The following is a 57671-nucleotide window of genomic DNA, read 5'->3' as shown; positions in this document are numbered from 1 at the left end:
GACCTGCTTGGATATACGCTGGATGAAATACAGGGCGAACATCATCGTATATTTTGCGACCCTCAATACGTGAGGTCGGAAAATTACCGTGAGTTCTGGCGACGGCTGGCCAACGGCGAATCTTTTTCCGGCGTATTCGACCGCTACAACAAACAGCATGACAAGTTCTTCCTGCGAGCCACCTATTTTCCGGTAAAAAACCGTAACGGCGAGGTGATTAAGGTTATCAAACTGGCGTCCGACATTACCCAGAATCATCAGGCGCTGGTGGACAAAGACGCCATTCTCTCCGCCCTGCACCGTTCACTGGCGGTGATTGAATTTACCCCGGAAGGGCACATCATCTGGGCCAACGATAACTTCCTGAAAACCATGGGCTATAGCCAGGAAGAAATACAAGGCCAGCACCACCGAATATTTTGCTACGACATCTTCTACCGGGAAAACCCGCGCTTCTGGGACAAGCTCAATAACGGCGAGTCGTTCGTCGGCCGTTTTGAGCGTAAAACCGCGCAGGATGAGCGGGTGTGGCTGGAAGCCAGCTATAACCCGATTCTCGATGCCCACGGACACGTCTACAAAGTGATAAAATTCGCGTCCGATATCACCACCCGGGTCGAAAACGCCAAGCGCATCGCGGACATTGCGGTGACCACCTCGGAACAAACCTCGCAAATCACCCATAATGCCAGCGAAGTGCTGACGGAAACGGTCAACAATGCCGAACGGATTACCACTCAGGTGCAATCGGCCTCGGAAATCGGCTCCCGCCTGCACGAGCATGCCAAAAACATCAGCGCGATGATCGGCACCATCGACGCCATCGCCTCCCAGACCAACATTCTGGCGCTTAATGCAGCGATTGAGGCCGCGCGGGCCGGCGAGTCCGGACGCGGCTTTTCCGTGGTGGCGGAAGAGGTGCGCAAACTGGCGCTCTCCACCTCAGCCGCGACGCAAAAAATCACCCATATGGTTGAAGATAATTCCCGGTTAATTGAGCAAATGTACCAGCAGTTGGATCAGATTAATCAGTTCTTAGGGGATGAGAGAGAGAAAATACACGACCTCTCGCGCGGCTTTAGCGAAATTAACAGCGGCGTATCCGCGTTTGTCGATGTAATACATCGCTTAAATGTGTAATTCCGGCCGGGCTTATTTTCATAATCGGCCAATTAATAATTTCCAGGCTATTATTTTTAAAACAATATAAATATTACCCGACGAAAAATACACCGCCGGTTTTTAATGCAATCTCTTTCCTGCCTGGGACATCAGCGCCTTCTTCTGACAAGAATGCGAGTTCGCTCGCATACGGAATACGATCATCGTGTCCACGCGACATTGAGGTATATATTAAGGTGTATAAATACACAGTCATCATATTGGTAAGGATCAGCTATGAATTACAACGTTCAGCATGTGGATAAACGCCATGCGGCTGGGTTCCATCTGGTAGGCCCATGGGAACAAACGGTGCCGCAAGGATTTGAGCAACTGATGAAATGGGTGGATGAACACGCGGTGCAGCCGCTGGAATGGGTTGCGGTTTATTACGGCAACCCGCAAGAAACGCCGCCTGAAAAACTGGAAGCGGATACCGTGGTAAGCGTATCCGCCGATTTTCATCTGCCCGCCGACGGCGAAGGGGCGATCACCACGGAAATCGCCGCAGGTCAGTACGCGATTGCCCGCGTGCGCGTATCCAACGACGATTTCGGCATGTCGTGGCAGGCATTTTTTGCCGCGTTACTCGGCGATGGTAAAACCATCGACCCAGCGCGCGCCTGTTTCGAAGTCTATCTTAATGACGGCTACAGCGACGGCTTCTGGGATATCGATATGCATATTCCGATTCAGTGACGGAAAACAGGTGGAATGCCCCGTCCTTCGCACGAGCCCGGCTACACCGTTCTCAGCGTTGCCGGGCCTGTGCATCGTCTGCGGCTATACAGGTCCTATGCCGCCTTGATAGCGGCATGGTGAATCTACGCCGGCGGCGCGAATCATTGCAGGACATCGTCGCCAAAAGGTTTGTCGGTCATCGGCCTTAATACTGTCGTGCTTTCGAACGCTGTAACCGCACCTCGCGCGCCGCCGCTTCAATCGCCGGCTTGTCCGCCACCTGCGCGGTGCCGGTATTCCACCAGGCGTCGTAACCGTGGGTCATGGTTTTCGGCAGCACCTTGATATCCAGCAGACAGGGGCCGGAGTGTGCCTGCGCCTCACGCAGCGCCTGCAGCAACGATGCCTCATCCCGCACCGTCCACGCCCGACAACCGTAGCTTTCGGCGTTGCGGGCGAAATCCACCGTCACCAGCGAGCCGGTTAGCTTGCCGCTGTCCCGGTCGCGCCGCCGGTTCTCGGTGCAAAAGCTGCCCATGCCCTGACTCATCTGCAAGTTGTTGATGCAGCCAAACCCGGCGTTGTCGAACAGCAGCACGGTTATCTTGATGCCTTCCTGCACCGCGGTTTGCAGCTCGCTGTGCAGCATCAGATAAGAACCGTCGCCCACCATCGCGTACACCGGCTGTCGCGGCGCCGCCAGCCGCGCGCCCACCGCCGCTGCGATCTCATAGCCCATGCAGGAATAACCGTACTCCAGATGGTAACTGTCCGGCGTTTTCACCTGCCACAGCCGTTGCAGGTCGCCGGGCAACGACCCGGCCGCGCCCACCACGATAGCGTCGTCTTCCAGCGCGTCGTTCAACAGCCCCAGTACGCGGGTTTGCGTTAGCCGGGTGCCCAGCGTTTCGCGGTACTCCGCCAGTTGCGCGTCCAGATGTCCGGCGATTTCCAGCCCCTGACCGTCTTCGTCGCGCCGGTCGAACAGACGCTGGCGTTCCCGTTGCCAGTCGAGGCTCGCCTGCGCGATCTCGTCCCCCCAGCCGCTGCGATAACCCTGAGCGTCCAGCGCCTGCGTCAGTTGCGTCAGCCCCTCGCGAGCGTCGGCGATCAGTGCGGTGGCATCCAGTTTGAACGCGTCGAACTCCGCCACGTTGAGCAGCAAAAATTCGACCTGCGGGTGGGTAAACAGCGATTTGGAAGCGGTGGTGAAGTCGGTCAGCCGGGTGCCGACGCCAATCACCAGGTCCGCCTGCGCCGCCAGCCGGTTGGCGGCCTGCCCGCCGGTGACGCCAATGCCACCGGCGTTAAGCGGGTGCGTCGATACCAGCGCACCCTTGCCCGCCTGGGTTTCGCCAAACGGCAGATTAAAGCGCTCGGCAAACTGCTGAAAAGCGTTGTGCGCGCCGGCATAACGCACCCCGCCGCCGCAAATCAACAGCGGGCGGCGTTTACGCGCCAGCAGTGCTGTCGCCTGCGCCAGCCGGGCGACGTCCGGCGGACGGCGTTCCAGATGATGCACACGGCGCTGGAAAAACGCCGCCGGATAATCCCAGGCTTCCGCCTGCACGTCCTGCGGCAGGCATAACGTCACCGTGCCGGTGTCTGCCGGATCGGTCAGCACCCGCATGGCATTGATCAGCGCGCTCATCAGTTGCTCCGGACGACTGATGCGATCCCAGTAGCGCGACACCGGCCGCAGGCAATCGTTGGTACTGATGGTCGCGTCGTGATACTGCTCGATTTGCTGCAACACCGGATCGGGCTGACGGCTGGCGAACAGATCCCCCGGCAGCAGCAACAGCGGAATGCGGTTGGCGGTGGCGGTGGCCGCCGCCGTCACCAGATTGGCGGACCCCGGCCCCACCGAGGTGGTCACCGCGTACACCCGCCGCCGCCGGTGCTGTTTGGCAAAGCCGACGGCGATGTGCGCCATGCCCTGCTCGTTACACCCCTGATGCACCTGCAGATGACCGGCATCCTGCTCCAGCGCCTGCCCGATGCCGAGCACGTTGCCGTGCCCGAAAATGGTCATCACCCCGGCAAACAGCGGCGTTTGCTCGCCGTCGACGTCAAGGTATTGCTGATTGAGAAACCGGACCAGCGCCTGCGCCATGGTCATTTTCAACGTGTCCATCGTTCTGCTCCCGCAAATCAGGTGGAATTACTCCAGCGTTGGCATCACAAAGCTACTGGCGTGCTGTTCCAGCCGCACGCTGGCCGGCCAGCGGCTGGTGACGGTTTTCATCCGGGTGTAGAAACGCACGCCGTCGTTGCCGTGTACGTTGAGCGGACCAAAAATGGAACGTTTCCAACCGCCGAAGCTGTGGAACGCCATCGGCACCGGGATCGGCACGTTAATCCCCACCATGCCCGCCTGCACCTCTTCGCTAAACTGACGGGCGGTTTCACCGTCGCGGGTGAAGATCGCCGTGCCGTTGCCGTATTCGTGCTGGTTGATCAGGGTCAGCGCGGTCTGATAATCCGGCACGCGCACCACCGACAGCACCGGGCCGAAAATTTCCTCCCGGTAGATCTGCATCTGCGGCGTCACATGGTCGAACAGCGTCGGGCCGACAAAATAGCCCCGCTCATGCCCCGGCACGCGAAGCCCGCGCCCATCGACCCGCAGCGTAGCGCCCTGATCGATACCGCTTTGAATATAGCCGGTAATCTTGTCGCGGTGCGCGGCCGAGATCACCGGTCCCATGTCGTTTTCTTTGCCGTCCGTCAGGCCGGGGCCGACGCGCATGGCGGCAACCTGCTGTTCCAGCCTGCGGCACAGCGCCTCGGCGGTGTCATCACCCACCGCCACCACCACCGACAGCGCCATGCAGCGCTCGCCCGCCGCACCAAACGCCGCGCCGAGAATGGCGCCGGCGGCCATCTCCATGTCGGCGTCCGGCATCAGAATGCAGTGGTTTTTGGCGCCGCCCAGCGCCTGACAGCGTTTGCCGTGGGCCGATGCGGTGTGGTAGATGTATTCCGCCACCGGCGTGGAGCCGACAAAACTCACCGCCTGCACGCGCGGGTCGGTCAGCAGCACGTCCACCGCTTCCTTGTCGCCCTGCACCACGTTAAATACGCCGTCCGGCAGGCCGGCCTCTTTCAGCAACGTCGCCAGCGACAGCGACAACGACGGATCCTTTTCCGACGGCTTGAGCACGAAGGTGTTGCCGGTCGCCAGCGCGATCGGGAACATCCACATCGGCACCATCGCCGGGAAATTGAACGGCGTGATCCCTACGCACACCCCCAGCGGCTGCATCAGCGAATGGCTGTCCACGCCGGTGCCGACGTTGGCGGAGTGCTCGCCTTTCTGCAAATGCGGGATACCGCAGGCGAACTCCACCACTTCCAGCCCGCGGGTCAGTTCGCCCACCGCATCGGAGTAGACTTTGCCGTGCTCTTCGGAAATCTGCCGCGCCAGCGTGCTCAGGTTGGCTTCCAGCAGGGCTTTGAAACGGAACAGGATGCGGGCGCGCCGTAGCGGCGAATGCTTCGCCCAGTCGGGAAACGCCGCCGCCGCCGCGCTGATGGCCTGTTTCACCTCGTCGGCGCTGCTCAGCGCCACCTGACGAATCTGTTCGCCGGTGGCCGGGTTGTACACCGGCGCGACGCGCGCGCTGTGGCTGGGCGCTCGCTCACCGTGAATGAAATTGGATACGGTTTCCATGGTTACACCTCTGCTGGGGTTTAGGGTGACAGATGGCTGATACCGCTTTACTGTATATGAAATAAAAATTCCATTTTAATAAGAAATAAAACAAATGTTGATTATTGTGATCCAGGATAGATTTTCCGGTAAACGGCAGGTAACCAGCATTTAACCGGCTTTCCATGCGGTTTCATCAGCCGGTAACGTCCAGAAAAACTGAATTATTCATTCTATTTTTCACCGAAAAAATGACAAATCGGTTTGAAATGCCGGTTCAACTCACTAGAATCGGATCAGCAGCATCCCGCCGGGATGACGGAGAACAACACTATGGCTATGGCGACCAGCCTGAGAGAATTACAGGAGCAAATCCGTGCGCGGTACGACTCCCTGAGCAAGCGTTTGCAGCAGGTGGCGCGTTATGTGCTGGATAATACCAACAGCGTGGCGTTCGACACCGTGGCGGTGATCGCCGAGCAGGCGGACGTACCGCCCTCCACGCTTATCCGCTTCGCCAACGCCTTCGATTTCAGCGGTTTCAATGAAATGAAACAGCTGTTCCGCATGAATCTGGTGGAGGAAACCGCCAGCTACACCGATCGGGCGCGCCTGTTTCGGGAGATGGAAGACACCGTGCCGGAACGCCCGCAGGACATCCTGCACGAGTTCGCCCGCTCCAACGCGCAGGCGATGCAGCAACTGGCCGCGCGCACCCAGCCGGAAGAGCTGGAAAAAGCGGTCGATTTGCTGGCACAGGCCGACACCATCTACATCGTCGGGCTGCGACGCTCGTTCAGCGTCGCCACCTACCTGTCCTACGCGCTGAGCCATCTGGAAAGCCGCCCGGTGCTGGTCAACGGGCTGGGCGGTATGTTCCGCGAGCAGTTGTGCCGCCTGAACGACAAAGACATTGTGGTATCGATCAGCTTCTCGCCGTATGCGCAGGAAACGGTGATGGTGAGCGAAATGGCCGCCAGCGCGGGCGCGCGCCAGATCGTGATCACCGACAGTCAGGTCAGCCCGCTGGCCACGCTCAGCGATGTGTGCTTTGTGGTGAAAGAAGCGCAGGTGGACGCCTTCCGCTCCCAGTCGGCCACGCTGTGTCTGGTGCAGTCGCTGATGGTGTCGCTGGCCTATCGCCAGGGCAACAGCCTGCGCCAGCGTGAAGAAGGCCAGAAAAGCGCCTGAACGCCGGGCATTGATTATTGATTCGGGAAGCCCCGTCGCTGCGCCGGGGCTTTTTCTTGTCGCGGCTTTTCTGTATCGCCGATTTATTTCACGCCTTATTTCCCTGCATTATTGCCGCGACAGCAAAAAACCTCTGCGTTTGTTCATCTTTTTCACAGCGTCGCACCTCGTGATAATCCACCGCCTTATTCCTGTGACAAACGAGGTCAATCATGGCAGTTCCTGCATTCGGGTTAGGTACGTTCCGCCTTAAAGACGAGGTAGTCATCGCTTCGGTCAACAACGCGCTGGCGCTGGGCTACCGCGCCATCGATACCGCGCAGATTTATGACAACGAAGCGGCGGTGGGTCAGGCGGTGGCGGAAAGCGGCGTGCCGCGCGGCGAGCTGTATCTCACCACCAAGATCTGGACCGAAAACCTGAGCCGGGAAAAACTGCTCCCCAGCCTGAAACAGAGCCTGAGCAAGCTGCGCACCGACTACGTGGATCTGACGCTGATCCACTGGCCGTCGCCCGGCCATGCAGTCAGCGTGGCGGAATCCATGCAGGCGCTGGTGGAAGCGAAACAGCAGGGGCTGACGCGCGAAATCGGCGTGTCCAACTTCACCATCGCGCTGATGCAGCAAGCCATTGACGCCGTCGGCGCCGGACAGATCGCCACCAACCAGATCGAGCTGTCGCCGTACCTGCAAAACCGCCGCGTAGCGGACTGGGCGCATGCACATGGCATCCACATCACCTCTTACATGACGCTGGCCTACGGCAACACGCTGAAAGATAAGGTGATTGGTACGATCGCCGCGAAGCATCAGGCCACGCCCGCGCAGGTGGTTCTGGCCTGGGCGCTGGCGCTGGGTTACGCCGTGATCCCCTCGTCGACAAAACGCGAGAACTTGCAGAGCAACCTGCTGGCGCCAACGCTGACGCTGGATGCCGACGACATGACGGCCATCGCCGCGCTGGATCGCAACGAGCGACTGGTCAGCCCGGACGGGCTGGCGCCGGAGTGGGATCGGTAATCAACCGTTGAAACGGTGGGGCGATCGACAATCAGCCCCACCGTTTTCTTACCACTTTCTTACCGCTACACCTGTTCTTACCGCTGCACCTGCTCGCTCAGAAAATCGATAAACGCCCGGATGCGGGTACTGACGGCGCGGTCGCTGTAATAGACCGCGCTGAACGGCATGGCGACCGGCAGGCGCTGGTCGGCGAGCAGTTCCACCAGTTCGCCGCGGGCGATCTCCCCATCAATCATGTAATCCGACAGACAAGCGATGCCGTTGCCCGTCAGGCTCAGTTGCTTGAGGGTTTCGCCGCTGTTGGACGACAGCCCCACCGCAATCTCATACAGTTGGCCGTCTGCGCGCGCCACCGGCCAGGTGTTGAGCGACACCGGCTCGGTAAACCCCAGGCAAAGATGCCGCGCCAGTTCATCCACATGCTGCGGCGCGCCGTGTTTCGCCACATAGTCCGGCGAGGCGACGATCTTGCGATAGCTGGTAAACAACGGGCGGGCGCGCAGGCTGGAGTCGGTGAGCGTCCCGGCGCGGATCGCCACATCGACCTTGCGCTCAATCAGATTGATAAACGTCTCCGACGACACCAACGACAGCGTCACCTCGGGGTAACGTTCACGAAACGGTTTGACCAGCGGCATCAACAAATGCAGCACCACCGGCGTAGCGGCGTCGATGCGCAACAGGCCGCGCGGCGTGCGGCGGGTTTCCATCAGTTCGGTTTCCGCCGCCGCCATCTCCTGTAGTATCTGCTGTACCCGGCGAAAATAGCGTTCGCCCTCTTCCGTCAGGCTCAGTTGCCGCGTGGTGCGGTTCAGCAGACTAACGCCCAGCTTCATTTCGAGTTTCTTCACCGCCCGGCTCACCGCCGAGTTCGCCAGCCCCAGCTGTTCCGCCGCCCGGCTGAAGCTGCCGCTTTCCACCACCGAGACAAAAATCGCCAGCTCTTCCGAGGTCGCCTTCATTTTTGCTTCTCCAGCAAAATTCCATTGAGATTTTAGCCATTTTTGTTATTTAAGCAGTTCTCCATACTGAGCGCCATTAATCAAACCCCGTTTTATGGAGATAATTATGCCGCTGGCGTTACTGGCTCTCACCATCAGTGCCTTTGCAATTGGCACCACCGAATTCGTGATTGTCGGCCTGGTGCCGACCATCGCCGACCAACTGGCGATCTCGCTGCCCTCGGCAGGACTGCTGGTTTCCATTTACGCGCTGGGCGTCGCCGTGGGCGCGCCGGTGCTGACCGCGCTCACCGGAACGCTACCGCGCAAACCGCTGCTGGTCGGGCTGATGGCGCTGTTCACCGCCGGCAACCTGCTGGCCTGGCTGGCCCCCAACTACGCCACGCTGGTAGCGGCGCGGCTGCTGACCGGGCTGGCGCATGGCGTGTTCTTCTCGATTGGCTCCACCATCGCCACCAGTCTGGTGCCGAAAGAGAAAGCCGCTTCGGCGATCGCCATCATGTTCGGCGGGCTGACCGTGGCGCTGGTGACCGGCGTACCGCTGGGCACCTTCATCGGCCAGCATGCCGGCTGGCGCGAAACCTTTCTGGCCGTGTCGGCGCTGGGCGTGATTTCACTGTTAAGCAGCCTGCTGCTGGTGCCGAACACCATCCCCGGCCGGGCCATCGCCAGCCTGAAAGCGCAGTTGCAGGTGCTGACCCACCCCAGACTGCTGATGATTTACGCGATTACCGCGCTGGGTTACGGCGGCGTGTTCACCGCCTTCACCTTTCTGGCGTCGATGATGCAGGATCTGGCAGGGTTTAGCCCCTCCGCCGTCAGCTGGATTCTGCTGGGTTATGGCGTGTCGGTGGCGATTGGCAATCTCTGGGGCGGGAAACTGGCGGATCGCCACGGCGCGGTGCCGGCGCTGACATTTATCTTCGCGGCGCTGGCGCTGTTGCTGCTGGTGTTCCAGTTCACGGCATCCATCCAGTACGCCGCGCTGGCGACGGTGCTGGCGATGGGGGTGTTCGCGTTCGGCAATGTGCCGGGCCTGCAGGTCTATGTGGTTCAGAAAGCCGAACAGTATGCGCCCCATGCGGTGGACGTCGCGTCCGGTTTGAACATTGCGGCGTTTAACGTCGGCATTGCGCTGGGGTCGGTGATCGGCGGGCAGACGGTCGCCCGCGGCGGACTGGCGCAAACGCCGTGGATCGGCGCGGTGATTGTGGCCGTCGCGCTACTGTTGATCACCCTGAGCGGCCGGCTGGACAGACAACCCCGTCCGCTGCTGGACTGAAAAAACAGGCTACGCCGGGGACGATGCTCCCCGGCATTTTCCGCTATCCCCGCGAGTTCATATTCTCCAGCGTGAAAGCACGCCCCGTCTGTTGGCTCCGGCAGGCGAACAGGTAACCCGCCAGCGCGATCCCTACCACCGCCCACGGAATAAAGAACACCAGCTGTGACGAGGAACCGCTCAGCACATCCATGTTGTCGCTCACCATCAGCAACGCCACGCCCATCGATACCGCCGAGCACAGCGGCGCCCACAGGCGACTCCAGGCCGACACCGGATAATGAGGCGCGCGACGAAAGAACATCACCACCGCCAGCGATACCCCGCCCTGCAACAGCAGGATCGCCATCGTCGCCACCGCGGAACCCCAGGCGAAAATATGCATCATCGGGTCCGCGCCGCCGGCCGTCAGCGCCAGTAATAACGCCAGCATCATCAGCGTCTGCACCAGACTGGCGATGTAAGGCGTCCCTTTGCCGCTCCGCACCTGCGCCATTTTCGACCACAGAACCCCGTCGCGGCTGATGCTGAACAGGTAGCGGGAAATGTTGTTGTGGAACGCCTGCGCGGCGGCGAACAGGCTGGTGATCAGCAGCAACGACATCACCTGTTCCGACCACGGCCCCAGCAGGCGGCTGGCGACGTCAAACACGAACCGGCCCGGATTGTTGAGCGCCTGCTCCCGCACCTGCTCCAGCCCGTACGCCTGCACCATCGCCCAACTGGTCAGCGCAAAAAACAGCGTGATCAGCACCACCGCCATCAGGGTGGCGCGGGGAATGGTTTTGGCCGGTTCCCGGCACTCTTCGCCGTAGATGGCGGTGGATTCGAAACCGATGAAGGCGGCGATGGTGAACACCAGCGCAATGCCGAGGTTGCCCTGCTGGACCACCGACGGCGTAAAAGAGGCGAAAGTCAGCGGCTGTGGCCCGTGCGACCACAGGATCGCGATATCGGTCAACAGCACGATGCCCACCTCCAGTAGCATCAGGATGCCCAACACCTTGCCGCCGATCTCCACGCTTTCGATCCCCAGATAGCAGATCACCAGCAACATCGCGCCGCTGTAAGCCCACCAGGGCAAATTGACGCCGAGATGATCCTGCACGTACATCTGGCTGAAAAAGCCGAACAGCGCCACCACCGCGATCTGAATGGCGAAATAGGCCAGTAGCGCCACCGTCAGCGCGCTCACGCCGGTGCGTTGCCCCAGCCCCAGCGCGATGTAACTGTAAAACGCGCCGGCGTTGGTCACGTAACGGCTCATGGCGATATACCCAAACGAGAACACCAGCAGAATCGCCCCGGCCAGCACATACATGGCGGGAATCCCGGCGCCGTTGCCCGCCGACATCGCCACCGGCAGCCCGCCGATCACCCCGGTCAACGGCGACGCGGCTGCAACCACGAAAAACACTAACGACCACAGCCCCAGGCTGTTCTTTTTCAGTTGATTCTCTTTCATTTTGGCCCTCGCGATCGCGCACCGGGTTGAAGACGGGCGAACACGGCCGCCGCCTGGCGGCCTGTTCACAGCCTATGGTTGCTTACAGACAGGCCCGATACAGGGCCTCCACCTCATCCCGCGTGGCGATGCGCGGGTTCTGCTGCAGGCTGAACCCCATCGTCTGCACGCAGTTGTCCGCCATCCACGGGATATCTTTCTCATCCACGCCCAGATCGCGCAGCGTGAAGTTCAGCGCCAGCGTCCCCAGTAATTGCCGGATCAGCACCACGCTGTGCCGGGCCTGCGCCTCTTCGCTCAAGGCCGCGACGTCGTCGCTCATCGCCCGCGCCACCGCGGCGAACCCGGCCACGTTGTCGCGCCAGGAGAACTCCATCAGCGCCGGGTAGAGCGCCGCCAGCCCCTGACCGTGGGTGATGTTGTACAGCCCGCTCAGCGGGTGCTCCATCGCATGCGGCAACCCGCAGGCCGACAATCCGATCGCCATACCGCCGAGGGTGTTGGCCCAGCACACCTGATCCCAGGCGTCCAGATCGCCGGCGTCGCGCCAGACACGCGGCAGATAGCGCGCCAGCAGGCCGATGGCTTCCCGGCTCATGATCGCGCTCATCGGCTGGACATAGCGCCCGACCAGCGCTTCGATGTTGTGGCTCATGGCGTCAAAACCGGTAGAGGCCACCATCGCCGGGGTTTGGGTCACCATCAGCGTCGGATCGATGATGGCGGTGCGGGCGAACAGCGCCGGGCTGACGAACACCAGTTTGTCGTGGGTCGCCGGGTTGGTGACCACCGCCACGCAGTTGCCTTCGCTGCCGGTGCCCGCCGTGGTGGTCATCAGCACCAGCGGCAGCGCCTCGCCCGCCGGAGCGGAGGCCGACAGGTAATCGACCACCGACCCAGTATGTTTCGCCATGAACGCGATGGCTTTGGCGGCGTCCATCACGCTGCCGCCGCCGACCCCCAGCACCACGTCGCACTGGTGCATGCGCGCCAGCCGCGCGCCGTCGTCCACCGTGGTGCTGAGCGGGTTGGATTCGATGCGTTCAAACAGAAAGCAGGTCACGCCGCTGGCGGCCAGCGCATCGGTCACCCGATCCAACAGACCGGTTTTGCGGCAACTGGTGGTGCCGGTCACCAGCAGCACCTTGCGCCCCAGCTGCGCGACCTCCTGCCCCACCCGTTTCGACTCGCCGCGGCCAAAGCACAGCTTGACCGGTTGCAGATAAGAGAAGTTCATCACTCGCTCCTCACGCCGGCGTCGCCGACGGAGCGGCGGCCTTCACCTGCTCGACCACCTGCGCCACCGAGGACTCAAAGGCATCCAGCGCGTAATCCAGTTCCTCGTCGGTGATGGTCAGCGGCGGCAGGAAGCGGAACACCGCCAGATTATTGATGGTGAAATTCACCTGAATGCGCCATTTCTCCACCATCAGGCCGGCGATGGGCGCGGAGTAGTAGTCGCCGAACGTCGCGCGCTGCGCTTCCGGCATCGGGCAGAATTCCATGCCGATCATCAGCCCTTTGCCGCGCACCTCGCGGATCACGCCGGGGTAACGCGCCTGTACTTCGCGCAGCCGCTGCATCATGCGCGCGCCCTTGTGTTCCGCCATGCCGCACAGGTCGTGCTCCACGATGAACTGCAACGCGCCCAGCGCCGCCGCGGCGCTGAGGGTGTTTTCCTGATAGGTGGCGGTGTGGTGATAACAGGTTTCGATGGTGCCGTAAGCCGCTTCGTACAATGCTTCGGTACAGAGATAACCGCCGAACGGCACCAGCCCGCCGGACAACCCCTTGGCGAACACGATGCAATCCGGCACCACGTCTTCGTGCTCGCAGCACCAGAATTTACCGGTACGCGCCGCGCCGCACTGGATTTCATCCAGTACCAACAGCGTGTCGTAACGGTCGCACAGCTCGCGAGCCGCTTTCAGATACCCCGCAGGCGGCACCAAAATGCCGCCTTCGCCCTGAATCGGCTCCACCACAAACGCCTTGTACTTGCCGGTAGCCAGCGCCGCCGCGAGTTCGTCGACCGAACCGTAGGTCACGTGGTCGATGTTGCCGAGCGTCGGCTGTTGACCGAAGCGCCATTTGTCCTTGCCGCCCAGCGACACCGCGCCGGAGGTCTTGCCGTGAAACGCGCCCAGCGTCGCCAGCAGGTGGGTTTTCTCCGGTTTATGACGGGTGCCGAGTTTCACCAGTTTGATCATGCCTTCGATGGCTTCCGCGCCGCCGGTGGCGGTGCCCATCTTGGTGAGTTTGCCCTGCGGCGACAGCAGCGCCATGTTGTGCGCCAGCGCCGCCGCGACGTTGTGGTAAGAGATGGCGCCCATCATGAACAGGCGGTTGTCGAAACACTTCTGCAGGCAGGACCAGACAAACTCGTTGTTGTTGCCGACCGTCACCACGCCGACCGCGCCGATCATGTCCAGATGCTTGTCGCCGTTGTCGTCGATAAAGGTGCTGCCTTCCGCCCGTACGAAATACTTGGCGTGCCCGTCCAGCGACCGCATGCGGTTCAGGTGGGTCAGTTGCAACTCCCGCGTTGTTTTGCCATCCAGCGCGATAGCATCGTCAATGGTATAGAACCCCGGTACTACCTTTTTTGCATCCGCCATAACACCCTCGCTCAACTCTGATTGATGAAGAAAAGAAACACGTTCCGTGAGCTGTTTATAGCGGGACGGCGGGGCGGGAAAATAGAACAAATCGGCACAGGCCACGGTGCAGAACCGGCGTTGTTTTGGTGCAATTTCGCACTAAAAAAAGGCAACGAACGCGAACGGCCCGTCCGCAGCGCAGCCAGCCGGACATGCCCGTCGATCCGGTATCTCAGAGGGAGGTGAACATCAAGGGATGGCACGCCGTACGCACTGGCGAAAACGTCAACACTGCCGGATGCGGTGCTGATAACGGATAGCCTGAATCCCCGCCAGATAGGCTTTGGGCGAACAGGAAGCGAAATCCTTGAATTCGCGCAGGAAATGCGACTGGTCGGCATAGCCGAGCCGCTGGGCCAGCATCGCCATGTTCTGCGCGTCGCCCTGATTAAGCAGCGACAGCGCGCGCTGAAAGCGGATAGTGCGGCAAAACGCCTTGGTGGACATGCCGCAGTGGTCGTGAAACAAACGGTGGATATAACGGGCGGAATAGAGGGTTTTCCGTTCCAGCTGTTCGACCCGGATCACCCCGTCGTGCGCCATGATCAAATCGATCATCTGCAGCAGCAACGGCGGGGAAACCCGATCCATCTGGCGGGAAAAATAGCTCAGAAACAGCGACACCTGCTCACCGAAATCCCGGCTGTCGGCCAGCCGCTCCACCAGCCGCCCGGCGCCGGGCGCCGCGTCATGAAACGCGATCTCCTGCCCGGCCAGCTCGCCGGCGGACAGATCCAGAAACGCCGGCATCACGCCCGGCATGAAGCGTACGCCGAAATAACGTTCGCCGGGGCTGAGCCGGGTCGCCTGCGCCGCCTCGGTGCTGCCGCATACCCGCCCAAACGGCGCGTTGCCACTGATGTTGAACAGGATATCGACGCTGCCGTCCGGCACCGCCAGCGTCACCGGCTGTTCTCTGGCGACGGAAAAGCAGTAAAAATGCGCGATCGGCGAGTCGATAAGCGCCTTTTTCAGATAGTCTTCGGCGGCATTGATCACAAACCAGGGCTGCAGCGGCCTGACCGCCGGCGACATTGAACCGGTACGCATACCCTTCTCCTGTTGCGCGTTTCTTTCGAATCAGCAATTTTTGCGCCAGAACCGGAAAAACGCCGCGGCCGGCGACCGGAAAAAAGTCCCGTGTCGCGGCACGAAATGATACTCTTGCAACCACAGGTCAAATGACGTCTTGTCAGGCGGTAGACAGTACAACGATCCCATGAACGGAAAGAGTGATATGAGTAAAATTCGGGTTGGCGTGGTTTTTGGTGGTAAATCCTCTGAGCACGAAGTGTCACTGCAGTCCGCAAAAAACATTGTGGACGCCATTGATAAAACGCGGTTCGATGTGGTGTTGCTGGGCATCGACAAGCAAGGGGAATGGCACGTCAACGACGCCTCCAACTACCTGCTCAACGCCGACAACCCGGCGCTGATCGCCTTAAACCGATCCAGTCAGAATGTGGCGCTGATTCCGGGGCAAACCCACCATCAGTTGATCGACACCGCCAGCGCCAGCGCGCTGTCGCAGATTGACGTCATTTTCCCGATCGTTCACGGCACGCTGGGCGAAGACGGTTCGTTGCAGGGGTTGCTGCGCATGGCGAACATTCCGTTTATCGGCAGCAGCGTGCTGGGTTCCGCCGTCAGCATGGACAAAGACGTCACCAAGCGGTTGCTGCGCGACGCCGGCCTGCAGGTAGCGCCGTTCGTCACCCTAACCCGCGCCAACCGCGCCCGCCATCCCTATGACAGCGTGACGGCGCAACTGGGTCTGCCGCTGTTCGTCAAACCGGCCAATCAGGGATCTTCCGTCGGCGTGAGCAAAGTACGTAATCAGGCGGAATTCGAGCGGGCGGTGGATCTGGCGTTCCGTTACGACCACAAAGTGCTGGTGGAGTCGGCGATCGTCGGTCGTGAAATCGAATGTGCGGTGCTGGGCAACGACTACCCGAAAGCCAGCGTCTGCGGCGAAATCGTGCTGCACGACGAGTTTTACTCCTACGACACCAAATACATCAACGAAGACGGCGCGGCGGTAGCGATTCCGGCGGCGATGGACGACGAGGTGCACCAGCATATCCGCGATATCGCCCTGCGGGCGTTCCAGACGCTGGACTGCCAGGGCATGGCGCGGGTAGACGTGTTCCTGACGCCGGACCAGCAGGTGATTGTCAACGAGGTCAACACCCTGCCCGGTTTCACCAACATCAGCATGTACCCGAAACTGTGGGAGGCCAGTGGGCTTGGCTATACCGCTCTGATCACCCAATTGATTGAACTGGCGCTGGAGCGCCACGCGCAGGACAGCAATCTGCAAAGCTCGGTGCGCGAATGACGCGCAAGTGATGGATGCGCTCCGGCGCGCGCGCGGCGCATACCGGAGCGTGTTGCTCAGATGCGGCTGAGGGCCGCGAAGGCATCAACGGTCATCGACGGCTGGAAATCGATCACCTCGTAGTTGGCCACCGCCTGAAACGGATCCTGCTTTAAAAAATCATCCAGCTCTTCCCGTCCGACGCTCTTAGCCAGAATCACTCCCCCGGTACGCGGATTTTTGCGCCCGGACGCCACAAACACACCTTGTTCATATCCCCGTTTCAGCCAGGTCACGTGCCTTTCCAGCAAGTTTTCTACTTCATCCAGCGGCGCGTTGTACGTCAAACTTATGATATACATGGTTATTCTCTTCGTTATAAGTCGGCATTCGGCCAGCGCCCTTGCTGCAACACCACCCGGTAACCGTCGGGATCACGGAAAGTTTTGCCCTGCCGCTCCCAGTAAGGATTAAATGACGCCACCACGCTGAATCCGGCCTGCACCATGCGATCGCAGGACGCCTGCCACCCCTCATGGTCGGAAACGTACAGCACCAGTAAATCGTCTTCCGTCGGCGCCGGCATGACCGGATGAGTATGACAAACGGTAAACTCAAGGTGCCAGGCCAGCCCCTGCCGACCCAGCATAACACCACTGAAGCCGTCGTGTTGCGCAAACGAGCCTAATTTCTGCAACCCTAGCCCATCACGGTACATCCGCTCGCTTCGTTGCAGATCCGTTACCGGCCGCGCCACGCGTAATGTGGTCATACGTCATTCCTTTCTGATGGCTGAAAAGGGGTTCATACCACGGTCGGCCGACTCCGACCACACCGCTTATTCCCCTTTTTATCATGGCATTAGATGAAATAGCGAACCGATTATTGGTTAATAAGGAGCCTGTAATGCCAGCACATCGCCCGCTATTGTCTATCGCCTGCGCGGCCCGTTCTCTCCTTAACGGTGACGACCCGCTCTGCGTTTATATGGAAAAAGCGATCGCGGGCTGCTCCTAAAAAAACCGATTGCGGCCCCCTGCAATAAATCTGTATATTTAGCCAGTATTTTTCATGGAGATGCAGCTAATGTACGTAGAGTTGGTTTACGATAAAAGAAACGTGAGCGGGTTACCCAACGCGGCGGAGCAAATTAAAAACGAACTCGCCAAACGCATTCATCGGGTCTTTCCGGACGCGGAAATCAAGATAAAACCGATGCAAGCCAACGCCATCAATTCCAACGCCAGCAAACAGGATAAATCCACCATTAACCGGATTATCGAAGAGATGTTTAACGAAGCCGACGAATGGCTGACGCCGGAATAATGACGGTCAGGCCGGTTTCCCGGGTCTATCGCGGCACCGCTTCGCCGCCGCAAACGCCATCATGAGCCGCTAACCAGATCGTTGCCGGGTACGCCTGACCGGCATCCCGTTCCCGGCCGGTTCGCAGGCTGCCGGCGGCCACAGCACAGGCCAAAGGCCACAAGATAGGCCGAAGGCCAAAATATTGTTATACCACCTCGGCACCTGACTGACAGGTTAATAGGCTGTATTTAAAAGCAAAAAAACCTATTATTGCTGTCACTTTCTCTTTCCTTCCCCACAAATTCGTGAGCGGTATAACAGATACCAGTAAACGTAACCAACATAAGAAATTCCGCAATAGTCTCCCATTCAACTAACCACAACAATAAGCGGGAACGGAGCAAACGTTGCTTTTATACCCACAATATTCGCGTTGCGTTGACCCTTAAGGGCAATGCTCCTTTTATGGACCGGGTAATCAAACCGACACGACTGCAACGCGGAGTATGACGGGATATCCATCATCGGAGTTTCCAATGACTAACAATAACAAGTTGAGCACGGCGGATAATAAGCTGAGCACGGCGGAAAAAATCGGTTTCGGTATGGGAGACGCGGCCTGCGGCATCGTCTATTCCTCGGTGACCATGTTCCTGACCTATTTTTATACCGATATTTACGGCATTTCCGCGGCGGCGGTGGGCGTAATGTTTCTGGTAACCCGCGTACTGGACGCCGTCATCGACCCTATGATCGGCCTGCTGGCCGACCGAACCCGCACCCGCTGGGGACATTTTCGCCCCTGGCTTATCTGGTTCGCGGTCCCGTACGCCGTCATTGCTGTTCTGACCTACACCACGCCGGACCTGGCCGGCACCGGGAAACTGGTTTACGCCTACATCACCTACACCCTGTTGATGATGTTCTACACCTTCATCAACATTCCCTACTGTTCGCTGGGCGGGGTCATCACCACCGATGAAAAAGACCGGCTTTCCGCCCAGTCTTACCGCTTCACCATCTCCTCCGCCGCCGGGCTGCTGGTGTCGGTGGGAACCCTGTGGCTGGTGGACTGGATCGGCCGCGGCGATAAGCAACTCGGTTATCAGGGCACCATGGCGATAATGGGCGTTCTGGCCGTCATCATGCTGGTTTTCTGCTTTTTCACCACCCAGGAGCGGATCAATCCGCAGGTGGATCAAGGGCAGAACGTCTGGGACGATGTGAAAAATCTGCTGAGTAACGACCAGTGGCGCATCGTCGCCGTCATTACCTTTTTCTCCAGCATGGCGGGCGTGATGCGCGGCGCGGCCACGCTGTACTATGCCACCTACCTGATGGCCGGCCCGGAGCACAGCGGTCCCGCCGGCACCGCGATGAAAAGCGCGTTTATCACCACCAGCGTGGTCGGCACCATTATCGGCGCCATGCTGGCCGGTTATTTCGCCAAACGCTATCGCAGCCTCAGCCTGTTCAAAAACATCAACCTGCTGCTGGTCATTACCGGCGTGGTGCTGTTTCTGGTGCCGCCCACCTGGCTTGCGGTGGTGTTTCCGCTCTATTTCCTGATCGGTTTCTTCCACCAGATGTATCAACCGTTTAAGTGGAACATGATGGCTAACGCCGCCGACTACGGCGAATGGAAAACCGGCCGTCGCATCACCGGGCTGTCTTTCTCCGGCAATCTGTTCGCCCTCAAGCTGGGAATGGCGGTCGCCGGGGCGCTGGTCGGGTTCGCTCTGGGCTGGTTCGGCTATGTGGCGGGGTCGCCCACCCAGACGTCGCTTGCCACCACCGGCATTATCGGCCTGCTGAGTATTGGCCCGTCGCTGTCCTACCTGATTCTGTACTGGCTGACCCGTTTCTATAAACTGGATGACAAGACCATGGCACAGATCCAGACCGACCTCGCGCGCCGTCACGCCACACCGCAGCCGGCGACAGAGCAGGACGACGGCGTCAATCCCCATTTGACCCCGCGTGGCGCGGCCTGACAGCGAAGGAGAGAAGATCAACGTGGAACCTTCACTACCAACATCCCCCTGGAACCCGGATCGGGGCGACGGCCGCTACCGTAACCCCATTTTGTTCGCCGACTATTCAGACCCCGACATCGTGCGGGTGGGCGAGGATATTTATCTGGTGTCGTCCAGTTTTAACCATATGCCGGCGCTGCCGATCCTGCATTCGCGGGATCTGGTGAACTGGACGCTGATCAACCATGTGTTTGCGCGTTTCGACCTGCCGGGTTACGAGCGGTTTCAACCGGGGAAAGGCGTCTGGGCGCCCAGCATCCGCTACCATGCCGGGAAATTCTGGGTGTTTTTCAGCACGCCGGACGAAGGGATCTTCATGTGTCAGGCCGACGATCCGCGCGGAGACTGGAGCGCGCCGCATTGCGTGCAGCCAGCCAAAGGCTGGATCGATCCCTGTCCATTCTGGGACGACGACGGCAGCGCCTGGCTGGTTCACGCCTTTGCCTTCAGCCGCAGCGGGCGCAAGCACCAGCTACAATTGTGCCGGATGAGCAGCGACGGCCGTCAACTGCTGGATGAAGGCCGGATTATCGTCGACGGCACCGCCACTCAGCCGACGCTGGAAGGCCCCAAACTCTATAAGCGCAACGGCTGGTACTACATTTTTGCTCCGGCCGGCGGCGTGCCCACCGGCTGGCAAACGGTGCTGCGCGCCGCTTCGCTACAGGGGCCGTGGCAGGCGCGCGTGGCGCTGCATCAGGGGCGCTCCGCCGTTAACGGCCCTCATCAGGGCGGCTGGGTGGAGCTGGAAAACGGCGAGAGCTGGTTCGTGCATTTTCAGGATCGTCACACCTACGGCCGCGTGGTACACCTGCAACCGATGCGCTGGCAGGATGACTGGCCGTTGATCGGCGCGCAATCGGGCGACGGCGGCCCGGGCGAGCCGGTGGAGGACGCGGCCATGCCGGCCGTCAGCGCAGACAACATCCGCGCCCAACCGGCGACCGGCGACGATTTCACCGCCGACCGGCTCGGCCTACAGTGGCAATGGCAGGCGAATCCCGACGCAGGCTGGTACGAACTGTGCCGGCCGGGGTTGCGACTGTTTTGCCAGCCGATGCCGCAGCGTCATGGCGCGCCGTCCTGGTATGACGTTCCCAACCTGCTGATGCAGAAATTTCCGGCGGAAACCTTCACGGTCACCACCCGGCTGCAGGCGGCGCTGGAAAACGTGGGCGATCGCTGCGGGCTGATGGTTTACGGCGAGCGCTTCGCTTTTCTGGGGCTGGAAAAAACGGCGGACGGCGTGGCGCTGACAAGCGGCTATGGCTGGATGACCGATGCGCAGGAACTGCGCCAGTACGCTGGGCCAGCATTACCGGTTGGAGAAGAAGCGCACACGCTTGAACTGCGGGTGACGGTGCTGCCGAACGCACGCTGCCAGTTCGCGTGGCGCACGCCTGACGGCGGTTTCGCCCCGGTCGGGGAGCCTTTCGCCGCCGGGCCGGGAAAATGGGTGGGGGCCAAAATCGGGCTGTATGCGCTGTCGTTACCGGAACAGCGCGGGCCGGGCCGCGTCGACGTCGATTTTTTCCACGTTACGCCCTGAACGCCGATTACGCGGCCCGCATCCGGGCCGCAACCATCAGGCTATCACCCGCATTGGACCGCTGCCAGCGGTCACGCCTAATAGCGACAGCCGCTAAATAACGCCCCGCGGACAAGAAAAAAGCACCGCCTAGTAATACTCGATTTTGGTGGTATGCGTCAGGGTGGTGACCGTCTGTGCGGCGCCTTTGCCGTTCGAGACTAGCACCTGACACAAACGCGGATTGAAATGCTGGTCATACTGGCAGCTGGTGCGGGTCACGCTGACCTGTTCATCGTTTTCCGTCACGACGACGGTGGCATCCAGCCGCTTTTGCGCCGGAGCATCGTTACGCATCTCAACCTTGGTCACTTTGCCGTTTTCCGGCGAAACAAATGTCATGCTGACCGGGAAGCCGTCGTCATCGTAGCGATAGCTCGCCAGCGGCGTCGGCTTATCGCGGTAGACCACTTCGGCGATGGCGTATTTGTCGTTCGAACGGTAGCTCAGGCGGCCATCGGTGGTCTTCGCCAGTTGGCAGTGATCGGTCAGTTGAAACAGCGCCTGGCGATCGCTCTGCTCCACCAGCGTCTGCCCGTTACGCACCAGATCCAGATCGAGATTCATCGACGGCTGATAAGTGCGCAGCGCGGCGAGGCACCCTTCGGCATCAAACTCGCCTTCGACATAGGCCGTCACTTTGCCGGCGTCGTCGGTCTGGGTTTGCGTAAAGCGTTTGACCTTTCCCCGCAGCGCGTCGAAGCCAAAAATATTGGAAAGCCCGGCCAGTACCGGGTTCACCGGCTCCGCGGCCGGTTTCAGGTCACACCCGGCCAGTAATACCGAGCCCGCCAGCAGCGTGGCGCGTAGTTTCATAGTCCTTATCCTGGATACCCGTTGAATCGCGTCAGTTTACGCCAATTCCAAAAGAGAGGATAAAGATAACTCTCCATCACTCTTGGGAAGCAAAAAATGGCAAGCGACATACTGGCTATTGCCGCTATCGGCGGGGTACTGGCGCTCGGCGCCATGAGTCCGGGGCAAAGTTTCATTCTGGTCGCACGTACCGCGTTGGCCTCATCGCGACGCACTAGTATTGCCGTTTCACTGGGGATGGGCGCCGGGGCGGCCATCTTCGCGCTGGTGGCGCTGCTGCTGTCATCAAGCAGGCCGCGCAGCGCCTATCTGCGGTTCAAGACCGTGTTTGATCGCCTCAGCGGCACCGTGATAGCCGCACTGGGTATCAGGCTACTGCTGCAAAAGTAAGACACAAAAACCAGACGGCGCCGCTTATACCGTCGCCATCATAGGCGATGGCATCATGTAGACGGCAACGGTTTCCTGCTGCTGGCGGGCAGTCAGAAACACATGGCGCATCCCCAGTGAATGAAAACCGCATTTGAGCAATACCCGGCCGGACGCCACGTTCTGCGGCAAATGGCAGCCGTAGATTTTCTCGATGCTCAGTTGGCTAAAGGCGAACTGGCATAACGCACGGCTGGCTTCGGTGCCGAATCCTCGTTGCCGGAAGTCGGCACCCAGCCAGTAACCGATTTCCGGCTGGTCGGTTTCCAGCGACACCAGCGAAATCGAACCAATCAGCTGCTGACTCTGCGATAAACAGATGGCGTAGGCCACGCCTTTGCGCTGCTCCCAATTGCCCTGTAAATCGGCAACCCAGTTGGCTACCGTCTCACGCGGGCAAGGATAGGGAATCAACATGGTCATGGCGGAAATATCGGGGGTGCTATTTAGCAGAGCGCAGACATCAGTGACGTCCGCCGCCTGCAACGGTCGCAATACCAGATGCTCGGTAGTCAGGATAGGTTGCCGCATCAGATTCTCCTCATCAGTCGCATCCCGTCGTCATATCCACGGGCGCTCTGTTCAGTGGCATCATGGCGGAGAATGGTTCCAGCCGGCGGCAATAGCGCCGGCCTACAGCAAAGATAGCCTGCCGCCCTGATATCGTCTGTCAGCGACCATCAGGAATACAGGCTGTTCGCCGCCTGCTCGCTCTCCTCGCGGGAATAGCCCCCGTAGGTCATGGCGGCGACAAAAGAGGCGCGGTCAGTTTTGGGGTAAACCTTTTCATTCAGCACTAGTCGACCAACCTCTTCCGGCGTCAGTTGCGGAAACTGTTCGTGAATGCCGCCCACCACATCCCGACTGGCGTAGCCAAGCATGCGGATAATGGCCGCAATCTCCAGCGGCGAGGTTTCATCCTGGTAGGTAGAGTGAATCACATCGGCTATCAGTTTCGAGGTCAGCACGTTTACTTTGGACACATCGCTATAACGACTACCCAGAGATTGAACAATATGATTGATGGCTTCTTCCGGTCCATAGCCTCTTTCACGGATTCTGGCTAATACCGATACCATTTTGTCTCTCAGATCGATAAACATAGTGCTGTTCCTTCGTCAAAGTCGATAATCAACCCGAAGAGCGCGAAGACTATCCCTGAGGTATGAACAGATTTCCTTAATGGTCGCGTCTGGGATTTTTCTGCCGGCCTGACGCTCACGCCCGCATCAGGAGGTGTCCGGCGCTTTATTTCAGCATAGGCGCAGATGCCTATCCTTCCACTGGCATTTCCCGCTTTGCGGGCGAATGTCGGATTTTTAATCGGACAGCGCCACGCTCTTGTCTGGCTGTACGATAATAGGTGATATAACCTGATTTTATTAACGATACATTAACACCGCTGTTTATCACCAGCGCCCTATTCCCGCGCAGGAATGTGAACGCCGGCGCAGAGGATCTGCCGCAACGTACCCGGTTGGGAACTGCACAGTGCCCCCTAAACTGCTATTATATTGCCGGCCAGTGGCGCTGCCATACACACCTTGAAACAACTCAGCGGGCTATAATCGGTCAAAAAAATTCGCCGGGCAGCGATAATAGCCGCCACGCAGCAGGTCATCGTTCAGCAACAAAGAAGGTTAAGTCATGATCACCACCGACGGTAATAACGCGGTCGCTTCGGTCGCCTGGCGAACCAATGAAGTTATCGCTATCTACCCCATTACTCCCAGCTCCACCATGGCCGAACAAGCGGCCGCCTGGTCGAGCGACGAACGCAAGAATATCTGGGGAGATACACCTCGGGTGGTTGAGATGCAATCCGAAGCCGGCGCCATCGCCACCGTGCACGGCGCATTACAGACCGGCGCGCTGTCCACGACCTTTACTTCCTCGCAGGGCCTGCTGCTGATGATCCCGACGCTGTACAAGCTGGCCGGTCAGTTGACGCCGTTTGTGCTGCATGTCGCCGCCCGTACCGTGGCGACTCATGCGTTGTCCATTTTCTGCGACCATTCGGATGTGATGGCGGTGCGCCAGACCGGTTGCGCCATGCTGTGCGCCAGCAACGTGCAGGAAGCGCAGGACTTCGCGCTGATTTCCCAGATGGCGAGCCTCAACAGCCGTCTGCCGTTTATTCATTTCTTCGACGGCTTTCGCACCTCGCACGAAATCAACAAGATCGAACCGCTGAGCGATGCGCAGTTGCACGCGCTGTTGCCGCAGGCGGCGATTGATGCGCATCGTGAGCGGGCGCTTACTCCTGAGCGTCCGGTGATTCGCGGCACCGCCTCCAACCCGGATACCTTCTTCCAGGCGCGAGAAGCCACCAACCCGTGGTACAACGCGGCATTCGGCCACGTGGAACAGGCGATGGACGACTTCGCCCGCGAAACCGGCCGCCAATACCAGCCGTTCGAGTATTACGGCCATCCGGACGCGACCCGCGTTATCGTGATGATGGGCTCCGGCGTCGGCACCTGTGAAGAGGTGATCGACACCCTGCTGACACGCGGCGAAAAAGTCGGCGTGGTGAAGGTTCGGCTGTACCGGCCGTTCTCCGCGCAGCATCTGCTGGCGGCGATTCCGCCAGGCGCGCAGTCCATCGCGGTGCTGGACCGCACCAAAGAACCCGGCGCGCAGGCTGAACCGCTGTATCTGGACGTGATGACCGCGCTGGCGGAGGCGTTCTCACGAGGTGAGCGCCCACTTATGCCGAAGGTAATCGGCGGCCGCTACGGCCTGTCGTCGAAAGAATTCACCCCGCAGTGTGTCGAAGCAACCTATAAAGAGTTAGCGCTTACCAACCCCAGAGCGCGTTTTACCGTCGGTATTTATGACGATATCACCCACCTGTCGTTGCCGCTGTCCGACCAGCCGATGCCGACCCAGGCGTCGCTGGAAGCGCTGTTCTACGGGCTTGGCAGCGACGGCACCGTATCCGCCGCCAAAAACTCGATCAAAATCGTCGGTAATTCGACCCCGCTGTTCGTGCAGGGCTATTTCGTTTACGACTCCAAAAAAGCCGGCAGCCTGACGGTTTCCCACATGCGCGTCGGCCCGCACCCGATTCATTCCGCCTACCTGATTGAACAGGCGGATTTCGTGGCCTGCCATCAATGGCAGTTCATCGACAAATACAGCATGGTGGAGCGCCTGAAACCGGGCGGCATCTTCCTTATCAACACGCCTTACAGCGCCGACGACCTGTGGCACCGGCTGCCGCAGGAAGTGCAGGCCGGGCTGAACCAGCGTCAGGCGCGGGTGTTTTGCATCAATGCGGCGAAAATCGCCCGCGAATGCCAGTTGGGCGCACGCATCAACACCGTGATGCAGATGGCGTTCTTCCATCTGACGCAAATCCTGCCGGGCGACGACGCGCGCGACAAACTGCGCGCCGCCATCGCCAGCAGCTACGGCAGCAAAGGCCAGGAGCTGGTGGAACGCAACTGGCGGGCGCTGGATGCGACGCTGGCTGCGCTGGAAGCGGTGGCGCTGGAGCCGGTGAACCCGGACAGCCCGTGCCGCCCGCCGGTGGTGTCCGACGCCGCGCCCGACTTCGTCAAAACCGTCACCGCCGCGATGCTGGCCGGTCTGGGCGACAGCCTGCCGGTGTCCGCCCTGCCGCCGGACGGCACCTGGCCGGTCGGCACCACCCAGTGGGAAAAGCGCAACATCGCCGAAGAGATTCCGCTGTGGAAACCGGATCTGTGTACCCAGTGCAACCACTGCGTGGCCGCCTGCCCGCACTCCGCCATCCGCGCCAAGGTGGTGCCCGCCGATGCGATGGCTCGCGCCCCGGAATCGCTGCAGTCGCTGGATGTCAAAGCCCGCGACATGCGCGGTCAGAAATACGTGTTGCAGGTCGCGCCGGAAGACTGCACCGGCTGTAACCTGTGCGTGGAAGTGTGCCCGGCCAAAGATCGCCAGAATCCGGAAATCAAGGCCATCAACATGGAACCGCGTCTGGACCATGTGGCGACCGAGAAAACCCATTACGATTTCTTCCTTAAACTGCCGGAAATCGACCGCAGCAAACTGGAGCGTATCGATATTCGCACCTCGCAGTTGATCACACCGCTGTTCGAGTACTCCGGCGCCTGTTCCGGCTGCGGTGAAACCCCATATATCAAGCTGCTGACCCAGCTGTACGGCGATCGCCTGCTGGTGGCCAACGCTACCGGCTGTTCCTCGATTTACGGCGGCAACCTGCCGACGACGCCCTGGACCACCGACGCCAACGGCCGCGGGCCGGCATGGGCCAACTCGCTGTTTGAAGACAACGCCGAATTCGGGCTGGGCTTCCGCCTGAGCGTCGACCAGCATCGCCAGCGCGCTCTGCGTCTGCTGGAGCAGCTCAAGCCGCAACTGCCCGCCGACCTGGTGGCCGACCTGCTGGAAGACTCTGTTGCCGCCGATGCGCGCCGTGAACAGATTGCCCGCCTGCGTCAGTCACTCAGCGCCATCGATAGCGCCGACGCCCGCCAGTTGGCGGCGGAAGCCGATCATCTGGTGGACAAATCCATCTGGTTGATTGGCGGCGACGGCTGGGCCTACGACATCGGCTACGGCGGCCTCGACCACGTGATGAGCCTGTCGGAAAACGTTAACGTGCTGGTGCTCGACACCCAGTGTTATTCCAACACCGGCGGCCAGCAGTCCAAAGCCACCCCGCTCGGCGCCGTCACCAAGTTTGGCGAGAATGGCAAACGCAAGGCGCGCAAAGACCTCGGCATCAACGTGATGATGTACGGCCACGTCTACGTGGCGCAGATCTCGCTGGGTGCCCAGCTTAACCAGACGGTGAAAGCGATTCAGGAAGCGGAAGCCTGGCCGGGCCCGTCGCTGATCATCGCCTACAGCCCTTGCGAAGAGCACGGTTACGATCTGGCATTCAGCCACGACCAGATGCGCCAGTTGACCGCCACCGGTTTCTGGCCGCTGTATCGCTTCGACCCGCGTCGTACGGCGGAAGGCAAACCGGCGCTGGTGACGGACTCCCGTCCGCCGTCAGCCAGCCTGAGCGAAACCCTGCTCAACGAGCAACGCTTCCGCCGGCTCAATAACCAGCAGCCGGAAGCCGCTGCCCTGCTGTATGAAGAAGCCGAGGCGGACCTGCGCCGTCGCTATGACTTCCTAACTCTGATGGCGGGCAAGGCGGAGAAAAACCCCCAGGAATAACCCGCTCACGCGGATCACTCAGGGAGCGGGAAACCGCTCCCTGATTCTTTCCAGCACGTGCCGACCATGCCGTTCGTTCCCTTTATTTGTCGCCCAATTTCCCCACGCCCGATGCTTATAATGTAATTGATTGTACATCTGGTTTTCCTGCCGCCCTTCTGCACATATAATGCGCATCCGGACTTATTGTACCGGATAACAACAATTCCTTTGCCGCAATGGCTTTTAACACTCAACAAAGATATGAAAATGAGTATTCGCGCGATCCTGACACTAGTTGTGGCGGCGGCTGCTTTCAGCCAGACAGCACTCGCCGTGGTTTATCCATTACCAGCCCCGAATAGCCGGCTGGTGGGTGAAAATATCCAAGTCACTATTCCCAGCGATAGCACCGATGCGCTGGAACACTTTGCCGCTCAGTACCAGATGGGCCTGAGCAACCTGCTGGAAGCCAACCCGGGCATTGACGTTTATCTGCCAAAACCGGGAAGCACCATGACCGTGCCGCAGCAACTGATTCTCCCTGACGCACCGCGCGAAGGCATTGTGATCAACAGTGCCGAAATGCGTCTGTATTACTACCCGAAAGGTTCCAAAACCGTGGTGGTGTTGCCGATCGGCATCGGCCAGCTCGGTAAAGACACCCCGATCAATTGGGTGACTTCGGTTCAACGCAAGAAAGAGCGCCCGACCTGGACGCCGACCGCCGCCATGCACGCAGAATACGCCGCCCGCGGTGAATTCCTGCCTCAGGTCTACCCGGCCGGCCCGGACAACCCGATGGGGCTGTACGCGCTTTACATCGGCAACCTGTACGCCATCCACGGCACCAACGCCAACTTCGGCATCGGCCTGCGCGTCAGCCACGGTTGCGTGCGTCTGCGCGACAAAGACATCAAGTACCTGTTCGACCATGTTCCGGTCGGCACCCGCGTTCAGTTCATCAACGAGCCGGTAAAAGCCACCGTGGAGCCGGACGGTTCACGTTATGTCGAAGTTCATAACCCGCTGTCCCGTACCGAGGAAGAGTTCAACTCCGACACGCCGGTTCCGCTGAAGTTGACCCCGGCGGTGACCAAGGTGCTGGCGGACGCCAGCGTCAGTGAAAGCACGGTGAATCAGGCACTGCAAAATCGTATCGGTATGCCGACGAAAGTGAACGGCCCGGCGGAAAACGTCGCGCCGATCGAACCAGCCGTACCTGCGGCGCCGCAGGCGCCGGTCATCCAGCAGACCAACACGCCGGCAACGCCGGATAATGCACAACCGGCGGCGCCTCAGGCCCAGCCGGCGATCACCGATGCCGCGCCGGCAGCCGCTGCGGCGACTGACGCCAGCAAATCCTGATCGATTCCCAGGTTATCATCCTGTTCACAGGGCAGCGTAAGCTGCCCTGTTTGTTTTTGGTTGATGGTTGATTCCTTGGCGTAACCTAATTTCATTCCGCGTGACTATCATTGATATATCCTAAATAAGTCGAGTGGCAGGACAACACGCCGACGTGTTGAACAACGCTCGCGTTGGCCCAGCTAACCGCGCCGACGACTCGAATCTTCCTTCATGATCAACTCCTTGAGTTTTTCAATCTGCCGGCCTTCTTCATCGAAATTATGTTCATCGAGCCACTGCGCGTACGCCGCCCGCAACGCGGGATATTCGCCGTCAATGATTGAATGCCACGCTGTATCGCGGTTGCGCTGATGTGTAACAATTGCCTGACGGAAAATCCCTTCGAACGTGAAGCCATAGCGCAACGCAGCGGCTCGAGAGGGAGCGTTTAGCGAATCGCATTTCCATTCAAAGCGGCGATAGCCAAGGTCTTCAAAAACGTACTTCAGCAGAAGCGACATGGCCTCCGTCGACAAACGCGTGCGTTTCATACGTTGAGAATACGTGACATAGCCAACCTCAATCACACCGTTTGGCACATCAATACGCATGAGGGCAAGCGTACCGACCGCCTTACCGCTAACCTGGTCCACCACCGCATAATGCATTGGGTCGGCTAACGTTGAGGCGGCGGTTAAATAGATGCGATAAGCCTCGAACGTGTCAAATGGGCCATCAAAGAGGTAGGTCCAATCACGTAAATCATGAGCGTCCTTATACGCGTCATAGAGATCGGCGGCATGGCGTTCAGCATCAACGCGTTCGAGCCGGCAATAGCGGCCAACAAGAGGTTGGCCACCGGGAGGCTGCGCGCCTTGCCAGTCCGGCAGGGCGTTACCAATAGGCTGCTGGTACTCATTCAATCTAACGACCATTTACTTACCTTGCTCTGGAAAGGCGTGAGTTGTTACCAAGATAAGGCAATGCTGGTATCTTAAAAAGGTCCACAAACCGTCACTTTTTTAGGTCCACACCATGATTAACATCATCGGTGCTTTAAAGCCTGGCGCAGTCACACCGACTGGCGAACCCATTTCGTTGCAAAAGCAGCTGATAGGGCGTTTGCAGCAAGGGATCCTATCTGGAAGATTGCCGGCAGGCTCGCTGCTTCCCTCCTCACGAGCACTTGCCGAGGAACTTGGCGTGTCACGCAACACCGTGGTGATTGCGTACGATCATCTGGCGGCGGAAGGGTATGTGCTGGCCAACCGACAGGGCACGCGCGTGACCTCGTTAGCTAGCTATACAAGCCATGCTCAGGAACCAGATGCGGCGTGGGAACTCGTGTCGTTGGCGCGACGGCTAGCGCCATTTGTAGAAATCCGTCCGCAATCGTCACCCGAAGCGCTATTGTTGCCTGGGATGCCGGCTCTTGATCTTTTCCCGCTGGCGGCATGGCGCCGTTCGCTCCTGCGCGCAACGGGGCGTGCATTACCTCAGATGCTCGGATACGGCACACCCGCTGGCGAGCCAGCATTGCGCGATGCGATCGCCGCACATCTGCACATCACGCGCGGCGTGCGCTGTGACGGCTCACAGGTCGTTATCACCGAAGGGACTCAGGAAGCCCTGAATCTATGCGTCACCCTGCTAACGAACCCCGGCGATATCGCATGGGTCGAGGACCCTGGTTATCGTGGCGCGAAGGCGGCATTTTATGCCGGCGATCTGCGAACCATACCGGTTCGCGTAGACCAGGACGGCCTGGCGGTGCCTCCGGAAACATGGCGTAACTATCCCCCGACGCTCATCTACACATCGCCAGCTCATCAGTATCCCACTGGGGCCGTGCTATCAATTGCACGGCGGTTGGAATTGATAGCACAGGCAAAACGCGTGGGCGCGTGGTTAATTGAGGACGGCTACGACAGCGAATTCCGCCACGCTGGCGAGCCCATCGCGAGTATGCACGGACTTGTGCCCGATGCCCCGGTTCTCTACATCGGTTCGTTCAGTAAGACGATGTTTCCGGCACTGCGAATCGGCTTCGTAGTGCTTCCACGCAGCGTGATAAGTCAGGCTCAATCCACATTGCATGAACTGCTGCGCGGCGGCCATCGCTTCGAACAACTTGCGCTTGCGGACTTCATCAACAGCGGCGAATTCGGACGACACCTCGGTCGTATGCGACGTCTCTACCGTGAGCGCCAGCATGTGCTGCGCGATGCGCTGACGAAGCATTTCGCACAGGCGCAAATTCTCGGAGGCCACTCAGGGATGCATCTGACCTTAAGGTTGCCGCCACAAGTTGATGATCGTACGGTCGTCACAAGCGCGCAGCCACATGGAATCGCCGCGCATGCGTTGTCGACGTTCACAATCGCACCGACAGCAAAAGAAAACGGGCTCGTCATCGGCTACGGCAATACCCACGCAGAAGTCATCCCTGGCGCTGTGAGTACGCTTGCACAGCTGGTGCAGAAAGCCGCTCTTTCCTAACAGTTATTTCCATGACGTTGATTGATACCCCCGCGGTCATCCCGCCGGAGCATCTCTCCCCATCAAGCTTGCCGCCCCGTCATACACGATGATGTAAAGACGTGACTGAGATTAGCTGTCCGTTGCACTGCTGTTTATGATTCACTTCACAAAATCAATTGACTTATCATTAGTTGACTTGTTAACTAATAACATTTCATCTATCCCACGGATTTCATCATGTCACAGACCGAATCTTCCGCTCGTCGGCGCTTCGCCCTCCAGTTGGGTCAAACCTCCCGCTTATGGCGCCGGGTCATCGACCGGGAATTGCAACCGTATGGATTGACGCAGGCTACCTGGCTGCCGTTGCTATTCATCGCCCGCGAAGACACCCCCATCCACCAGAAAGCGCTGGCCGAATCGCTGGGGCTGGACGCTTCTGCGGTAGTGCGGGTGCTGGATAGTCTGCAAAAACAGGGATTTATCGAAAGACGTGAAGGCAACGATCGTCGTTTTCGCGAGATTCATCTCACCGCGCTCGGGCTTGAGCAGGTGGAGAAGGTGGAATCCATCGCCGGGCAGGTACGTAATCAGGCGCTGGCCGGGGTATCGGAACAGGATATCGAACAGGTCAGCCGGGTCATCCATCAGGTTATCAGCAATCTCTCCCGCACCGAAAACGGTCACTCATGAATATCCACGCATCCAAACTGGCGGGGTTCCGGCGTATGAGCCAACGCCAGCGTACCTTTTTGCTGGCAGGCGCCGCCTTGCTGTTGCTGGCGGTGCTCGTGCTGGCATACTGGTTTCATCAGCGTTTCACGCATATCGGCGAAACCGACGCCCGGGTCATGGGCGAAGTGATCTCGCTGGCCAGCCGGGAAAGCGGCTGGGTGACCGCCCGCCCCGTTATTGACGGCGACGCCATCCACAAAGATCAATTGCTGGCGCAGATCGACGATCGCGACGCCCGTTTGCGGCTGGCGGAGCAGGAAGGCAATCTGGCCGCCGCCGATGCTCAAATCAGCTACAGCCAGACGCAGCGTCAGGTCACCGATCTCACCACCCAGGCCTCGATGGATGAAGCGCGGGCGAAACTGGCGTCGAGCGACTCCGCCGTTAACAATGCTGGCTACCAACTCAGCCTGGCGCAGAATAACTTCCAGCGCGACGATCAGTTGCTGAAAAGCAACCTGACCGCCCGCAAAACCTGGGATGAGTCCCACACCACACTGCTACAGCGTCAGAGCGAATTGCGGGAAGCCGAAGCGCAGCGCCACGCTCAGCAGGCGGCGTTGAACAACACCGTGGCGCAGCGCAACACGTTGCAGGTGTTGGACCGACAGATCGAGATGCAACGCCAGCAGCGAATCGCATTACAGGCGCAGGTGGATCAGCTCAAACAGGAAATCGCCGACCGGGCGTTGCGTTCTCCGGTGGATGGCGTGGTGGATCGCACCATTGTGAATGTGGGCAGTTACGTGCAGGCCGGACAGTGGATCATGCTGGTCCACGATCCGCGCAATCTGTGGGTCGAAGCCAACATCAAGGAAACCGCCATCGGTCGGGTGCGGGTCGGCCAAAAAGTAGATATTCAGGTGGACGCCTACCCGGACAAACATTTTAGCGGCCATGTGATCCGGGTCGGCGATGCGGCCACCAACCAGTTTGCGCTGTTACCGAGCCCGAACCCGTCCGGCAACTTCACCAAAATCACCCAGCGCGTGCCGGTGCGTATCGCGCTGGACAATCCGGAAAACGACAGCCCGGACAACCGTCTGAAACCGGGCCTGATGGCGGAAGTCAGCATCAATGTCGCCGATTGAAGCCCAGGCCGCCCGCTTCGGTCACCACTATCGCTGGCTGGCGACGGTCACCATCATGCTGGGTACCATCGCCACCACGGCCACGGCGACCATCGTCAATGTGGCGATGCGTGACATTATGGGCACCTTCGGTATGGGTCAGGATCAGGCGCAATGGCTGTCCACCGCCTTTCTGGCTTCCATGACCGCCACCATGTTGATCACCGCCTGGACGCTGGAACGCTTTGGCTACCGCGCCACCTATGTCGGCTCACTGGCGGTGTTCATCGCCGGCAGCCTGCTCGGCACCTTCAGCCAGAGCAGCGCCGAGGTGATCCTCGCCCGCATTCTCCAGGGCGGCGCCAGCGGCGTGATCCAGCCGCTGGCGATGATCATTATCTCGCAGGTGTTTCCGGTATCGGAACGCGGCAAGGCGATGGGCATTTACGGCGTCGGGGTGGTGCTGGCGCCCGCATTGGGGCCGGCCGCCGGCGGGCTGATGGTCGACCAGCTCGACTGGCGCGCGGTCTTCATGGTGGTGGTGCCGTTCTGTCTGGCCGGGATCGCCGCCGCGCTGGTGATCCTGCCGGCTAAAAGTGCGCAGACCGACATCACGCCCCGGCGTTTCGACACCCTGGGATTTATTCTGCTGGTGACGGCGCTGACCTCGCTGCTGGCCGGGCTGTCCAACGGGCAGCGCGAAGGCTGGGAGTCGTTCTTCATTCTCTGCCTGCTGACCACCGCCGTGATCGCCACGCTGGCGTTCATCATCCGCGAATTCACCACGCCGTATCCTCTGCTCAGCCTACGGGTGTTCGCCAACCCGGCGTTTACCTCCGGCTGTATCGTGGCGTTCGCGCTGGGCGCGGGTATCTACGGCTCGACTTACATCATCCCGCTATTCGTGCAAAGCATTCAGGGATACACCCCTACCCGCTCCGGTCTGCTGTTGATGCCGGCGGGGCTGGCGCTCGGCATGGTATTTCCGCTGGCGGGGTCGCTCAGCGACAAGCTCAAACCCCACCAGTTGGTGATTGCGGGCCTGCTGCTGTTCGGGCTGTCCTGCTGGCTGTCCAGCGCGGCGGACACCGATACCCCGTTCTGGACCATGGCCTGGTGGATTGTCATCGGCCGCGTCGGGCTCGGGGTGATGCTGCCCGCCATGAACGCCGGCGCGCTGCGGGCGCTGCCGCACGCGCAACTGGCGCAGGGCGCGGGCAGCCTCAATTTCGTCCGTCAGTTGGGCGGCGCGATGGGGGTCAACCTGCTGTCGGTATTTATCGAACGGCGCGCCACCTTCCACGGCCAGATGTTGGCGCAGTCGCTGACGCTGGACAATATCCGCAGCACCGACGCCATCCGCCAGCTCAGCCTGCTGTTCGGTCACGGCGGCAATCCGCTCGGCGACCCGCTTAGTACCAGCATCAACCCCGGCATCATGACCTATCTGGAGTCGGTGCTGGCGCCCAAAGCACAGATGTTCGCCTATCAGGATGGCTTTTTCATGGTGGCGATGTTCTTTTTTCTGGCGATATTGCCCGCCTGGTTTATCCGGCCGCGCCCGGTGCTGAACCCAACGTCGCCGCCCGGTGCGGCGAAGACGCCGGCATGATTCTGCGAACCGGCTTCAGAACACGCCATATGACAGTTGCCGCCCAACCGAAAGACCGCTAAGGTTGGGCGGTTAATTTTTCTCTTTTCAGGACGCCATCTATGTCCAGTAACACTCTGTCCGGCAACGAAAAAAATCTGTCCAACACGGTGCTGCCCGCCGCCGTGCAACAACCCCGTTACGATCGTCAGTCGTTGAAACCCCGTATCGTGCATATCGGCTTCGGCGCGTTTCACCGCGCGCATCAGGCGCTGCTGACCGATCGGGTGCTCAACCGTCAGGGCGGCGACTGGGGGATTTGCGAAGTGGTGTTGTTCAGCGACGATACCCTGATTTCCGCCCTGCGCCGTCAGGATCACCGGTTTACCGTGCTGGAGAAAGCCGCCCACGGCAATCAGGCGATCGTGGTCGGCGCGGTCTGCAAGTCGCTGCACGCGCGCGTGGAAGGGATCGCGTCGATTCTGGAACAACTGGCGGACCCGATCGTCGCGATCGTCTCGCTGACTATCACCGAAAAAGGTTACTGCCGCGCAGGCAACAAAGGAGAGCTCGACCGGGACAACCCGCTGGTGCAGCAGGATCTGGCCCACCCTCGCCAACCCTCGTCGGTGCCGGGATTGCTGGCCGAAGCGCTGCGCCTGCGTCGTGAACGGGGCATTGCGCCCTTCTCCGTGCTGTCCTGCGACAACGTGCCGGAAAACGGCAAAGTCACTCGACAGGTGGTGATGGACGCCGCACGCCTGCAGGATCACGCGCTGGCGGACTGGATCGCGCAGCATGTCACCTTCCCCAACACCATGGTGGACCGGATCGTACCGGCCGCCACGCCGGAAACGCTGAGCCAGATCGCCGACGCCGTTGGTGTGGCGGACCCGTGCGGCATCGCCTGCGAGCCGTTTATTCAGTGGGTGGTGGAAGATAAGTTTGTCGCCGGCCGCCCCGACTGGGAACTGGCGGGCGCGCAACTGGTGGATGACGTGCTGCCGTTTGAAGAGATGAAGCTGCGCATGCTTAACGGCAGCCACTCTTTCCTGGCTTACCTCGGCTATCTGGCGGGTTACGAACATATCAATAACGGTATGGACGACCCCAGCTACCGGCGAGCGGTACGCCACCTGATGTTGCAGGAGCAGGCGCCGACTCTGCATGTGTCCGGCGTAGACCTGACCGCCTATGCCGACCAGTTAATTGAACGTTTTTCCAACCCGGCGCTGAAACACCGCACCTGGCAGATTGCGATGGACGGCAGCCAGAAACTGCCCCAGCGCCTGCTGGCGTCGTTGCGCTGGCATCTGGCGCGCGGCAGCGACCACCGCGCCCTGACGCTGGGCGTGGCGGGCTGGATGCGTTACGTCGGCGGCACTGACGACGCCGGTCAGGCGATTGATATCCGCGATCCGCTGGCCGCCACGTTGCAACAGGTCGTCGGCACTACCCGTGACGACGCCGAGCGGGTCCGCGGTCTGCTGTCCATCAGCGCGCTGTTTGGCGATGACCTGCCCGGCAACGCGGCGTGGGTGGCGGCGTTGACCGACGCCTATCTCTCGTTGCGCGACAACGGCGCCAAAGCAACCGTTGCGGCGTTATTCAACGACTGATCGGCGTGGTGCGCTTGATCCGTGTCGTGCTGTGTCGTGGCATATCGCATGCCACACGGCGCTGACACCATGCAAAAACGCCGCGCTCAGGAAGTAAACCCTGAGCGCGGCATGCTCCGATGGATGCCGTCGGCAGGTGGTTTGATACCGGCATGGCTGAGCACCAGTAGACCGGCCTTCACTCTTCCGGTAAATACTCCAGCACATCGCCTGGCTGACAGCACAGCACCTCGCATATTCTCTGCAATGTATCGAATCGGATGCTTTTCACCTTGCCGGATTTCAGCAGCGAAAGATTCTGTTCGGTGATGCCGATCAACCCCGCCAGCTCGCGGGACTTCATCTTTTTTTGTGCCAGCAGCACGTCCAGTCTGATAACGATTGGCATAGCGCGTCTTACCAACAATTCACTCATGACCCGATAAAATACACTGTCTGGTGCCGTGAGATAAATCACACTTTTCGCGGTGCGTTCTCCACAGGATCACAACTCGATCACAGTTCATCGCTGTTTTTTACAATTATTCTTGATTTTTGCCGACTGGCACTGCGAAATAGCGCTGATAGTTTCACCACTTCTCCCGACGCTATCGCCCCTACTGCTAATAATTTTTATCGTTTTACGATAAAAAAATGATGCCTTCCGGCAAACATCGCGTTTTTCCGGTCAATATTCATGATCAAATTAAAAAAACTTATTTCATGATCTCCCTGACAGATTCCTATTAAAAGCAGCCGGGAGTGGGATGGCTAGTTTACTTTTGTCTCGATCAGGCAAATGATAAGAACATAAGTTCATTTCAAATGAAATAATGTTTTAATATTATTAGGCGAATTGATCATGAGTAAACCCATCACGTTGAAACACACGCTCTGCTACGGCAGCGCGAACCTGCTAGGCAGTGGCGCTTTAGCCATTAGTGGTGCCTGGTTAATGTACTTCTATACCACCTTCTGTGGCTTGTCTCTGGTTGAGGCCGCTGCCATTTTCTCCGTGGCTAGCGTCATCGACGCCATCAGTAACCCGATCATGGGTTACATCAGCGACAACTTCTACAATACCCGCATCGGGCGCCTGTTCGGTCGCCGTCGCTTCTTCATCCTGCTCGGTATTCCGCTGGTGCTGGTCTACCCGATGTTGTGGATGGAAGGGTTAGGCTTCTGGTACTACCTGTCGACCTATGTGCTGTTCGAGCTGATTTACACCTCCATCATGGTGCCGTACGAAACGCTCGCCACCGAGATGACCACCGACTTCAAAGTCCGTTCCAAGCTGACCGGTTCCAAGGCCATCTTCGGTAAGGTCGCCAACTTCCTGGCCGCCTTCATTCCGGGACAGTTCATCGGCATCTACGGTAAAGACTCCGCTACGCCGTTCTTCTACACCGGTCTGGCTTATGGCTTCATCATGTGTGCGGCGATGATCGCCCTCTACCTCACCTCCTGGGAGCGTTCCCCGAGCGAAGTGGCGCGCGAACACACCCAGAACCTGTGGCAGTCGCTGAAAAAACTCAGCATCGACATGGCTTCGACCTTCCGTCTGCGTATTTTCCGTAAACACCTCGGGATGTACCTGTTTGGTTTCGGCGCTGAATGGCTGTTCGCTTCCGCCTTTACCTATTTCATCGTATTCGGTCTGAAACAGAGCACCGCGGTAGTATCCCAGCTCAACAGCTTCAGCTCGATTATGCAGTTTATCTCCACCTTCCTCTTCATCGGCATCTGCGTGAAAATGGGCTTCGGTCGCCCGTACCGCATGGCGCTGATGGTGGTTATTGTCAGCGTGATCGCCTACGCAGCGCTCTATTTCACTGGCTGGTCTCAAACTGCCACCATTATCGTCCTGTTCGGTATCACCGCCATCTTCGGTCTGAGCACCGGCGGTATCTACTACATTCCCTGGACGGTCTACACCTTCCTGGCGGACGTGGACGAAGTGCTGACCGGCCGTCGCCGTGAAGGGATTTACGCCGGCGCCATGACCTTCGCCGGCAAGATGGTGCGTTCCGTCATCGTCTTCGCCATGGGCTGGATTCTGAGCCAGTTCGGATTCGTGTCCGGCAAAGCGGCTCAGCCGGAAAGCGCGGTGCTGGCGATTGTAGGCGTGTTCTCGCTGGGGGTGGTTGCCCTGGCGGTCGTCGCGATCTACTACAGCACCCAGATGCGTCTGGACCGTAAGAATCACATGATTCTGCTGCAGGAAATTGCGCGTATCAAAGCTGGCGGCGCGATTGCCGATGTTCCACCGGAAGCCCGCGCGGTTGCCGAAGAACTGACCGGCTGGAAATACGAACAGTGCTGGGGCAACAACCCGCTTGGCCTGCAACAGGACGTGCAGGAACCAGTGGTTGCAACGTCTCAACGCTAAGACTACCCTCGGTCTATCATCCTTCAATGCCGCCCTCCGGGCGGCATTGTCGTTTTTAGGTTGCCCTGGCGTGTTCAGCAACAAACGCCCGACCCGTTCCTCGTTTCATGCTCATCGCCACATTCCTATCGCTCGCTGTCTGGTAACCCATCCCTTCGGCAGCAGTTACGCCAGCTAATCGCACCAGGCAAAGACCCAGACGCGCGTCGTTAATCAGAAAATCAGAGGTCATGAAGGCGGATGAAACACCGTGTGACAACACAAGGGTGGGTAGCATAAACATGGACAATACTGCGTTGTCACCATGTGGGACGATGTCGCCAATCAGGCAGAGCCAGCGGCCGAAAGCAGGAACCAGGAACCAGCGCCGACACGAGCACGACGGCACAGGCAAATACGGCGCCGTCGTGCTCAGAATGCGGTCCGGTTATATCAGCGCCGCTTCCCGCAGTTCGCTTTTCAGGTAGGCGTAATAGATGGGTGCGGCGATCACGCCGGAAATGCCGAATGCGGCTTCAAACACCAGCATCGCCAGCAGGATTTCCCAGGCATGCGCCTTAATGCGGGTGCCGACGATCTGGGCATTGAGGAAATACTCCAGTTTGTGGATGAGCATCAGATAAACCAGCGCCAGCAGCGCGATCGGCACGGAGATCGACAGCGCGGCGATGAACACCACGGAATTGGAGATCAGGTTACCAATCACCGGCAGCAAACCAAAAATGAAGGTCAGCACCACCAGCGTTTTGGCAAACGGCAGATGAATGCCGAAACCAGGCAAAATGCCCAGAATGAAGATGGCGGACAGCACCGTGTTCACCAGCGAAATCTTCACCTGCGCGAACACGATGTTGCGAAACGAGGACGACAGTAGCGCCACCCGGTGCATCAGTTCGGTTTTCAGCAACGGTTTATCCACCGTCGGCTCGATGTTATACAGGGAGATGATCGCCCCGAGGATCATGCCGATCAGCATGGTGACAAAACCGTGCAGAAAATCTTTCCCCATGTTCTGCAACATCACCACGTGCTTTTGCAGCCACGTCACAAACTCGTGCTGCAATTCCTCCACGCTAACCGGCAGATAGCCCGGCAGGTAGGTCATGAGCTGCTTTTGCACATCGTCGAGAATAAAGGCAATGCGGGCGTTGAACACACTGGTGTCCTTCATTTCCTGCATCAGCAACCCCACCAGCGTGCCGAAAATCACGCTCAACAGGCAAACCACCAGCGTGCTGATCACCGCCACCACCGCCAGCCGGGCGCGCTTGCCGCTGATCACCTTTTGAAAATACGGCGTCAGCAGATTAATGATTTCATACACCAGAAAACCGGCGATAAAGCAGGCAAGCAGGCGCAGCTCAATCAACAGCAACAGCCCACCCATGATAAAGAAGAAGCTCAGCAATCTGGCCTGTTTCAAATTCAACAACTGCATATGACATCCTGTTTCGTACTGCTACGTCAGGGGGAATCGCAGCGCCTGCCAACGAAGGGAATCACCCCATCGCCAGAAGTGCAATGCTCTGACCGTGAAATAATATTTCAGCAACCATTCTTAGCATTTTAACCACGAAACGCCAGCGTGATTAGCGTCATTTTTGGGCATCTATCATACGGATAGACCAGGCAATAACGGGAAACATTGCAGAAACAACAGGAAATTACGCCTGACGCGGGCGGATCGTTACCCACCAGTGAAAACGGTGAGAAAACGTAATCGGTAGGGTTTTCGTCAACGCGTTGAACAACCGTTCAGTGTCCTGCAACGGGAACACCCCGGAAATACGCAGCGCCGCCACGTCGTCATCCAGTTGGAAATGTAGCCGCTGATAGCGGGCGATCTCCCCGATCAGCTGGTCCAGCCGCATGTTATCGGCCACCAGCACGCCGCTCGACCAGCTTTGCCGGAAAGTCAGCACCGCCACCGGCGGCTGCCACTGCTCGCGCGAGTAGGTCACTTCCTGCCCGGCGGGCAACCGCAAACGCCGGTCAGCCCCGGCAGCCAGTTGCAGGTACGCTTCGCCGCCGAACACCGCCAGACAACTGCGCTGCTCCCAGGTACGCAGGGACAGCTTGCAGACCGACGCGGGCATCACGCGGCCTTGCCCCGTTTCCAGCCAGAGCGGCGTATTCTCGCCGTCCTCTCGCTCCAGCAACAGTTCTCCCGACAGCAGTTGCAGCACCAGTTCGTCATTCTGATGGCGAACATTCAGCGCCGAATCGGTATTCAGCCACACCTGAACCCCTTGCGCCAACGTCAACTGGCGGCGTTCTCCCACCCCGGTACGATAGTCGGCGGCGTAGCTGCGCCACGGCAGGCTATAGCCTACTGTTCCGGTCAACCCAGCCAGCACCAGCAGTTTGAGCGCGCTACGTCGCTCACGCCCCTGACGGCTCAGTACCGAGGAGATCAGCCGGTTGTCCGGGGTCTGAAAACGCGTCTGAATCTGTTCCACCTGACGCCAGGCCAGCTGATGACGGTCATCGCTCTCCAGCCAGCTGCGCCAGGCGCGCCGTTCCCGCTCGCTGCACGCCTCATCGTGCAGCGTGGCATACCACTCCGCCGCGGCGGACAACACAGCGGCGGACAACACATGGGGAGGCAAAGGCGAAGAAGACGGCGGCGTCATGACATCAGGCTTGCGCGCTCAGGCAGGCCAGCATGGCCTGCGCCATGTACTTTTTCACCATGCGCTCCGATACCATCAGGCGTTCCGCCACCTGACGATAGGTCAGCCCTTCCAGTTGCACCCACAGGAACGCCTGTCGGGCTTTGGACGACAGCGAAGACAGCAACGCGTCGATCTCCACCAGCGCATCGACGATCATCGCCTGCGCCTCCGGCGATGGGCTGACCACAAACTCCTGGCTGGCCAGCATCTGCAAATAGGCCTGTTCCAGATCTTTGCGTCGCCAGTGATTGACCATCAGCCCATGCGCCACGGTGCTAAGCCAGGCGCGCGGTTCACGAATCGGTTCGGCGGGAAAGTGAGTCAGCAACCGCAGAAAGGTATCCTGCGCCAGATCCGCCGCCTGCTGGGAACAGCCGAGGCGACGCCGCAGCCATCCCTGCAACCAGGAATGGTGCTCGGAATAGATCTGCTGCACACGCCGGTGGTCATCATGGCGATCATCAGCCTGTTCGGGGCAAAGGGCGGCGGAGTGATTCACGTTGCGGGCTCGTCAGAAAACAATCAAATGATTTTCATTCTCAACATCATCAATGTCAACTTTTTCTCCGGCCGTTTCCAAAATGGAAACGGGAAGACAACCGCCGCCGTCTTCCCGTGTTATGCACATCCGTCTATCCGCGCCCGGTTTACATCCGTTCCGATCGTACCGCCAAATCCCGGCTGTATTGCCGGCTGGCATCCACCAGCATCGTGGTATAGGCGCTTTTGGGCGTATCGCGGGCTAAATCGCCGGTGGCGAGCGTTTCCAGAATACGGCCATATTGCATCACCGCGACGTTATGGCACAGGTGCGCGATCACCCCCAAATCGTGCGTCACCATCAGGTAGGTCAGTTTCTCCTGCTGCTGCAATTCCGCCAGCAGATTGAGGATCTCCGCCTGCACGGACACATCCAGCGCCGAGGTGGGCTCATCCAGCAACAGCACCCGCGGTTCCAGAATCAACGCTCTGGCGATCGCCACACGCTGACGCTGCCCGCCGGAAAGCTGGTGAGGATAGCGGCGACGAAACTGCGGCCCCAACCCCACCTTTCCCAATAGCGTATCGATGCGGTCGTCCCGATCGGCGAAGCGGTGAATTAACAGCGGCTCTTCCAGAATCGTCTCCACGGTATGACGCGGATGCAGCGAGCCGTAGGGATCCTGAAATACCATCTGCACCCGGCGGCAGCGCGCCTGCTCAATGCGGTGCGCCAGCGGCCGATCATCGATCCATAACTGCCCCTGCCAGTGATTGAACAGCCCGGCCAGACATTTCAGCACCGTGGTTTTTCCGGAGCCGGACTCGCCGACCAGACCAAAAATCTCGCCGTCATTAACGGTGAGATTTACATCGTACAGCACCTGATTTTGCGCGCTTCCTTCACCAAACGTCAGGTTCAGATTGCGCACCTCAATCATCGCCCGCGTTTTGTGGTTTTCCTCAGTCGTCATAGGCGCTCCTTACGGGTTAAGCCAGGCTGGGTCGCGATTCATTACCGGCAGGCGCGGCCGCGGATGATCGATATCCGGCAATGAATTGAGCAACCCACGGGTGTAGGGGTGTTGCGCATGGTCCAGATCGGCGGCGGCAATCGATTCCACCACCCGGCCGGCGTACATCACCAGCACCCGATCGCAGAAGCTGCGCACCAGATTGATGTCGTGACTGATAAAGATCAGCCCCAGACCGCGCTCGCTGACCAGGTCATCCAGCATCGCCAGCACCTGCAAGCGCACCGAGACATCCAGCGCCGAGGTCGGTTCATCGGCAATCACCACTTCCGGCTCGGTAATCAGCATCATCGCGATCATAATGCGCTGCCCCTGACCGCCGGAAACCTCGTGCGGGTACAGGCCGTATACCCGTTCCGGCTGGCGAATGCGCACCACGTCCAGCATCGCGATCACCTTTTCTTTCGCCGCCTGCCGCGAGACGCGGTGGTGCGCCAGATAAGCTTCGGCGATCTGATCGCCGACGCACACCACCGGGTTCAGCGAATACTTGGGGTCTTGCATAATCATCGAGATGCGTTTACCGCGGATCTGGCGCATACGCGCTTCATCCGCCGCCAGCAGGTCGATGCCGTTAAAATCCAGCCGGTCGGCGGTGATGCGGGCGCTGCGCGGATGCAGCCGCAGCAGCGCCCGCCCGACGGTGGATTTGCCGGAGCCGGATTCGCCGACAATCGCCAGCTTTTCGCACCCCAGCGAGAAAGACACGCCGCGCACGGCGTCGGTCACCGCGCGGCCATTGACGAAACTCACCCGCAGATTATCCACCTCCAGCAGCGAACCGGCTTGCGGCGTACGGTGAGTCGTATTCACATTATTCAGTTCTGGGATCGAGGATGTCACGTAAGCCGTCTCCAAGGAAATTGAACGCCAGACTGTTGATCAGAATCGCCAGCCCCGGAATCGTCACCAGCCACCAGCACTCCATCATGTAGCGGCGGCCGGCCGAAATCATCGCCCCCCATTCCGGGTCGGGCGGCTGCGCCCCCAGCCCGAGAAAGCCCAGACCGGCCGCGGTCAGAATGATCCCGGCCATGTTCATGGTGATACGGATAATCACCGACGGCAGGCACAGCGGCACAATGTGGTGCAGCAGAATGCGCAGCGAAGACGCGCCCTGCAGTTTTACCGCCGAGACAAAATCAGCCTGACGCAGCGACAGGGTTTCCGCCCTTGCCAGACGGGCGATCGGCGGCCAGGCGGTGAGCGTAATGGCGATCACCACGTGCTCCAACCCTGGGCCGAGCGCCGCCACAAACGCCAGCGCCAGCACCAGACTGGGGAAGGAGATGAAGATGTCGGTGATACGCATCAGAATGGTGTCGACCACCCCGCCGTAATACCCCGCGACCACGCCCAGCAACAGCCCGATCGGCCCGACGGTGATCGACACCAGTGCCACGATATACAACGTGATACGGGAGCCGTACACCAGACGACTAAACACATCGCGACCGAACTCGTCGGTGCCGAACCAGTGGCTGGCGCTCGGCGCCTGCAACGTATTGGCAAGATCCTGCGCCAGCGGGTCATGGGTGGCGATCCACGGCGAAAAAATAGCCATCAGCATCAATACTAATACAATCACCGACCCTATCGCCGTCAACGGGTTGCGCATCAACAGCAGCAGAAAACCCAGTATGCGCGCGCCGCGCAGCTGCAGACGGCCGGCGCGCTTGTGTGGCCGGGCGTGCAACACCGGCTCGGAGGAAATCGTCATACTCTCGTCCTCGGATCAAAGACCTGATACAGCATGTCCGACAGCAGATTCAGGCTGACGAAAATCAACCCGACCAGCAGGACACACCCCATCACCGCGTTCATGTCGCCCAGCAGCAGGCTGCCGGTAAGATAAGAGCCAAATCCCGGCCACGAGAACACGGTTTCAATTAATACCGCGCCTTCCAGCAGCGACCCGTAAGCCAGCGCCACCACCGTCAGCAGCTGTACCAGAATGTTGCGGAACGCGTGCGCCCACACCACGCGGAATTCAGACAGCCCCTTCACCCGTGCGGTGATGATGTATTCCTGCGACAGCTGCGCCAGCATGAAACTGCGCGTCATACGGCTGATGTACGCCAGCGAGTGAAACCCCAACAGGGTGGCGGGCAGCACCAGATGATTGAGCGCGCTGCGAAATACCTCCCAGTTGCCGTCCAGCATGGCATCGACCAGCAACAGGCCGGTGCGGTTTTCCACCAGCCCGTCATAGGCCATGTCCACCCGCCCGGCGCCGCCGACCCAGTTCAGCCAGGCATAGAACACCAGCAGCCCCATCATCCCCACCCAAAAGATCGGGGTGGAATAACCGGCCAGACTAATAAAACGCACCACATAGTCCGCCCATTTGCCGCGCCTTGCCGCCGCCAGCACGCCGAGCGGCACCCCCAACCCGGCGCCGACGATAATCGCCATCGTCGCCAGTTCAATGGTGGCGGGGAAAACGCGGATAATGTCATCGATGACCGGACGGCCGGTCAGCAGCGCATTGCCGAGATCGCCGTGCAGCAGCGCATTGAAATAAATCCAAAACTGGACGTACAGCGGCTTATCCAGCCCCAGTTGCTGGTAGACCTGTTGGTAGGTGCTTTGGTCGGCATCCTGCCCCACGATCGCCAGCACCGGATCGATAGGCATGACGCGGCCGATAACAAACGTCAGAATCAATAGACCGAACAGCGTGACCACGACCTGGAGTAAGCGTTTCGCCAGCCGGCGCAGCGTGCCGCCCGGTTTAAGCCACTCGCCCGGTTTGATCCGATCAGAGAAGACCATGTTCTTTCTCCCGATACCCCGGCCGGCGACGGATATCAAACCGCCGCCGGCACGGTGATTTCACGTTGGCGTTCTGCAGTCGCCAACTAGCGTTGCTTGTACACGTCCCGCAGGTGGGTCGTGGAGGACGGATGCGGCACATACTTCATGACATCCTTGCGCAGCACGACCGAATCGATCATCTGGGAAACCGGAATAATGGCCGGGTACAGCGCCTCATAGCGGTTCTGGACGTCGATATACATCTGCTTCTGCTTTTGCGGATCCTTTTCCAGCAACGCCTGATCGATCATCTCGTTCAGTTGCTTATCGTAGAACGAGGTGCGCCAGCCCTGGAAATTGGTCAGTTTGGCTTCGTCGCTGTTATCCGGGTTGTAGACCACGGAACGCAGGCTGGAATGCGGATGAGGATCTACGCCGCCGCCGCCGCGCCCGACCAGCATGTCGAACTTGCGATCGCGCATCGCGCCATAGACCTGATTGCCGGTGCCGGAGAGGATCTGCACTTTGATGCCGGCTTGCGCCAGCGTGGACTGCACGGCGGTGGCGAGATTGAGGAACGGCTGATCCGACAGCACGCGCAGCGTGGTGTCAAACCCGTTCGGATAGCCCGCTTCCGTCAGCAGGGTTTTGGCCCGCGCCACGTCCAGCTTGTAGCCCGGATCGGGCAGCGTGGCGTCCATCCCTTTCTGGATCGGGCGCTGATGATAGAAACCATAGCCGGTCATCACGGTGTTGTTGATGCCGTCGTAGTCGATCAGATAACGCACCGCTTCACGCACTTTCGGATTGGCGAAGTATTGATTCTTCAGGCTCATCGCCACGTAATACAGCGTGCCTTTGGTCACCTCCTTCACCACGGCATCTTTATCCTGCTTAAGCGCATTGATATCCGGCACCGACATGCCGGTCGCCACGTCGATGTCGCCTTTCTCGATCATCAACCGCAGCGCCTGCGATTCGGTCATGTGCCGGAAAATCACACGTTTCATTTTGGCGTCGCCCTGCCAGTAACCGCTAACGCGGCTGATGCGCAGCACATCTTTCGCCTGCCACACATCCAGCTTGAAGGGGCCGGAACCGGCTTCATTGGTGGTTAGCCAGCCGTTGCCCCAGTCACCGTTTTTCTCGTGTTGCAGCACCGTTTTGCGATCCAGTACCGAGCCGCTGCCCAGCGTCGCCAGCGAGTAGATGATAAGCTTGGGATCGTTGGGCTTGGGCAGTTCGATCTCCACCGTGTGGGCATCTTTGGCGCGGATCATCTTCGCGACGTTATCCGCCGTAAAGCCGTACGATTTCCAGGTGGTCGCCTGCGCCATGTTCAGATGCAGCAACCGGCTCATCGACCAGATGAAATCCTCCGCGGTCACCGGGTTGCCGGAATGGAACTTCGCGTTATCGACCAGATTGAAGGTGATGACTTTGCCGTCGTCGCTTACGCTCCAGCTTTTCGCCAGCGCGGGTAAAACGTGGCTCAGGTTGTCGGGATCCAGCTCCACCAGCGAATCGTAGAGATTCACCACCACGCCCACCACTTCATTGCCGGTCATGGCGGCCGGATCCAGCGACAGCATGTTGTTCATGTTCATGCCGACAATCAGCTGATCGTCAGGGGTTTTGGCAGACAGGATGGCCGGTGTGGCGGCCATACACAGCGTGCTCAACAGCAGGGTACGAAGTATTGCTCGTGCTTTCATTATTCTTCTCCAGGTGTGGAAGTATGGAAGACGACAACGTATTTTTTGACAACGTATTGTTTTGACAACGTATTGTTTTTTTAGTGGTTACTACCGCGCGAACCGCAAGCGCTACGCCTGACTCAGGGTGTGCGCCTCAATCCAGTCAAAGTTAATGTCTTCGCCCAAACCGGGACGCTGCGACAAATGGACATACCCTTCTTCATCCATCGGGTCGACCAGCGTATTCAGATAGGCCGCCGGTTCGTCATAGTTCAGGAACGGATGCAGCAGACCGCGTTCGTACCAGCGGCAGTTTTTAATCGCCCCCACCACCGCCAGATTCGGCGCGCCGTTGCCGTGAATTTCGCAATCCATGCCGAAAGCTTCCGCCAGATGCGCCACCTTGAGGCACGGCGAAACTCCCGCCCATCGCCCTGCCACCCCGGCGCGCAGAATGTCGCAGGCGCCTTCTTTCACCCAGTCGGCGCGGCTGAAGTATTTCCCGCCCAGGCTTTCCGGCCCGATGACGTCGATGTCCAGATTCTTGTTCAGCCAGCTGTAAGACGCCATGCTCTGCTCTTCCATCGGCTCTTCGAACCAGGTGAAGTTCAGTTTTTGCAATTCACGACCGATGTACAGCGCTTCGCTGCGGCTGTACCAGTGGTAGCCGTCCAGCATCAGGCAGATATCCGGCCCCACCGCTTCGCGCACCGCCGCACAGGCTTTGACGTCCATTTGCGGGCTGGGCGCGAACGACACCGGCGGCATCCAGGTATGCAGCTTGATGGCTTTGTAGCCGCGCTTCACCAGCATCTCGGCGAACTGACCGTACTCGTCCGGCGTGGACAGGCCGCCTTGCAGCTCGTCGCCGCACATGGTGCTGCCGTAAGCCGGCACTTTATCGCGGTAGCCGCCCAGCAGTTTATACACCGGCAGGTTCAGCGCGTGCCCGGCCAGATCCCACAGCGCCTGTTCGGCGATCGCCAGCGCCCGGTCGGTCAGTTGGTTGGCGCTGCCGCGCTGCCAGTGCACCAGATCCTGCCACAGCCGCTCACGATCAAACGGATCCTGCCCAATCAACACTTTGCGGAAAAAGCCGTTCACCACATACGGGCGGATCACTTCCGGCGGCGCAAACGCATAGCCTTTGTGACCTTCGTCAGTGCTGATCGTCAGTAACGCCATGCTAGCCTGATGCTCGGCGCCAGGGTGTGAATGCCCGGCGCTGTCGGAGACGCGGCGAGTGGGGTAAGTGAAGACGGTGACATCAATCGATTCTATTTTCACGTTGTTACCTGCCTGGATAGTTAACTCATTTACAAAATTTGCAGTGATAAACTGTGTGTATCGGAAAATGCACGGTTATATGGCGTAAATCTGTATCAAGCGAAAAGCAGATATATTTTCCCGCCGCCCTATGACGAAGAGATCAACATCACAAAAAAGAAATCATGTATTAATTAAAAGAAAACCACGTTTTATTTTAATTATTGTGGCTGTATTTCGTTTAGTCATTAGGCAATGTCTCCCATATGATGAAATTATGACACGGAAAATTAGGCAAACGCCCATAACCTTGTGAGCATTATCACTAGGGAAAATAAAAACCTTATAATTTTAGTGGGTAAAACCGAGCTAAAACACATCGTAGAAAGGTGGGCAAGAACAGCCGATAGCGTAGGTGCAGAACCGATATTAATATAGATAATTCATATGATTAGAGCGGACTGCGGTTTATTGCGACGGGAATATCTCGGATGAATAAACGCCTTGAGAATAACCAACGTGCCGCGTTGATTCACGCACACGCCGTTGTTTAGTCAGTTTATTTTTATTGGCGACCAACCTGCGGGAATAAATAACCTTACGCCCGTTAGATCAAATAGCGGAAACAATATGCCGGCGCGGTATCCCGCCATTAACAATGACGGGATACCGTCCGCTACGAGCTTATACCCAAAATAATTCGAATTGCAGGACAAAACGCGTGGCGTTTTGAACAACGCAACGCATTGGCCCTTCAGGGCAATACTCATAATGAGTCTTGTAACGCGACGACCGAGTGACAAATTCGTCGGGAACGAATTTGACCAGCCAGCGGCTGGCCTGCGGTGAGAGACAGGATGTCTCTCATTTCATCCCCAGTCACTTACATTAGTAAGTGACTGGGGTGAGCAAGGCAGCCAATGCATCTGCGACTTGAAGTATGACGGGTATATTACCAGCGATACGTCACATTAGCGGTAATATCACGCCCTTCTCCGTAGTAACACCAGAAATTACAGGCGCTGACATAGTGATGATTCGCCAGATTGGTCGCGTTAACCTGCACGCGCCAGTTTTTGGTCACGTCGTAAGCGATCATCGCATCCCACAGCGTATACGCCGGCACTTTCAGACTGGCGCTTTCCAGACGGTCGCCATACGAGCTGCCGATATAGCGCACGCCGCTGCCGACGGTCAGCCCTTCCAGCGGGCCGCTGAACGCGTAGCTTACCCAGGTGGAGAACATATGCTCCGGCAACCCCGGCAGCCGCTTGCCGTTTTCCCCCGCCACGCCGGATTGGGTAGTTTCCACATTGTTATAGGTGTAGTTGCTGGTTAACGTCACGCCTTTATACACTTCACCGCTCAGTTCCAGCTCGATCCCGCGGGAACGCGCTTCGCCCGACTGCACCTGACGACTCGGGTTATTGGCGTCGGTGGTCAGGATATTTTCCTGACTCAGGTTATACAGCGCCGCCGAGGCATAACCGTTGAAGCCCTGCGGAGTATACTTCACCCCCACTTCCGTCTGCTTGCCCATAGTGGGTTTGTACTGGTTGCCATAGGCATCATAATCCGCCAGCGGCTGGAACGACTCGGCATAGCTGACATACGGTGAAATGCCGTTATCAAACAGGTACATCGCTCCCGCCGTTTTGGTGAACTTGGTGTCGCTGGTGCGGGAATCGATCCCCATGATCGTGTTGCGCGTGTAGGATTTGGCGTCGTCGTAGCGGCCGCCCAGCAGCAGGATCAGGCGATCGTCATACTTGATCTGGTTCTGCACATAGTAACCGCTCTGATGACGGCCGGAGCGGTGATTGGACAACTGGTTATCGCTCAGGGTGTAACGGCCATAGACCGGGCTGAAAATGTCCAGCGGCACGCTGTTGAACTGATAGAGCGAGGCGTTGTACGGCGACAGATCCGCATCACGGCTTTGGGTATTGGCGCGACGGTAATCAACGCCCAGCAACAGGGTATTGTCGATATCCCCCCAGCGCCATTCACCCACCATGCGGTTATCCACCGACCAGTTTTGCGCAAAGCCGTCGCGGTAGGTCAACCCGCGATTAACGGTACGATCATCCACCATTCCCATGGCATAAACCCCGCGCATATCCATGTTCAGGTAGGTGTAATTGGTGTTCTGGTGGAAGGTCCAGATATCGTTCAGGTGGTGCGTGAACTCATACCCGAGGCTCAGTTGGCGGCTATCGAACCGGTTCAGGCCCGGTTCCCCCAGCGAGGTTTTGTAGCCAACTTTGCCGTAGGGCGTGTCATGCAGAGTGCCATATGGCGTCTTGAAGCCATTGGTCATGCCGGAACGGGTATCCATGTAACTGCTCAGCAGCGTCAGTTCGGTATCGTCGCCCAGCAGGAAAGTCAGGCTGGGCGCGAGGTAGAAGCGTTTACTGTCGGCAAAATCCACTTCGCCGGAGGTATCGCGCGCGGTGCCGACCACCCGGTACAGCACCGTACCGTCGTCGTTCAGCGGGCCGGAACTGTCCACCGCCACCTGGCGGTAATCATTGGAGCCGTACTCCACCGACACCTGCCCCTGCGGCAGGCGCGTCGGGCGCTTGGTGATTACGTTGACCAGCCCGCCCGGCGGGTTCTGGCCGTACAGCACCGATGCCGGGCCTTTCAGTACCTCAATGCGTTCCACGCCGAACGGTTCCAACTGCTGGGTATAAAAACCGTCTTCGTTCAACGTAGCCAGCCCATTCTGGAAGCGGGAGAGATCGCTGAAGCCGCGGATCACCAGCCATTCGGTTTTATTGTCCGGCCCGTAAGGCGTCGCCAGCACGCCTGCGCTGTAACGCAATGCCTGGTCGACCTTCCTGGCGCCGCGCTCTTCAATCTGCTGTGCGTTCACCACCGCGACGGCGCGGGGCGTTTCCGACAAGGGCGTATCCAGCTTTAGCGCGGTGTTTGGCGGCGCGGTCACCACCATCTGCTCGCTTTTGGCGGAATGGGACACCGGTGCGGCAGCCGGCGTTTCCAGCGCCTGCTTCGCCAGCGTAACCGTTCCATCCGCGCCAATTTGCGCCTGCAGACCGCTGTTGGTCAGGATGGACTGAAAACCTTGCTCAACACTGAAGGAACCACGCAGGCCCTGACTGGTTTTCCCCTGAGTCAACGCCGGATCGTAAGAAAGCAGCACCCCGGATTGCTGTGCAAACTGGTTCAGCGCCTGATGCAACGGCCCGGCGGAAACGGCGTAAGTCCGGGTGACGGAGTTGGCCGACGCCGCCTGGCTCACCCCAACGGGTAACGCCGCATACACAGCCAGCCCCAGCACCCCGGCCCGAAGCAGGCGGGTACGATATGTCAACATAGTGATTCCCCTTCAGTATCGAATTTTTGGCATCAATCATGTGGTCTTTTACGCCGTCGGCGGTGTCTGTTTCACCGCACTCATGCATCGCTCAGGGACACGACCGCATCACGTCCCAGGCACCACCTGATTGCTATGCCAAACCCGCCACGCCAAAAGGGAACCGCCGAACAAAAAAATTTCTGCGCGGCCGCTGATTCAACAGGCAACCGCGCCACGACAAATGGGAATAACGCGCCCGTAGCACCGCGATATTCGACAAAATAATCAGGGCCTGCCGCGAATAATTAGCCTCGCAGCGTCATATCGCCATTATTAAAAGTGCGTAAAAAAGGAATCTTTTGCTGTTGCCCAATTTATTATGAAATATAGAAAAAAGACACTTAATGCTAAGAAGTGTATTTAAATATGGATTTGTTATTAGCTTGATCGTGAAATGAGGTATCGAAACGTATCGATATAAAAACAACACAAAAAGAAAGAGAATAGCGCTATCGTCAACTATGATTGATAAAAGTCAGCCTGAAAGCACAAAAAATCACATCAATAAATGAATTGATAAAGTATGCGTTTAATTTCCGGGCATCCGGTTTTATGACGCCATGGTGGTGGTGATGTCACCCTCATCCTGGTTGAGGATTAACAGCGACAATACCCGATCTTCCACATTCAACTTGGAAAACGAGAGCGTACTGAGCGGCTTTTTGGCAAACCCGTCAGACAGCAGATCCCAGGCGACGTGCGTGCTGAGCAGATCGCTGTTGGTCATGAAATCCTGATACGCGAACCGGACATTAACCGGGAGCACTTCGTCAATGGAAGCAGGCGCTGTCGCGCCGGTACGCAAACCAAAATGTGCATTAAATGCGGAATTCGCGCAGAGTATCTTGCATTTGTCATCGATGACTGCAATCGCGCGTCTGTCATTGTGAACAGGGGCGCTTAACATGCTCATGATTTCATTCTGCCCAAATATCAGACTCATATGTCCTCTGCTTCTTGCTATGTGAAATCTATCCCCCCTGAAGCTGCCTAATGTGGACGGCTCGGGGAGTCCGGGGATAGTTTTAAAGTCAACCAGATAAATTACCTGGTAAATGCAATAATTAAACCGTTGATATAATTAGAATTCAACCAACCAGGACAAAGGGCGTTATGAGCAAGAATGTAATTTCCTGCGTTATTATGCAGTCCAAACAATATAGATATTATACTTTGGTAAATTATTCCCATGTCTTCCGGCGGACTGAAAGTCGATATTATCTATCACAATAATCAGTCCATTTATAATCAGTCCATTTATTGCCCGCAATTTGTTTACAATTAAAACAATTTCGTAACGAAACGGAGGCATTAAATGTCACCCTTTTAGGGATCATTAGCACTATATCCGCTTTCGCCGGAAGTCGATCGTTCAAATAAGGGCGATCTTTTGCTTGTTTGATCATATCGTCCGATCAAATTCTTATTAATGATAGTTAATGTCGATGAAATAGTCATTTTCATTAACTATTCCCTTTACGAATTCGAAGAACGGCATAAAGGTAACAAAAATGTGAGCAAAATCTCATAAATTTGTGTGCTTTGGCCGCCTCCACCCATGCTGTCGCCAATCTAAGACTATCCTTAAAAGCAAACGTCTCAGCTCTTTCCTGCAATGCGTGATCCATCGCGCAAAAAAGAAACAAATGTTAATGGCTCACTGTTATTAACTATTGATTGACATAATATTAACAATGTTTAAGGAGAAGCGCTATGAGCCAATATAATAAACACCCTATACCCGCCACCATTGCGGAAAACGCCTTAATCACCGCCGAACAATATAAAAAGATGTATCAGGAATCTGTGCAGGATCCTGATGCCTTCTGGCGGGAACAAGGCAAGATCGTTGATTGGATCAAACCCTATAACCAGGTCAAAAACACCTCTTTTGACCCGGGCCATGTCCGTATCCGCTGGTTCGAGGACGGTACATTAAATGTAGCGGCCAACTGCCTCGATCGCCATCTCGACACACTGGGCGATCAAACCGCGATCATCTGGGAAGGCGACGACGCCGGGGAAAGCAAAAAAGTCACCTACCGCGAGCTGCATCAGGCGGTTTGCCGTTTCGCCAACGTGCTGAAATCTAAAGGCATCCGTAAAGGCGATGTGGTCGCTATTTATATGCCGATGGTGCCGGAAGCCGCCGTGGCGATGCTGGCCTGCGCCCGCGTCGGCGCCGTGCATTCGGTGATCTTCGGCGGATTCTCCCCGGAATCCATCGCCGGGCGCATCGTCGACTCCAGCGCCAAACTGGTGGTCACCGCCGATGAAGGCATTCGCGCCGGACGGGCCATTCCGCTGAAAAAGAACATTGACGAAGCCCTGCGCAACCCGGCGGTCACCAGCGTCAACCATGTGATCGTTTTCCAGCGTACCGGCAAGCCCGGCAACTGGCAGGACGGCCGGGATCTGTGGTGGCACGAGTTGATCGCCCAGGTGGACGATCATTGCCCGCCGGAAGAAATGAACGCTGAAGATCCGCTATTTATTCTGTATACCTCCGGCTCCACCGGTAAACCGAAAGGCGTGTTGCACACCACCGGCGGTTATCTGGTTTACGCCGCCGCTACCTTTAAATACGTGTTCGACTACCACCCCGGCGACGTTTACTGGTGTACCGCCGACGTCGGCTGGGTAACCGGTCATAGTTACCTGTTGTACGGCCCGCTGGCCTGCGGCGCCATCACGCTGATGTTTGAAGGCGTGCCCAACTGGCCTACCGCCAGCCGTATGGGGCAAGTGGTGGACAAGCATCAGGTCAATATCCTGTATACCGCGCCCACCGCCATTCGCGCGCTGATGGCGGACGGCGACAAGGCGATTGAAGGCACCTCGCGCCAGTCGCTCAAAATCATGGGCTCGGTGGGGGAACCCATCAACCCGGAAGCCTGGGAATGGTACTTCAAAAAAATCGGCAATAGCCGCTGCCCGATCGTCGACACCTGGTGGCAGACGGAAACCGGGGGATTCATGATCACGCCGTTGCCCGGCGCCATCGAAGCCAAACCGGGTTCGGCGACGCTGCCGTTTTTCGGGGTGCAACCGGCACTGGTGGACAACCTCGGCAACCCGCAGGACGGCGCCTGCGAAGGCAACCTGGTGATTACCGACTCCTGGCCCGGTCAGGCGCGTACGCTGTTTGGCGACCATGAGCGCTTTGAGCAGACCTATTTCTCCACCTTCAAAGGCATGTATTTCAGCGGCGACGGCGCGCGGCGCGACGAAGACGGCTATTACTGGATCACCGGCCGCGTGGACGATGTGCTGAACGTCTCCGGTCATCGCCTCGGCACCGCGGAAATCGAATCGGCGCTGGTTTCACACCCGAAAATCGCCGAAGCGGCGGTGGTCGGCATTCCGCACAGCCTCAAGGGGCAGGCGATCTATGCCTACATCACGCTGAATCACGGCGAAGAGCCTACCAGCGAGCTGTATACCGAGGTGCGCAACTGGGTGCGCAAAGAGATTGGCCCCATCGCCACCCCGGATATCCTGCACTGGACCGATGCGCTACCGAAAACCCGATCCGGCAAAATCATGCGGCGTATTCTGCGCAAGATTGCAGCCGGGGATACCAGCAATCTTGGGGATATCTCCACCCTCGCCGATCCTGGCGTGGTAGAGAAACTGCTGGAAGAAAAACAAGCCATGAGCCACACATCGTCTTAAACGTCATCCGATAAAAACAGCGCCACCCGCACCAGATCGTATTACGCCGTCTGGTGTGTGGTGGCACCTGAAAAACAGCCGCCCGCGAGGGCGACGCGACTTATCTGACTGGAGATTTATGATGAATGATCTCATTTATCAACGGATTGAGGATAACCCGCTATTTAAAGAACTGGTCCAGAAACGGCAGCGTTTTGCCGCCTTTCTTTCGCTGATCATGCTGGTGTTGTACGTCGGTTTCATTCTGTTGATCGCCTTTGCGCCGGGCTGGCTGGGTACGCCGATAGCACCCGGCGCGGGGACGACCCGCGGCATCCCGTTGGGTATTGGGCTCATCGTTATCTCCTTTGTGCTTACCGGTATTTATGTCTACCGCGCCAATGGCGAATTTGACCGCCTGACCAAGGCATTGCTGGACGAGGTGCAAAAATGAAAAGCCGCATTTTTCTGTTGACCGCGTTGTTGGGGCTACCGATATGGGCGCAGGCGGCGGATGCTGTTTCCGGCAATGTCCAGAAGCAACCGCTGAATATTCAGGCCATCGCACTGTTTGTGCTGTTCGTGGCGGCGACGCTCTACATCACCTACTGGGCGTCCAAACGTACCCGTTCGCGCAGCGATTACTACACCGCGGGCGGCAATATCACCGGCTTTCAGAACGGGCTGGCGATTGCCGGCGACTACATGTCCGCGGCCTCGTTCCTCGGCATTTCGGCGCTGGTGTACACCTCCGGCTTCGACGGCCTGATCTACTCGCTCGGCTTTCTGGTCGGCTGGCCGATCATCCTGTTCCTGATTGCGGAACGGCTGCGCAATCTGGGTCGCTACACCTTTGCTGACGTGGCGTCTTACCGGTTACAGCAAAAACCGATCCGCACCCTGTCCGCCTGCGGTTCGCTGGTGGTGGTGGCGCTGTACCTGATTGCCCAGATGGTGGGCGCCGGTAAGCTGATTCAGTTGCTGTTCGGGCTGAACTACCATATCGCGGTGGTGCTGGTCGGTATTCTGATGGTGATGTACGTACTGTTCGGCGGCATGCTGGCTACCACCTGGGTACAAATCATCAAAGCGGTATTGTTACTGTGCGGCGCCACCTTCATGGCGATCATGGTGCTGAAAACGGTTAACTTCAGCTTCGATAGCCTGTTCACCGAAGCGACCAAGGTTCACGCGAAAGGTATCGCGATCATGAAACCCGGCGGACTGGTGTCCGACCCGATTTCCGCGCTGTCTCTCGGGCTGGGGCTGATGTTCGGCACCGCCGGCCTGCCGCATATACTGATGCGTTTCTTCACCGTCAGTGACGCCCGTGAAGCGCGCAAAAGCGTGTTCTTCGCCACCGGGTTCATGGGGTATTTCTACTTCCTGACCTTCATCATCGGTTTCGGCGCGATCTTGCTGGTGGGCGCCAACCCGGCGTTCAAAGACGCCGCCGGCGCGTTGATCGGCGGCAACAACATGGCGGCGGTGCATCTGGCTAACGCCGTGGGCGGCAACTTCTTCCTCGGCTTTATCTCCGCCGTGGCCTTCGCCACCATTTTGGCGGTGGTGGCCGGGCTGACGCTGGCCGGTGCCTCAGCCGTGTCTCATGACCTGTATTCGAACGTCATCAAGAAGGGTCAGGCTACCGAGCGCGACGAGCTGAAAGTGTCGAAACTCACGGTACTGGCGCTGGGGGTGATCGCTATCCTGCTGGGGATCCTGTTCGAAAACCAGAACATCGCCTTTATGGTCGGGCTGGCGTTCTCGATTGCCGCC

Annotated in this window: 46 protein-coding genes and 1 pseudogene (2 of these 47 only partly in view); 22 read left to right on the top strand and 25 right to left on the bottom strand. The window is 58.6% G+C overall.

Annotated elements, in window-relative coordinates; translation table 11 throughout:
- From DDA898_RS23955 to sbmC, 3 genes and pseudogenes are all read left to right on the top strand, one after another.
- Positions 1–618: pseudogene (locus DDA898_RS23955) on the top strand (PAS domain-containing protein) (its annotated part extends 165 nt beyond the left edge of the window); the annotation flags it as partial.
- 30 nt (positions 619–648) lie between these two features.
- Complete coding sequence (locus DDA898_RS23950; protein ID WP_414104292.1) at positions 649–1140, top strand: methyl-accepting chemotaxis protein; 492 nt, start codon at positions 649–651, stop codon at positions 1138–1140.
- Between the two features lie 258 nt (positions 1141–1398).
- Positions 1399–1860 carry a DNA gyrase inhibitor SbmC gene (gene sbmC, locus DDA898_RS04085; RefSeq protein ID WP_038910287.1) on the top strand — a complete coding sequence of 154 codons (462 nt, stop codon included), beginning with the start codon at positions 1399–1401 and terminating at the stop codon, positions 1858–1860.
- Positions 1861–2047: 187 nt separating this feature from the next.
- Here the strand turns inward: sbmC and iolD are convergent, their stop codons facing one another.
- Positions 2048–3979 (bottom strand): 3D-(3,5/4)-trihydroxycyclohexane-1,2-dione acylhydrolase (decyclizing), encoded by a 1932-nt coding sequence (iolD, locus tag DDA898_RS04080; protein ID WP_038900350.1) that lies wholly within the window; start codon positions 3977–3979, stop codon positions 2048–2050.
- Positions 3980–4006: 27 nt separating this feature from the next.
- A complete protein-coding gene (locus DDA898_RS04075; RefSeq protein WP_038910286.1) occupies positions 4007–5518 on the bottom strand; it encodes a CoA-acylating methylmalonate-semialdehyde dehydrogenase in 1512 nt (503 codons plus the stop codon).
- Between the two features lie 312 nt (positions 5519–5830).
- Here DDA898_RS04075 and DDA898_RS04070 point away from each other — a divergent pair, with 312 nt between their 5' ends.
- Both DDA898_RS04070 and dkgB read left to right on the top strand, forming a co-directional pair.
- Positions 5831–6688, top strand: coding sequence for a MurR/RpiR family transcriptional regulator (locus DDA898_RS04070; RefSeq protein WP_038900348.1), 858 nt, complete (start codon positions 5831–5833; stop codon positions 6686–6688).
- Between the two features lie 212 nt (positions 6689–6900).
- Complete coding sequence (dkgB, locus tag DDA898_RS04065; protein ID WP_038910285.1) at positions 6901–7707, top strand: 2,5-didehydrogluconate reductase DkgB; 807 nt, start codon at positions 6901–6903, stop codon at positions 7705–7707.
- A gap of 77 nt (positions 7708–7784) precedes the next feature.
- Here the strand turns inward: dkgB and yafC are convergent, their stop codons facing one another.
- A complete protein-coding gene (gene yafC, locus DDA898_RS04060) occupies positions 7785–8672 on the bottom strand; it encodes a DNA-binding transcriptional regulator YafC (RefSeq protein WP_013316442.1) in 888 nt (295 codons plus the stop codon).
- A 106-nt stretch (positions 8673–8778) separates the two neighbouring features.
- On the opposite strand from yafC, the gene DDA898_RS04055 reads away from it, so the two are divergent.
- Complete coding sequence (locus DDA898_RS04055; protein WP_023637610.1) at positions 8779–9954, top strand: MFS transporter; 1176 nt, start codon at positions 8779–8781, stop codon at positions 9952–9954.
- A 43-nt stretch (positions 9955–9997) separates the two neighbouring features.
- Here the strand turns inward: DDA898_RS04055 and DDA898_RS04050 are convergent, their stop codons facing one another.
- From DDA898_RS04050 to DDA898_RS04035, 4 genes are all read right to left on the bottom strand, one after another.
- The gene (locus tag DDA898_RS04050) at positions 9998–11419 is read right to left on the bottom strand and encodes an APC family permease (protein WP_050570183.1); all 1422 of its coding nucleotides are present in this window, start codon (positions 11417–11419) and stop codon (positions 9998–10000) included.
- An 82-nt stretch (positions 11420–11501) separates the two neighbouring features.
- Positions 11502–12656: an iron-containing alcohol dehydrogenase gene (locus tag DDA898_RS04045; protein WP_033111605.1), complete on the bottom strand. Its 1155-nt coding sequence runs from the start codon at positions 12654–12656 to the stop codon at positions 11502–11504.
- Positions 12657–12666: 10 nt separating this feature from the next.
- Positions 12667–14037 carry an aspartate aminotransferase family protein gene (locus DDA898_RS04040; protein ID WP_038910284.1) on the bottom strand — a complete coding sequence of 457 codons (1371 nt, stop codon included), beginning with the start codon at positions 14035–14037 and terminating at the stop codon, positions 12667–12669.
- A gap of 267 nt (positions 14038–14304) precedes the next feature.
- Positions 14305–15129, bottom strand: coding sequence for a helix-turn-helix domain-containing protein (locus DDA898_RS04035; RefSeq protein WP_038910283.1), 825 nt, complete (start codon positions 15127–15129; stop codon positions 14305–14307).
- 187 nt (positions 15130–15316) lie between these two features.
- Between DDA898_RS04035 and ddlA the strand changes: the two genes are divergently transcribed.
- Positions 15317–16417 carry a D-alanine--D-alanine ligase gene (gene ddlA, locus DDA898_RS04030; RefSeq protein WP_038910282.1) on the top strand — a complete coding sequence of 367 codons (1101 nt, stop codon included), beginning with the start codon at positions 15317–15319 and terminating at the stop codon, positions 16415–16417.
- Positions 16418–16473: 56 nt separating this feature from the next.
- Here ddlA and DDA898_RS04025 read toward each other — a convergent pair whose 3' ends face one another.
- The gene (locus DDA898_RS04025) at positions 16474–16758 is read right to left on the bottom strand and encodes a YciI family protein (protein WP_013316435.1); all 285 of its coding nucleotides are present in this window, start codon (positions 16756–16758) and stop codon (positions 16474–16476) included.
- Positions 16759–16772: 14 nt separating this feature from the next.
- The gene (locus DDA898_RS04020) at positions 16773–17168 is read right to left on the bottom strand and encodes a VOC family protein (protein ID WP_013316434.1); all 396 of its coding nucleotides are present in this window, start codon (positions 17166–17168) and stop codon (positions 16773–16775) included.
- 314 nt (positions 17169–17482) lie between these two features.
- Between DDA898_RS04020 and DDA898_RS04015 the strand changes: the two genes are divergently transcribed.
- The 3 genes from DDA898_RS04015 (at position 17483) to DDA898_RS04005 (ending at position 21289) form a co-directional block, all read left to right on the top strand.
- Entirely contained in the window at positions 17483–17722 is a 240-nt protein-coding gene (locus DDA898_RS04015; protein WP_013316433.1) for a DinI family protein, read from the top strand.
- Positions 17723–18240: 518 nt separating this feature from the next.
- Positions 18241–19698 (top strand): glycoside-pentoside-hexuronide (GPH):cation symporter, encoded by a 1458-nt coding sequence (locus DDA898_RS04010; protein ID WP_038910281.1) that lies wholly within the window; start codon positions 18241–18243, stop codon positions 19696–19698.
- Positions 19699–19720: 22 nt separating this feature from the next.
- A complete protein-coding gene (locus DDA898_RS04005) occupies positions 19721–21289 on the top strand; it encodes a glycoside hydrolase family 43 protein (RefSeq protein ID WP_038912422.1) in 1569 nt (522 codons plus the stop codon).
- 129 nt (positions 21290–21418) lie between these two features.
- On the opposite strand, the gene DDA898_RS04000 is transcribed toward DDA898_RS04005, so the two are convergent.
- Positions 21419–22144 carry a YnfC family lipoprotein gene (locus DDA898_RS04000; protein ID WP_038910279.1) on the bottom strand — a complete coding sequence of 242 codons (726 nt, stop codon included), beginning with the start codon at positions 22142–22144 and terminating at the stop codon, positions 21419–21421.
- A gap of 96 nt (positions 22145–22240) precedes the next feature.
- Between DDA898_RS04000 and DDA898_RS03995 the strand changes: the two genes are divergently transcribed.
- Entirely contained in the window at positions 22241–22534 is a 294-nt protein-coding gene (locus DDA898_RS03995) for a LysE family translocator (RefSeq protein ID WP_038910278.1), read from the top strand.
- A 24-nt stretch (positions 22535–22558) separates the two neighbouring features.
- On the opposite strand, the gene DDA898_RS03990 is transcribed toward DDA898_RS03995, so the two are convergent.
- Both DDA898_RS03990 and DDA898_RS03985 read right to left on the bottom strand, forming a co-directional pair.
- A complete protein-coding gene (locus tag DDA898_RS03990; protein WP_038910277.1) occupies positions 22559–23104 on the bottom strand; it encodes a GNAT family N-acetyltransferase in 546 nt (181 codons plus the stop codon).
- Between the two features lie 149 nt (positions 23105–23253).
- Entirely contained in the window at positions 23254–23676 is a 423-nt protein-coding gene (locus DDA898_RS03985) for a hypothetical protein (RefSeq protein ID WP_013316427.1), read from the bottom strand.
- Between the two features lie 544 nt (positions 23677–24220).
- Here DDA898_RS03985 and nifJ point away from each other — a divergent pair.
- Together nifJ and DDA898_RS03975 are read left to right on the top strand one after the other, a co-directional pair.
- Positions 24221–27754: a pyruvate:ferredoxin (flavodoxin) oxidoreductase gene (gene nifJ / locus DDA898_RS03980; RefSeq protein ID WP_038910276.1), complete on the top strand. Its 3534-nt coding sequence runs from the start codon at positions 24221–24223 to the stop codon at positions 27752–27754.
- A gap of 249 nt (positions 27755–28003) precedes the next feature.
- Complete coding sequence (locus tag DDA898_RS03975) at positions 28004–29101, top strand: L,D-transpeptidase family protein (protein WP_038910275.1); 1098 nt, start codon at positions 28004–28006, stop codon at positions 29099–29101.
- 182 nt (positions 29102–29283) lie between these two features.
- Here DDA898_RS03975 and DDA898_RS03970 read toward each other — a convergent pair whose 3' ends face one another.
- Entirely contained in the window at positions 29284–30018 is a 735-nt protein-coding gene (locus DDA898_RS03970) for a GNAT family N-acetyltransferase (RefSeq protein WP_038910274.1), read from the bottom strand.
- Between the two features lie 100 nt (positions 30019–30118).
- On the opposite strand from DDA898_RS03970, the gene pdxR reads away from it, so the two are divergent.
- The 5 genes from pdxR to DDA898_RS03945 all read left to right on the top strand — a co-directional run bounded on the left by pdxR (position 30119) and on the right by DDA898_RS03945 (position 36579).
- On the top strand, positions 30119–31582 hold the full coding sequence (pdxR, locus tag DDA898_RS03965; protein ID WP_038910273.1) for a MocR-like pyridoxine biosynthesis transcription factor PdxR: 1464 nt from the start codon (positions 30119–30121) through the stop codon (positions 31580–31582).
- Positions 31583–31801: 219 nt separating this feature from the next.
- Positions 31802–32257, top strand: coding sequence for a MarR family winged helix-turn-helix transcriptional regulator (locus DDA898_RS03960; RefSeq protein WP_013316423.1), 456 nt, complete (start codon positions 31802–31804; stop codon positions 32255–32257).
- Complete coding sequence (locus tag DDA898_RS03955; RefSeq protein ID WP_038910272.1) at positions 32254–33390, top strand: HlyD family secretion protein; 1137 nt, start codon at positions 32254–32256, stop codon at positions 33388–33390. Before DDA898_RS03960 ends, DDA898_RS03955 begins: the two co-directional genes overlap by 4 nt.
- Positions 33377–34981, top strand: coding sequence for a DHA2 family efflux MFS transporter permease subunit (locus DDA898_RS03950; protein ID WP_038910271.1), 1605 nt, complete (start codon positions 33377–33379; stop codon positions 34979–34981). Before DDA898_RS03955 ends, DDA898_RS03950 begins: the two co-directional genes overlap by 14 nt.
- Positions 34982–35082: 101 nt before the next feature.
- On the top strand, positions 35083–36579 hold the full coding sequence (locus DDA898_RS03945; protein WP_201765882.1) for a mannitol dehydrogenase family protein: 1497 nt from the start codon (positions 35083–35085) through the stop codon (positions 36577–36579).
- Positions 36580–36757: 178 nt separating this feature from the next.
- Here DDA898_RS03945 and DDA898_RS03940 read toward each other — a convergent pair whose 3' ends face one another.
- A complete protein-coding gene (locus tag DDA898_RS03940; RefSeq protein ID WP_038910270.1) occupies positions 36758–36967 on the bottom strand; it encodes a helix-turn-helix domain-containing protein in 210 nt (69 codons plus the stop codon).
- A gap of 453 nt (positions 36968–37420) precedes the next feature.
- On the opposite strand from DDA898_RS03940, the gene DDA898_RS03935 reads away from it, so the two are divergent.
- Complete coding sequence (locus DDA898_RS03935; RefSeq protein ID WP_013316418.1) at positions 37421–38947, top strand: MFS transporter; 1527 nt, start codon at positions 37421–37423, stop codon at positions 38945–38947.
- 427 nt (positions 38948–39374) lie between these two features.
- On the opposite strand, the gene DDA898_RS03930 is transcribed toward DDA898_RS03935, so the two are convergent.
- From DDA898_RS03930 to DDA898_RS23835, 11 genes are all read right to left on the bottom strand, one after another.
- On the bottom strand, positions 39375–40385 hold the full coding sequence (locus tag DDA898_RS03930; RefSeq protein WP_013316416.1) for an AI-2E family transporter: 1011 nt from the start codon (positions 40383–40385) through the stop codon (positions 39375–39377).
- Positions 40386–40611: 226 nt separating this feature from the next.
- Complete coding sequence (locus DDA898_RS03925; protein ID WP_050570181.1) at positions 40612–41580, bottom strand: DUF4880 domain-containing protein; 969 nt, start codon at positions 41578–41580, stop codon at positions 40612–40614.
- Between the two features lie 4 nt (positions 41581–41584).
- Complete coding sequence (locus tag DDA898_RS03920; protein ID WP_038912420.1) at positions 41585–42058, bottom strand: sigma-70 family RNA polymerase sigma factor; 474 nt, start codon at positions 42056–42058, stop codon at positions 41585–41587.
- 211 nt (positions 42059–42269) lie between these two features.
- The gene (locus tag DDA898_RS03915) at positions 42270–43043 is read right to left on the bottom strand and encodes an ABC transporter ATP-binding protein (RefSeq protein ID WP_023637605.1); all 774 of its coding nucleotides are present in this window, start codon (positions 43041–43043) and stop codon (positions 42270–42272) included.
- Between the two features lie 42 nt (positions 43044–43085).
- Positions 43086–43979, bottom strand: a complete 894-nt coding sequence (locus tag DDA898_RS03910) for an ABC transporter ATP-binding protein (RefSeq protein ID WP_081639212.1) — start codon at positions 43977–43979, stop codon at positions 43086–43088.
- On the bottom strand, positions 43951–44856 hold the full coding sequence (locus tag DDA898_RS03905; protein ID WP_038910268.1) for an ABC transporter permease: 906 nt from the start codon (positions 44854–44856) through the stop codon (positions 43951–43953). The genes DDA898_RS03910 and DDA898_RS03905 overlap by 29 nt, the downstream gene beginning before the upstream one ends.
- Positions 44853–45911: an ABC transporter permease gene (locus DDA898_RS03900; protein ID WP_033111602.1), complete on the bottom strand. Its 1059-nt coding sequence runs from the start codon at positions 45909–45911 to the stop codon at positions 44853–44855. Before DDA898_RS03900 ends, DDA898_RS03905 begins: the two co-directional genes overlap by 4 nt.
- A gap of 86 nt (positions 45912–45997) precedes the next feature.
- Entirely contained in the window at positions 45998–47608 is a 1611-nt protein-coding gene (locus DDA898_RS03895) for an ABC transporter substrate-binding protein (protein WP_038910267.1), read from the bottom strand.
- Positions 47609–47719: 111 nt separating this feature from the next.
- Positions 47720–48877, bottom strand: a complete 1158-nt coding sequence (locus tag DDA898_RS03890) for a mandelate racemase family protein (RefSeq protein ID WP_038910266.1) — start codon at positions 48875–48877, stop codon at positions 47720–47722.
- Positions 48878–49808: 931 nt separating this feature from the next.
- On the bottom strand, positions 49809–52196 hold the full coding sequence (locus DDA898_RS03885) for a TonB-dependent siderophore receptor (protein ID WP_038910265.1): 2388 nt from the start codon (positions 52194–52196) through the stop codon (positions 49809–49811).
- Positions 52197–52788: 592 nt separating this feature from the next.
- Positions 52789–53181: a hypothetical protein gene (locus tag DDA898_RS23835; RefSeq protein WP_038900325.1), complete on the bottom strand. Its 393-nt coding sequence runs from the start codon at positions 53179–53181 to the stop codon at positions 52789–52791.
- A 770-nt stretch (positions 53182–53951) separates the two neighbouring features.
- Here DDA898_RS23835 and acs point away from each other — a divergent pair.
- The 3 genes from acs to actP form a co-directional block, all read left to right on the top strand.
- Entirely contained in the window at positions 53952–55913 is a 1962-nt protein-coding gene (acs, locus tag DDA898_RS03875) for an acetate--CoA ligase (protein WP_038910264.1), read from the top strand.
- Between the two features lie 121 nt (positions 55914–56034).
- Complete coding sequence (locus DDA898_RS03870) at positions 56035–56346, top strand: DUF485 domain-containing protein (protein WP_013316402.1); 312 nt, start codon at positions 56035–56037, stop codon at positions 56344–56346.
- Positions 56343–57671: the 5' portion of a cation/acetate symporter ActP gene (actP, locus tag DDA898_RS03865; RefSeq protein ID WP_013316401.1), read on the top strand. The gene runs 330 nt beyond the window's last position; the window shows 1329 of its 1659 coding nt (coding positions 1–1329); the start codon lies at positions 56343–56345; the stop codon falls past the right edge of the window. Before DDA898_RS03870 ends, actP begins: the two co-directional genes overlap by 4 nt.

Source organism: Dickeya dadantii NCPPB 898, assembly GCF_000406145.1.
GTDB classification, from domain to species: Bacteria; Pseudomonadota; Gammaproteobacteria; order Enterobacterales; family Enterobacteriaceae; genus Dickeya; species Dickeya dadantii.
The sequence above is the reverse complement of the archived record's forward strand: the minus strand, read 5'-3'. Positions and strand labels throughout refer to the sequence as shown.

Bases quoted from the DNA above. Each gene is read 5' to 3' on its own strand.
- sbmC (WP_038910287.1), top strand. From the start codon at position 1,399: ATGAATTACAACGTTCAGCATGTGGATAAACGCCATGCGGCTGGGTTC.
- iolD (WP_038900350.1), bottom strand. From the start codon at position 3,979: ATGGACACGTTGAAAATGACCATGGCGCAGGCGCTGGTCCGGTTTCTC.
- DDA898_RS04075 (WP_038910286.1), bottom strand. From the start codon at position 5,518: ATGGAAACCGTATCCAATTTCATTCACGGTGAGCGAGCGCCCAGCCAC.
- DDA898_RS04070 (WP_038900348.1), top strand. From the start codon at position 5,831: ATGGCTATGGCGACCAGCCTGAGAGAATTACAGGAGCAAATCCGTGCG.
- dkgB (WP_038910285.1), top strand. From the start codon at position 6,901: ATGGCAGTTCCTGCATTCGGGTTAGGTACGTTCCGCCTTAAAGACGAG.
- yafC (WP_013316442.1), bottom strand. From the start codon at position 8,672: ATGAAGGCGACCTCGGAAGAGCTGGCGATTTTTGTCTCGGTGGTGGAA.
- DDA898_RS04055 (WP_023637610.1), top strand. From the start codon at position 8,779: ATGCCGCTGGCGTTACTGGCTCTCACCATCAGTGCCTTTGCAATTGGC.
- DDA898_RS04050 (WP_050570183.1), bottom strand. From the start codon at position 11,419: ATGAAAGAGAATCAACTGAAAAAGAACAGCCTGGGGCTGTGGTCGTTA.
- DDA898_RS04045 (WP_033111605.1), bottom strand. From the start codon at position 12,656: ATGAACTTCTCTTATCTGCAACCGGTCAAGCTGTGCTTTGGCCGCGGC.
- DDA898_RS04040 (WP_038910284.1), bottom strand. From the start codon at position 14,037: ATGGCGGATGCAAAAAAGGTAGTACCGGGGTTCTATACCATTGACGAT.
- DDA898_RS04035 (WP_038910283.1), bottom strand. From the start codon at position 15,129: ATGCGTACCGGTTCAATGTCGCCGGCGGTCAGGCCGCTGCAGCCCTGG.
- ddlA (WP_038910282.1), top strand. From the start codon at position 15,317: ATGAGTAAAATTCGGGTTGGCGTGGTTTTTGGTGGTAAATCCTCTGAG.
- DDA898_RS04025 (WP_013316435.1), bottom strand. From the start codon at position 16,758: ATGTATATCATAAGTTTGACGTACAACGCGCCGCTGGATGAAGTAGAA.
- DDA898_RS04020 (WP_013316434.1), bottom strand. From the start codon at position 17,168: ATGACCACATTACGCGTGGCGCGGCCGGTAACGGATCTGCAACGAAGC.
- DDA898_RS04015 (WP_013316433.1), top strand. From the start codon at position 17,483: ATGTACGTAGAGTTGGTTTACGATAAAAGAAACGTGAGCGGGTTACCC.
- DDA898_RS04010 (WP_038910281.1), top strand. From the start codon at position 18,241: ATGACTAACAATAACAAGTTGAGCACGGCGGATAATAAGCTGAGCACG.
- DDA898_RS04000 (WP_038910279.1), bottom strand. From the start codon at position 22,144: ATGAAACTACGCGCCACGCTGCTGGCGGGCTCGGTATTACTGGCCGGG.
- DDA898_RS03995 (WP_038910278.1), top strand. From the start codon at position 22,241: ATGGCAAGCGACATACTGGCTATTGCCGCTATCGGCGGGGTACTGGCG.
- DDA898_RS03990 (WP_038910277.1), bottom strand. From the start codon at position 23,104: ATGCGGCAACCTATCCTGACTACCGAGCATCTGGTATTGCGACCGTTG.
- DDA898_RS03985 (WP_013316427.1), bottom strand. From the start codon at position 23,676: ATGTTTATCGATCTGAGAGACAAAATGGTATCGGTATTAGCCAGAATC.
- nifJ (WP_038910276.1), top strand. From the start codon at position 24,221: ATGATCACCACCGACGGTAATAACGCGGTCGCTTCGGTCGCCTGGCGA.
- DDA898_RS03975 (WP_038910275.1), top strand. From the start codon at position 28,004: ATGAGTATTCGCGCGATCCTGACACTAGTTGTGGCGGCGGCTGCTTTC.
- DDA898_RS03970 (WP_038910274.1), bottom strand. From the start codon at position 30,018: ATGGTCGTTAGATTGAATGAGTACCAGCAGCCTATTGGTAACGCCCTG.
- pdxR (WP_038910273.1), top strand. From the start codon at position 30,119: ATGATTAACATCATCGGTGCTTTAAAGCCTGGCGCAGTCACACCGACT.
- DDA898_RS03960 (WP_013316423.1), top strand. From the start codon at position 31,802: ATGTCACAGACCGAATCTTCCGCTCGTCGGCGCTTCGCCCTCCAGTTG.
- DDA898_RS03955 (WP_038910272.1), top strand. From the start codon at position 32,254: ATGAATATCCACGCATCCAAACTGGCGGGGTTCCGGCGTATGAGCCAA.
- DDA898_RS03950 (WP_038910271.1), top strand. From the start codon at position 33,377: ATGTCGCCGATTGAAGCCCAGGCCGCCCGCTTCGGTCACCACTATCGC.
- DDA898_RS03945 (WP_201765882.1), top strand. From the start codon at position 35,083: ATGTCCAGTAACACTCTGTCCGGCAACGAAAAAAATCTGTCCAACACG.
- DDA898_RS03940 (WP_038910270.1), bottom strand. From the start codon at position 36,967: ATGCCAATCGTTATCAGACTGGACGTGCTGCTGGCACAAAAAAAGATG.
- DDA898_RS03935 (WP_013316418.1), top strand. From the start codon at position 37,421: ATGAGTAAACCCATCACGTTGAAACACACGCTCTGCTACGGCAGCGCG.
- DDA898_RS03930 (WP_013316416.1), bottom strand. From the start codon at position 40,385: ATGCAGTTGTTGAATTTGAAACAGGCCAGATTGCTGAGCTTCTTCTTT.
- DDA898_RS03925 (WP_050570181.1), bottom strand. From the start codon at position 41,580: ATGACGCCGCCGTCTTCTTCGCCTTTGCCTCCCCATGTGTTGTCCGCC.
- DDA898_RS03915 (WP_023637605.1), bottom strand. From the start codon at position 43,043: ATGATTGAGGTGCGCAATCTGAACCTGACGTTTGGTGAAGGAAGCGCG.
- DDA898_RS03905 (WP_038910268.1), bottom strand. From the start codon at position 44,856: ATGACGATTTCCTCCGAGCCGGTGTTGCACGCCCGGCCACACAAGCGC.
- DDA898_RS03900 (WP_033111602.1), bottom strand. From the start codon at position 45,911: ATGGTCTTCTCTGATCGGATCAAACCGGGCGAGTGGCTTAAACCGGGC.
- DDA898_RS03895 (WP_038910267.1), bottom strand. From the start codon at position 47,608: ATGAAAGCACGAGCAATACTTCGTACCCTGCTGTTGAGCACGCTGTGT.
- DDA898_RS03885 (WP_038910265.1), bottom strand. From the start codon at position 52,196: ATGTTGACATATCGTACCCGCCTGCTTCGGGCCGGGGTGCTGGGGCTG.
- DDA898_RS23835 (WP_038900325.1), bottom strand. From the start codon at position 53,181: ATGAGTCTGATATTTGGGCAGAATGAAATCATGAGCATGTTAAGCGCC.
- acs (WP_038910264.1), top strand. From the start codon at position 53,952: ATGAGCCAATATAATAAACACCCTATACCCGCCACCATTGCGGAAAAC.
- DDA898_RS03870 (WP_013316402.1), top strand. From the start codon at position 56,035: ATGAATGATCTCATTTATCAACGGATTGAGGATAACCCGCTATTTAAA.